Raw genomic sequence first — 57,671 nt, forward strand, 5'->3', positions numbered from 1 at the left:
CGCTATCGTCGGCCTCGAAATCCTCGGAATCGAAGCCATCTACGCCTCCAAATTCCGATTTGGCTCGGGCCACACGCGGGGCGCACACGGGGCAATGCCCGTCCCGGTTCCCGCAGTCGTAGAAATGACAAAAGGCTTTCCATCCGAACGCACAGATATCCCGTATGAACTCGTCACCCCCACTGGTGCGGCCCTCCTCACGGCACTCGCCTCTAATATTGGTGAAACAATTCAGCTCCGCACAGAAAGCACGGGTTATGGCGCTGGCACGCGCGATGTCGAACAGGTCCCCAACCTCCTCCGCGTTGAAATCGGCGAACTCGTCGCAGATCCCCGGACAGATTTACCCGTCCTGCTCGAAACAAATATCGACGACATGACCCCAGAAATTTACGGCTACCTCATCGACCGCCTGCTCGAAGCCGGTGCGCGCGACGCCTTCCTCACCCCCGTCATCATGAAAAAAGGCCGCCCAGGCATTCAACTCACTGTCCTGGCCGACCCCAACAAAGAAACCGAACTCACCGAACTCATCTTTTCAGAAACCACCACCCTCGGCATCCGCCGCCTGCCCGTTCAACGCCACATCCTCGAACGCCGCACAGACACCGTCCAAACCCCTTATGGACCCATCCGCGTCAAAATCGCCGACATCGGCGGCAAACAGCGCATCACCCCCGAATACGACGACTGCGCCCGTATTGCACGCGAAAAACAGGTACCAATACTCGACGTTTACAAATCTGTAAATTCACTATAGCTAACCCTCCCCCGGTCTCTCCCCGTACAGGGAAGGGGAGACATACTCTCCCCTTCCCCGTACTACCCCTCCTGAAGATTCTCTTTCACAGCCAACAGAACTTCATAGTGCCAATCATACATAGCGTCCTCATCAATTGCGAGAAACGCCTGAGGATCAAAAATCAGCTCATCGTCCTCAAATTTAAAAATTGGATAAAACGGATCTCCACCAGGAATGCCAGAACCCGTTCTCATCTGCCATTCGTCTTTCGATATAGATCCCTCTTTCGCCAGTAATTTTAACCTCTCATAACTCGTCTTTTGCATCATATGAACAGGCAGATATGGATAATACTTTTCAATGACATACCTGTCTATTTCCCGCCACAGGCTCGCGATAACAACTTGCCGGGACTTCAAACTCTCGATCGTCAAATCTCCCGTATTCATCGCAGCCTGTAAGCGCTCCTCCCAATTCTCTGGCGTCCACCCAAGACTGCGGCTCAAATGCAACAACCACTTCTCATGTGGAATATACTCCCGATTGGCTACAAACAGTGCCTGAACCAACGCCGTCACAGCCTGATTTAACACATGGTGACCTTGTAGAACATCCCCACGATAAATCCAACTATCGCCCGCAAGCCGGAAATACCACCAGCAACTCATCAGCAAATTTTCCGCCTTACCTGGCTCAGGTCGCTCAGCCATTTTCTCAGAAAAAACTGAATGGAGAAGACCCTCAGGATCAAACAGAATCTCCGCATACGATGCATCCCACAACTCAGTATCATCCCAAGCGCGCGCGCTTTCAGCATTAAAATCTACATACTTGATATCATAGAGTTGCCCCGCTAATTTGGTAATTCCAACAGCAATCGGAGGCTTACTCAATTGCCAGTCCTCAAAAGCTTCTGAAGTCAAATAGATGGTTACATCGATCTCTGAGAGATGATCTGCATAACCCCGTGACAGGCCACCATTCAAATTTAAGCCCACAACACCCGGCAACGCTTTAAACTCCGGCAACATCTTTTCCAAATGGCGTCGGAGCGTGGAGATCTTGTTCTCAGACTCAATTTGTACCTGTGGACGATTCACTTCTTCACTCATATCCGCAACTCTTTACCTCAAGAACGATCTACAAACGGGTCTGGATCGTATTTTGAATGATTTTGTGAAATGCACTGTAACACTTGATAGCCATCTACAGCCTGCCACATATAGATTCTTCTGCATTGTGAACACAAAAAAAGGATATTATCATCGTCAAGCTGATCGTAGAGTTTCTCGATCAACCTCGACTTTCCATACTTTTCATATAGGGCTTTGAGCGTTTCGGGAGGAATCGCGCGCAATGCCTCTTTGGAAATCTCCGGTTTTACACCCCACAGAGGTCTCAAATCAAACCCACAAACGCACTGTCTATCTCGCATATCTCCGTCCCGTCTGTGTACGCGTTCATCGTCAAACCATCTCCAATCGTATAGCCTTTTGCACTTTGGACACAACTCATAATGGGCTGATGTCCCCGGCATCTCTTCATTTTCTATGAGGCGATTAATCTCCTCCTGTTCTGGCAGACCCAGCACCTTCTTTGTCCCAACCAAACAGTATCGGCATCGCCGATTTTTCTGGCGGATATAGAAGATCAGATAGATGGGACCCACCACAATAATCAGCAAAAAAATAAAAGACAATAATCGTTCCATTGTTACTCCACTTCTTTCACATTCCGATATACGCATTCGAATAGCCGCACATCACCTTTTTGTACCCACATATAAACCCTGAAACATTGCTCACAGACGCGCAATGCGTGGCCTTCTGGAAGCCTATCATGCCGATAGAGGATATCCTGATATCCACCGAGGAGCTTGGCGACATCCTCGCGGCTTGTTTCTTTGACCAGAGATTGGACAATTTGAGGTGGTAGCCCTGTCACAATTGTTTTGAGAATCGGCGGATCTATACTCCAGGGTGTTTTGAGAACACCACCACATTCACAATATCGGTCGCTCATATCCCAATCTTTTGATAGCCATCCTTCATCGTAAACCCTGCTGCATTTGGGACAAATTTCTAATTGATCTAAGTTGACACCCTCTTGCTCAAGGATATTCACAATAGCGTCACGCCTGCTCTCTTCAAGCGCATCAAGGGGCAAAACGCTCTCACGGCAGACATAACATCTTTTACTCGTCTTCCTCAAAAATTTAAACAGCAAGATAAAACACAAGATGAGAACACCTGCAAATATCCAATGGAATTCCATGACTCTACTCAATTCTTAAGGTATCAACAAATGTCCATAAATTTAAAGCACACTCCGTTAGAGCGTGCTTTTTCATTTTTGCTTCAGATGTCACAATTAGTATGGACGATTTCAATCAGTTCTGAGAGGTAACAACACGTAAACTGCAAAGGCCCGTCGGTCTCGGGCGGGAACACTGTTAAAACAACGGATAACATCCTCAGCATCAGTGATGTCTTGAATAACATCAGATTTGGAAAAGGTTGCATCAGGGTCGTAATCCGCTTCGTGACGTTTTTGCTGCATATCAACAAATCGTTCCGCGAAGTCCTGAATTTCGTCCGGAAATTTTATGATCATACCCTGACGTTCGCAGCGTTGTCTCGCAGCCCCATGCTGTAATGCCCGATATGCTTGACGCCATGCCGATTGACTGCGGTAGGCACCGGGACCACCAACGAGCATATTGGCGTTGGATGTTGCGAGACAGTGGAACAGCGCGTAGTACGTCGTGCTGACAGCCCTGCGAATGTTCGTCTCCCGTGTCCTACCCTTGATGTTCGCGCCTGCCAAATCCCGAGCCGTCACAATAAAATCAAGCGGTTTCAAGATCCGTCTCCAAATGCAGGCGCCGCCACCTTCGATACACATGCTGCCAATCAGATTTCTCGACCCATGACGGGCTGGGGAACTCTTCTATGCCCGCCTCAATCAACTTAGGGCGAATGCGCCTGATGAAACTGGATGTCCAACTGGAGTCGAGCCGATTCTGGTCACCATCGAAGACAATAATGATGCGAAGATACGTTTCGCCGCTGGCGTCAGAACCAAATTCATCGACCATGGGCACTACTACAATAGGATCGAACACAAACTCGTCTGATGAAAAACGTTCTTCAATAGTCTCGCGGACAATGTTTTGGACTTTCTCATTCTGTTTCTGTGTCATCACAGTGTCTCCCTGACAAGCTAAATTATTCTTTTTACAATTTTCTAATTCTTTACGACACAATTCGTCACTTGATCTCGTGCCGCATCCCAGATATCCGCTCCCAGAGGGGATACAATATCAACTTCCTCCAGGACTGTTCCCTTCAATTTACCCGGCTCTTGAACCGTTACATCTTCTGAAACATCTGTCCCATAGGGTAATGGTATCACCTTCGCAATCGCCTTTCCTCGTTTTGTCACGATCACAGGTTCGCCCGTTTGAACAACCTGTTCCAAAATTCCCAGTACCTGAGCCTTAAATTCAGTCACACTCCACGTCTGCATTGTTTCCTCCATTTAGGCATGTAGCAATGAGACCGGCGACGGGCTGTTAGTCCCGGTTAGTGTAGTTGTTATTGCATTACACGGTTATTGTTTTTAATGCTGACATAATGAAAGAGAAGATACAGTAGTGTCCAGTGGAAAAAGCTTGTTCATTCTAAATGTTCTATTTCCTCAAATACTATTTTTGTATTCGTTGACAGAAAAGCAAGACAATTTCCTTTAGAAATTTGTTTGTACTTTTGTTTATATTTTTTCATTTTTAAATAAAATTTTTCCATACTATCACTATGAGAGTTAGTATAATCTTGAATACTTTGAAGTACCTGTGAAATGTAAATACGCTGGCCTGGTTGAATCCATTGTTTTAACCCTTTCCAAATAAAACCAAGAGACATTTCATTAGGATTCATCCCAGACTGATACAAAACGGCATACGGTTTAACAGGCAATACAGATATAATATCACTCACAGAATTACAATCACATTCTTGTCTCAAAAAATACTCAATAAAATTATGATTACAAAAACTTATATATTTTTTATCCAAATCCGAGACAAAACTACCAAAAGAATTTTCCAGTAGCCAATTAATCTCAAAGGAGATAGTTCCATTCATCTTCCCACTATTCAACTCATGTTTTAACCTCTCACACATATTACTTACCATATCTTTGTAGCTAATAGAAACACATTGTTTCAAAATCGATATAAATTCTTTAAAATTGAAAATAACTTGATCCCCCTTACCATCTTCTACCCTCACATGTTCACCAAAAACTGATATGTTCCTTGGATGTAACACCATACTACAAATTTTTAGCACACGCACCTGATTTGCTTTGACTCCATCTTCGGCCTTATTGTTTGTTGATACTCTTTTTATCCACATAGATGTCTGAAGAATGTTCTGGTTTAATTTCCCGCTTAACCGATCTCCAATACTTCTTACAAGAGATGACAGATATAACATATTTTTTTTAAAAGTTACATCCTCCTCAAAACAACAAGCAATGGGATGAAAATAATCATCCCATCCATTTCGTATCTGCAACACGCCTTGATAAGACGCCTCAACATCTAATATGGCTTGTTTCAAATTATTAACATCTTCTACTAAAATCATAGATTATACCCACAATTTTTGAACATCACAAAGCCTGTCCCACCGCCGCGGACGCCCTCAATACCATCCGCCGTAGATCCTGCGCCACGCCTTCATCTTGCTCGGTCTGACCTACGGCCGCGACAATCCTGCGATGCTACCCAGCGCAACTATCCATTCTAATGTGTCCCAGCTGCTCATCTGGCTACGAATCCTCCCAGTAGTATGCTGGTTACTTCGACCATTACTCCGTTAGTTACCTGACTCATGACCTTCTAAGCCTTCGTTTGTCCACTTTACCCACGGCACTCGTCTTTCGCATCCACTCCGTAATGATCACCCACAATATATCCGAAAGCCAAAAAGGTGTCAACGAACCCCAAAATAAAAAAAGCACGCTTCGTCAGAGCGTGCTTTCTCATTTCTGCTTCTAAACTCGATCAATCATGCGGACGCTGCCTTCGCCCAGCTCTCAGGCATAAGAAGGCGCCATCGGGATATGAGGCGACGGCCTGAAAGCCTCGGATCGAGTTTGGCATTGCCCTGGGTCAAACGCGCACGGCACGCCTCAACAAGAACAGCGGTGTCGGGTCCGCGTTCTGCCAGAAATCCCAGGCGTTTGAACACGGCACCGTTACCGACCCGGTCTGCATAGGCAATCAACTTATCATCATCCCTGTCCTTGCGCTCGAAATAGGCTGCAATGCAATCGGCAACATGCTGGATACCGGCTCCGAGGTCTGGATCGTCGAGCATGTCGATAATGGTACGGTGAACATCCGATACGGCAATCTGGCTTCTTCCGCGCCAGATGGTCTTCGTGCCGAAGATCATACCCTGACGAACATGCTTCAGGGTGAAGTGTGCGCCATGGCGTTCCTGGCTTTTCTCACGCACAGTCCGCGCAGTCATCACGACAATATCGCGAAAGATCTGCTCCGTCAGATCCCAGTGTTCGGCGGCAGTCCGGCCACCGATATAGGCCGGCTTAAAAAGCGCAGGCACCAGCACCCAGGGATCATCAAGAACCAGTTCGCTGGTAAGAGAATCAAGACCAACAGGCGCGTAGGCACCCGGGCCTACGCGCCGCAGCCAGCCCTGTCCACTCCAGCGGGAGAGTAGCCTGGTGGCGTCTGAACGGCTAACGCAAAGGGCATGTTCAGCATCGGCAATATGAATAATATCACCTGCTGCCCGAATAACGGCAGACAACCTGCGGCGTCCCTCAGGTATGGTAGTCTCTAAGTTCATGGCAATATATAGTTAAACTGCAAAAAATCGCATTTTATGTGAATTTTTGTCTTTATAATATATGATAGCCAATTTCTCGCAGTTTTTCAACCATTTTGTAATGTATTATATTGATTGTAGCGATTTCGTAACAACAAAGAGATAAACAGCGGAGGAAATAATGAAACTCTGGTATAACGAACCAGCGGAAGATTGGAATCACGCCTTGCCCGTGGGGGCTGGAAAACTCGGCGCCATGGTATTTGGCGGGGTGAGCAACGAACGCATACAAATGAACGAAGACTCAATCTGGGCGGGACCTCCCGTACCCGAATCACCACCGGGCGCGCAACAGGTCGTCGCACGCGCGCGTCAACTGCTCTTTGAAGGTCAATACACCGAAGCGCAGGACCTCATGCAAGAAGGCGTCATGGGCGAACGCATAGTACCGCGCAGCTATCAGACATTGGGCGACCTGCTCATCGAGCAAAGCGGCGTCGAACAACACACCGATTACCGCCGCGAACTCTCACTAAACTCTGCAATCGCCACAACGCGATGGAATGCAAATGGCGTCGCATATCATCGAGAAGTATTTGCCACCGCAATCGACCGGGCAATAATCTGTCGCATCGCATCGGACAAAGCAGGCGCAATATCGTGTCGGATATCTTTCCATCGGGAAGAAAACGCACAGTGGTCGGGCATATCCGAAAACACACTCCTCATAACCGGACGTGCGGGACAAGGAGAAACCCATCCCGGCGTAAAATTTTCTGCAGGCATCAAAGCAATTGTCGAAAACGGGCGCATCCAGTGTGCCAACGACGCCCTCATCGTCGAAAATGCAGACGCAGTCACCATAGTCGTCTGCGCCGACACCGACTACAACTTTGACGACCCCTACACGCCCCTGACACACGACCTGAAAGCCTCCGCGATACCCACAATCGAAACGTGTATTGCACGTCCATATCTCCGCGTAAAACGCGAACACGTTCGGGACCACAACAATTACTTTGACCGATGCGCCTTCTCCCTCGGAGAAGATAAAAATGACCACATTCCCACAGACCGTCGCCTCGCCGAATTCGAACACACATCAGACCCCGCGCTCGTTGCACTCTACTTCAACTTTGGGCGCTACCTCACAATCTGTTGCTCGCGTCCGGGCAGTTTGTGCGCCAATCTACAGGGCATCTGGAACCAGGAATACGAAGCCCCGTGGAACAGCGACTACCACATCAACATCAATATCCAGATGATCTACTGGCTCTGTGAACTCGTCGGCCTGCCCGAATGCCATGAACCGTATTTGGAATTTTCAGACGCCCTGCGCACAACAGCCCGCCAAACAGCAAAAGAAGTCTATGGCTGTCGCGGAACTGTGGGGCATCACACAACAGATGCGTGGCGATTTACCGATCCAGTGGGAAGAGTACAACACGGAATGTGGCCCATGGGCTGTGGATGGAACAGCAGGCACTTTTTGGAACATTGGGATTTCAACGGCTCAGAAACATTTCTGCGAGACCAGGCCTGGCCAGTTGTGCGGGATGCCGCCCTGTTCTTCCTCGACTGGTTGGCAGAAGATCCAAAAACCGGCAAACTCGTATCCGGTCCATCTTCTTCCCCGGAAAACCGCTTCCTCGCGCCGGGCACGCAGGACGTATGCAACCTCGTCATGGGCCCGAGCATGGACCAGCAGATCATCTGGGAAACATTTACAAATTGTCTGCGCTGTGCCGAGATCCTATCCCTCGACGACCCCATTATCGACGACATAAAAAGCGCATTATCCCGTCTCGCAGAACCACAAATCGGCACTGATGGACGCCTGATGGAATGGACGGAAGAATTTGAAGAACCAGAACCGGGGCACCGGCATATTTCACACATCTACGGCGTGTATCCCGGCTTCCAACTCATCAACCAACCCGACTTCTTGGCTGCCACGCGCAAAAGCATTGAACACCGCCTCGCGCATGGCGGCGGACACACGGGCTGGAGCAGAGCCTGGCTCATCAACGTGTGGGCGCGCCTGAAAGACGCGGATCGCGCCTGGGAAGACGTGAGGCAACTGCTCATACGCTCGACACTGCCCAACCTATTCGACAACCATCCCCCGTTTCAGATGGACGGCAACATGGGTGGTGCCGCGGGCATTGTGGAAATGATATTACAAAGCCATCATCAGGCTATTGAGCTATTTCCCGCACTGCCAGACGCCTGGACAGAAGGCAACACAGAAGGACTGAGAGCAAGGGGGGGATTTATAGTAGATTTACAATGGAAAAACGGAGAAAAATCTGCGCACATAACTTCCCTATTGGGCAATCCCATCCGCATACAATACAACGGCTCTATGCGCGCAGTCAATGACGACCGGACGGTCATCGCAGAGGGCCAGGAGGAAATTGCGTTCCAAACAGAAAAAGGAAAAAGCTACAATATTGCGCTCGGGGCATAAGTTATTTAAGCGCACTGGATCGCGGCTCAACACCATGCCGCGATGACGGCTTTGTTTTGAAATTTTTGGCATCATCTCCCAATAATCAACCCATCGGGATCGACCTCATCGCGTAAAATGCACAACTCCGCTTCCGTGGGCGGGACAGTCTCTTTGACATCAGCCACCTGACCCAATTCAAACCCGGTATTTCTCTGCACCTCATCAAACGTCACGCCGGGATGCAAACTCTCGACCTGCATCCGACATGTATCTTCATCAAAACTCATCACAGCCAGATCCGTAATCACGCGATAAGGACCCCCGCCTTCGGGCAACCCCGCAATCTCGCGCGCCCCCGGCCCGGTCAGAAAACCCGGCGTCGTTAAAAAATCGACCTCTTCCACAAAACGACGGCGATCGTGCTGTGTAATAATCAGCGTGCGCCAGCAAAAACTCGCAAAATCATTGGCACCTCCGCTACCCGGAAAACGCACGCGCGGTTTTTTGTAATCGCCAATAACCGTAGAATTTAAATTCCCATACGCATCGATCTGGGCACCGCCCAAAAACGCGTAATCCATCACACCCCGCTGACACGTCTCCATAATATCACACATACTCGTCGCCATAAGTGCCCGATATGTCGTGCGCGAATCGCCCACAGAAATGGGCATCGCGGGCAACATCGGTGCCAAACCACCCGCCTCAAAAGCCACCAAAAGCCCTGGTGCATGCGTCTTTTGTGCCAACATCGCCGCAGCACACGGCGCTCCTGTACCCACCCCAACAGTCGTCCCATCCTCCAGCAACCGGGACGCCACACAAATCGCCATTTCAACTTCATTGTAATCAGACATACCCTGCACCCTTACCTTCCAACCGCCGTAACTCCGCCAGCCGCTCTTCCCCACCGCAAATCTCCAGATAGTCCTCAAAACAATCAACACCATACAAATACTTATCCAGAAACGCGCGATATGCCTCCACATCTCGCTCAGCGTCCAACCACGCTTTGAGATGCACCTCATCCGAGAAATACTCCCCAGCCATATTGCCGGGATACGATCCATAAGGCACATGACACACCGCATCAACACAAAAAGCCGGAATCGCGGTCGCATTTGGATCGCTGCGAATCTCATCTGTACTCACAATGCGCTCCGCACTCACAATCACATGTTTAGAGGCACGCGACAAATCCCAATCAGCCACCGTAATGCCCCGAATGCGGCAATTCCCAAACAAATCACTCTCGTGCACATGAATAAGCGCCACATCGGGAAACAGAGCCGGCACAACCGTCAGCGGTTTGCCCGTAAAAGGACACGCGATCTCCTTAGCCGCACTCTCTCTAAACGTATCGGTCCCCAGCATACTGCGAACAGGCACAAAAGGCACACCCGTCGCAGCCGCTCGAAACCGACATGCCAGCGCGTAATTTGTCCACTCACACACCTCAACCTCTCCGCTCTCCATCAACCGCCGCGCCTGCGCCGACAAACCGCGCGCTTCCAACCCCAAAATATATGCCGCATCCAAACGCGAAAAAATCTGCTTCCCCGTACGCGTACCCGCTGCCAAAATCTGAAAATCGTGCGTCGTCGTATGACCGGCAAACCCCAGATTTGTTCGCTCCTGCCGCACAACCTCGTGCAAAAGCGCCGTCGCTATCCTGTTCCCACCAAACCCGCCAGAAGCCAAATAGTCACCATCGTGCACAAACTCGGCAACAGCATCAGACACAGACATCAGCTTATCTGTCAATGCGCCCTTCTTCTCTCGAAAAAACGCCCGTGCAACATCTGGATCGGGATCTGTAAACAGCGGTCCCCGGCCTGTATTTTCAGAATTTGTCATTATTCCTACCTCACAGCGCTGTCCAGCCGCCATCCACCAGCAGCGTATGCCCCGTAATAAGATCCGCAGCCGGACTGGCCAAAAACACCACCGCACCCACCACATCTTCGGGCTTTCCCACGCGCCCAAGAGGAATGCGAGAAAGCAAATCCTCGCGCAACGCCTCATTGTCAAACGTCGATTGTGTCAACGGCGTCAAAATAAACGTCGGACCCACGGCATTCACCGTAATCTGATAGGACGCCCACTCCACAGCCAACACCCGCGTCAAATTCACCACACCAGCCTTACTCGAACAATAAGCCGCGCGCTTGTAATAACCCACCACCCCATTTTGCGACGCAATATTGACAATTTTGCCACCACCCGTCTCAATCATCGACCGCGCCACGCGCTGCGACATAAAAAACAACCCCTTCAAATTCACATCCAGCACCCCATCCCAATCCGCCTCTGTCACCTCGAGCGCGTCCCTGGGAATATTCACCCCTGCATTATTCACCAGAATATCAACCCTGCCATACGTATCAATAACCCGGCTCACTGCCGCATCAATACTCTCCTGATCCGGCAATTGCAACGCCAATGGCAACGCCCGTTGCCCCAAATCTCCAACCGCTTCACACACCTCATCCAGTGCATCAATCTTCTGCGGCACCTCACACACCGCCACATCGGCACCCACCTCAGCCGCCGCCACCGCAATCGCCCGTCCAATACCCGAACCCGAACCCGTCACCAGCACCACCTTATCATCCAATCGCATACTGGGCAAAACCATTGCGCCCGCTCCTTTCACGAAGAAAAAGAAATATTATTCTCCGTATGCCGGCAAGAAATATCATCATCCCCGCGAAAATTCCTACACCCCCAGAAAGCCCCATAGCGCCCCTTGCGCTGAACCATATCCGCGCCACACTTCGGACAAACAGGCAACCATGAATCACAATCGGCATCGAGACATATTTTAAACCGACCAACCCGCTGCATCGGATTGCCACACGCTTGACATCCGCTCTCAGTATGATTGCACAACGGATAATTGCTACAACCGTAAAACGACTTACCCTGCACGGCAACAAGCGTACCCGTCTTGCACTTCACACAGCGAATGTGCTCAAAAGACGCCTGTTCCAAACTGGTCTCAAAATCGTCCAGCGCCAGCGGATATTTATTCTTCAACAACTCGACCAAAAACTCAGACGCATTCGTCATATCCCCAATCAAATACACGCGCTGTCTGGCGCGTGTCAGCGCGACATAAAACAAACGGCGCTCCTCCGAATATGGAAAGGGATCTAACGCGGGCAACAGCGCCTCAAGCAAAGAATGAGACGTCTTCTGCGAAGGAAAACCGTACTGACCGCGTTCAAGCCCCAACACCACCACATAATCCGCCTCCAAACCCTTCGCACCGTGAACGGTATTGCACGCAATAGACAAAGTGGGAAACCGCTTTCTCAACATCATCATCTGCGTGTCATTGGGCAAGTTAAAACGAAACCTGCCCAACAAATAAACCGAACTGCCTTCTTCCGCCCGCGCGGCGACATGCGCCAGCACACGATCCAGCCGATCGTCAAGATCCGCCTCTGAACCGCGACGCTTCTTCTCGCGCAACAGCGAAACCGCGGGATGATCTACCATCGCGTGCGTGGTCAACGACTTTTTAACCTGCGCCGGATTCTGAAGCACAAACAGGGATGCAACATCGCAAATACTATTATTGAACCGAAAAGTCTTATCCAGAACCGTAATTTTAGTAGCCCCAAATCTCTCTTCAAAATCCGTAGTAAACCGAATATCGCTACCCGTAAAGCGATAAATCGACTGCCAATCATCCCCCACGCAAAACAGAGAACACACATCAACAGATTCTCTCAAAGTCTTAACCAACCGCGCACGCGGCTCGGATATATCCTGAAACTCATCCACCAGAATATATCGCCAGGGCGAAACAAAACGACCACATTTCACATACGCGATTGCCCTGCCAATCATATCGTCAAAATCGATATGCCGATTTTCTTTCAAAAACGCTTCATACTTCTCATAAATCGGCACCACAATTTTCAAAGCCTGTTGCTGAACCAGACTCAGGTCAACGCCCTGGACAATCTCCTTCCACGGTTGATCTGGACGAGGCAAATTGCTCTTATACCTCCTCAACAAATCCGCGAGCAACAGCGTCAAATCGCGAATCTCACCAAACTCCCTCAGCGTATCCAGCATCTCATCTGGCGAACGCAGATTAAATTGCACCCCAGCCTGTATTAATTTCTCCTGCAAGCCAATTAGCAAGCGACCTTCGGAATATTCGTAGTGAAAGGTCTCAATCAAGCGCGTCTCGTACTTCTCATGAGTTCTGCGCTTCCAATCCATTCCCTCGTGATACTTCTTCTTCCCCACAAAAGGCGCCGTATTGCCATCGCGGTCTATACCCCAGTGCTCCAGATAAATACCGCAATCCGGAAGATAAAAATCGGGCTGGTATTGCCGATAATCTGGACTCCTCGTCTCATGCTCATAATCGGCCTCGTATTGATATGCCACCCCCAGCATAAACAGATGATTGGCGATCCACAACTCACCCAAACCCTTTACCATCTCCCCCTTCAAGGTGCGAATCTCATTAGCAAAAATATATTCAAAGTACTCCCCCTGAGTTTTAAAATCAAAGGGATTGACCTCTTGATACCTGTAATAGCCCAGATAATCCAGAACCCATTGTCTATAGGTCGGAATTGCGAGCAGCTCCTCAAACCACTCATCGACATGCTTCTCCAGCAACGCGCCATCTGTTGCCAGAGGTGAAATCGAAGGCTGCGCCTTTTCAACCGAAGCAATAATATCCTTGCCCAGCTTGTGAAACGTACTCGCAACAACACCTTTCTTATCCACGCGCTCATCCAGCCGCTCCTGCATCTCTCGTGCCGCCTTATTCGCAAAAGCCAGCATGAGAACCTCATCGGGCTGTGCCTGCCCGCTCTCAACCAAAAAACCCGCGCGTCCCACCATCGCACTCGTCTTACCGGTACCCGCACCAGCCAGCACCAGATTATTGTCCTCATCTATCACACAGGCATCGCGCTGGCTCTCGCTCAGCGGATTGCTCTCCACCCCATCAAAAAAGGTCGAAAACTGGTCCTTGAGACGCTTGACATATTGCGCGCGAAAATCTTCCACCTCTTGACCACCCCAGTGTGCCACCTCCTGCACCAGCGTAAAATCGGCATGGCGATTGCGATCCAAATACCCCACCGCCGGCACCTTGCGAAATTGATCGAGCATCTCCCGCGCCATCGCCCTGATCTTCAACCAGCGGGAACTGCGTAAATAACCCGCATCCAGCAATCTATTAATCTCCCCGGCACACCGCCGCACCTCTGACGCAAACTTTTGAGACTCCTCCAACCAATACCAATAATCCTCCAACCAGTCGAAAAACCCATCCACCTCTGCCTTGTGCAAACCCTTCAGTTGCTGCGCTCCGCGATCCGTCGGCAACACCAGCTCAAAAAACAGCCTCCCCCGGTGTAATACATCTTCTCGCGTCAAATTTTCAGTACATACCACAAAGCGCTCACCCCCGGCCCTCTCCAAAATCAGACCATAAGATGAAATTAAAATCGTTGCCGTCCTCGCGCCCAAAAGACGCATCATCCAATGCGGGGTAATACTTTTGTTTTTAAGTGTATTCATTGAAGTCTCATCAAACAAAAGAAAAAGTCTCCTTACTCAGGAGACTCTTTTAAAAAAAATAAATACGGTGTGCATAATTCATGCTGTTGTGTTACAGCGGAGTATATAACTTTTTTATATATATTGCTTTTTTGCCTTCGGCGACTTCATTTTTTTGCGCGCCCAAAAAAATGAAGCAAAAAAAGGGCGCCCCTGCGGGGGGCTTGCACAGCGCAAAGCGTTTTTGTAATAATACACCATGCAGTGGCCTGCATAGTTGGAATACCATAAGAATGTCCGCTGCGAGACGGACTTACGCGCTGTGCATATCAATTCCTAATTTTTAATTGACTTCATTCATCTATCTCATCAAACCCATTCACAACCCGGCTGATCAACCCGTATTCCACAGCCTCATCGGGACTCATCCAATAATCTCGATCCGTATCTTCTTCAATCTTTTCAAGTGGCTGACCGGTCTCATCGGCATACATCTCGTTAATCTTCTTCTTAATCTTCACGACCTCCTCAGCCGTGCGTCGCACATCTTCAGCCACCCCTTGAAACCGCATCGAAGGCTGGTGAATCATAAGGCGAGAATTTGGCAAAGCCAGCCGATCTACCTTATCTGCCGCCATCATAATCACCGTCGCTGCACTGGCTGACAGACCCGCACTGATAATTTTTACTCTGGGGCGGATAAATCGGATCATATCGTAAATCGCAAACCCATCGTACACACTACCGCCGGGCGAATTAATAAAAATTTTAATCGGCTCTTCCGAATCTTGATGATCCAAAAACAGCAACTGCGCCGTCACCTTAGCCGTCAATTTGTGATCCACGGGATCGGAAATCAAAATCGTACGCGCATCTATCAGTCCCTTGTTCAAAATACCATTTCTCGACGCACCGTCTTCCTCTTTCTCTTCATCCTCAAGGATCACATCGTCCTCAAAAATCATCCAGTCCTCCAAAAAATAAAAATCAAAAAACCCATTATGTCCAATGGCTCAATTTATCCCATATCCCCATTTGAGTCAAGAGCCTTGCGGTTAATTTTTTTTCTCCAAACGCGAAGCATCGCCACCATCTGCCCTCGCCAACTTCACCTCCACGCTCTTACCATCCTGACACATAAACGCCACAACCGTCTGATCCGACTGAACCCTTGCGTCCGCCAGATCATATCTGCCATCCAGACGCCATGTTCCCCGCACAGTCACCTCTACCTTCCGAGGCTCACTCGCTTGATTGACAATTAGCGACCCATCCTGCCGGTGCGGCGTCTGGATCTCCCAACGCCACCCAAAATCCGGATCAGCCATCGAAAGCAATAACCCATCATCCACTTCTCGAACCATCACCAAACTCGGCAAAGACACACCCTCAACCGGACCATCTATTGGCCTTGCATCCGTATCGAATAGCGCGTAACCCGTCATCTTCATCCCCCGGTGATGCACAATATGTGCCTGATGATCTCTCTGCCACACATCGTATTCCGGTGAACTCGCAAACGCACGCACCCTATCCGGCGACCTCTGCACCAGCACGGCATAGTGATATGACGCACCCTGAGGCGCGCTCCCGTGATCCAAATACGCCAATTCAAAAGCCCCTGTACCGCCGCTATCCCTGCCATAATTTTTAGAAACTTGCACCTGACGCTGCACGCGCAACTCGCCTCCATCTGGAACCACATACCCATTGCCCAGAGAATCCATCAGCCATGCCTTCTGCCCCGTCGTCCCCGAAAACGCATAAGGAATTGCACGCACACGCTCCCCATTCACCCCCGTAGAACGGTCCTCAGAAATAGCCGCCTGAAACAGTGGCGTCACAGTCGCATGCCCACCATCATCATTCTCAATACCCGACCCCAGGCAAACAAGCACATCGTCAAAACAGAACACCGTCTTAACCGCCCGAAAACTCGTATTGAACCTCGTATCGTGCAGCTTCAGCGCAAACACCCCGTCTTGCCTATCTATATTCACTCCACCCACAAAAGTCTCATTTGAAAAATTGCGATCACGCCCCTCGTGTTTGAGCTGCTCATGACTCAAGCGAATCATCGTCGTACCGGGCCACATACTCCAATCCCACCCATCCCGCACAATCCCACTCGCCTCGCGACCAACCGGATCGCCACTGCCGTAAATCAGCATCGTCCCATAGCTCAAATAGCGACCGAGCGGATTATTCCTTCCCGACGACTCATAATCCCACACGTACTTGCTCCACCCCTTCATACTCACCATCCAGTCCCCACGCCGATGAATGGACAATGCGCCATAAGGCAACGTCCAGTGCCCGGACGGCGGAGCGGCAGGTACGTACCCCGCCTCTGCAAAATTCGCCATCATCTGCATCGCACCCGGCGTGTGCAAATACATCAGCCGCACCGATACCCGCTGGAACAAATCTTCTATCAGCAACTGCGAATCCGGTTTCCAAAGCTGCATAAACGCGCCCGATAATTCCGCATCCACCGGAGAATAGCTCAAAGCCACATACATATACGCCGGCAACAGTTTGGTAGCCACCGCTGTATTCCGCGGAAAACGACCATTAACAGCCATTGAAATATCGTACGTATTCGCCATAATCCTGGACGTCAACAGCGCCTGCTTCAAATTATCGCGCTTCTCCTCCGCAACTGCAAAAGGCGTATCATACAACAAATACACCAGAATTGAAGCCACGTGAAAAGCATTTGGCGCATACCCACTCGCGTAAATACCCCGATGGTGAAAACCCACAAAATCCGGCTTAATCGTATCCAGCCACCCCGGCGCAATAGCAAGCGCATTATTGAGCCATAAAACATAGCGACGCATATTCGCCACCTTCTCGGGCGAATCGTCCATCATCAAAATACACAACAACCGATACATCGCCACCGAGCGTATAAAATCCGCATTCGCGCCCAGCACCTCAGGATCCTCATACAACTCGCCAAACATACTGAACCATTTCAGCGTCGCCAACTCCCGCGCCAGTATCCCCTTGCTCTGCAAAACATCCCGCATCAAATACACCGCGTGGGCATAGCCAGCAACCCGCAAAAACTCGTGATGCATCGCCCCAACACCACTGCCATCTGCCCAACCCTGATCGTGCAAATAATCGAAAACATCTATCACCCGGTCTCTCGCCTCCTCATTGCCATTCAACCGATAATCCAGCACCAGACGCAACAAAACCCCTTGGAAAACACTCTGAAAAAGGGGTTCATAGGGCGACAACTCGGCAAACAGAGGTTTTCCCAAAATGCGGTTATCCTCGCGTCGAATCTCGTAATCCGCCAGACTGCGATACCCACGCCTTATATAGGCTTTGAGTTCGTTGAGCCGAATCCTCACAGGCTCCCGCTGGTCATCCTTCACCCCATCGCCCAGAACCCATACCTCATATCGCCGGGCAATCGCCTCAAAAGCCTCCCGTTCTTCATCGGTAATCTGCAAAGGAAGCGGACCCGGCAACCTGTTCAGACTCCATCGATATTCGCGGCTCCTATCAGCCCTCCTCGCATTGACAAATGGAACCTGTGCATCGGGAGATCGCCTGGAGTGAATCCTCTCCACCAACTCCATCAAATCCAGATAAACAACCCCACTATTCGATGCCCTAATTTCAAACGCCGTCACCCGTCCATTTCGCGCCCCTTCATAAGATCTGTTTCGCGCATCCTCCCGCAAATGGATCCACATCGCTCGCCAGCCCGTAAAATTCAAGCCAAACTCAAACTGGTAACGCGGATTATTTGCCCCCAACTCGGACTCTGTCCCAAACCCAAACGTCAGCACCTCATCGAGCGCCACCTCGTTATACACCCACGCCCGAAACCCGGTCAGCGCCTTATTGCGTCCCGGCGCGGGATCCGTGAACAAAAGCCGCCCGTTATTCTGCCATGACCACTTCAAGGAGTGCTGTCCCCCTTTATAACGCCTCGCTGAAAGCGACACCTCGCTACCCGCATCTGCCCGATAGGACCCGGACCCATCCTCAAAATCATAGCGCCAGGGCATATCCTGTGCCATCGCCGCACTGGCCATATTAAGAAAAAAAATAAAAATCCACTTCATAAACACACCCCTCTAAAACTATACCGGCGCATCCTCTGGCCTGGGAATATCCACAAACCAGGCAAAAATAGCCACCAGCAACACCGCTGGAGCCAGCGCGTAAAACGCCGGTGCATAAGACCCCGCAGAACTAAAAACAGACTCAATAAACCACGGACCCGTTGCAGAAGCCAAAACCGCAAACACCTGTGCCGCGCCCTGAATCTTACCCAGATGAAGACGGCCAAAAATATCTGCCCACGCCGTAAAAAAAATCACCGAAACCACGCCACCTGAAAAACCGAGCAATCCCGCATGTGTCAGCGCTTGCCCCGATGTTTTAAGCTCCGGAAACGCGAGCAAATAAACGCCAACCGCCAGCATCGCAATCGTCATCAGCCTGCCCAAAGACCATCGGCGCGCCGCCCACCCCGCTGTAAAATTCCCCAACAAACCCGTCGCCATAAACATCGCCATCGCATATTGAAACACCGTCTCATCAAACCCCAACTCCCCCAATATAGACTGATTGAACAGCATCACCCCCGCAATAACCAGATTGTAGAGCGCACTCCCAATAGCAAACACATAAAAAGCCGGTGTCATCAACGCCTGTACGAGCGTAAAACCAACCACCGGCTCATCCGACTCATCATCTTTCACAACCTCGGTATCCAGCCCAACCGCCTCCGGATCTCGACGAACAAATAGCAGACACAAACCAGATAGAACCATCAAAATCCACCCCAGCCCCGACCACATAACCCGCCAACCCTGCTTGAGCACAACATCGCCAGCAACGACAATAGCGACCGCAAAGCCCAGACTCATAAGCACGGCAAAAATACCCATCGCAACACTCAACCGCCGCACAAACCACTTGCCAACCATCGTCAAACTCACCACAGATAGCGCGCTTTGCCCCACACCCCGCATCAAAACCAGCAACAAAAGCAAAAAACCAGCACCTGTCATCTGGCTAAAACCCAAAACCACCGCACTCAGAACAAATAGCACCCCCGTCACAACAACTCGAACCCCAAAGCGATCAATCGCCAAACCGCAGACCAAATTGAACAACGCCCCCAAAATCGTCGCCCAAAAATTTTTCTCGGCAAAATCGAGCCGGGAAATCCCCAGATCCGCGATCAAAGGCTCCGTAATCAAACCAATACCAACACTCCTGCCCGGCAGCGTCGCCACCATCGCAACCGCCGCAAAAATCAGAACCACCCAACCGTAATAAAACGGCACGCGCGCGGGCAGTGCATTGCCAAAAACAGTTCTAGAACTCATTCCACACACGCCTTGAGCTTTGCCAGACCCTCTTCTGCAACCGCAACAGACCCCTTTGCCCAATAGCTCGGATTAAACAACTCCAGAGACAACATCCCCTCATACCCCGCATTCTCAAACCCCGCCACAATCTCTGACCAGGGCGCCAAACCATCCCCCGGATAAACCCGATCCGCATCTGTTATGGTATCCCTGCCGGGCGACGCTGGATAATCATTCACATGCACCAGCCCCAACTTGCCCGGACCCAGATGTTCCAGCCCGTGAAAATGTCCACTCCCCTTGTACATATGATAAACATCCGCCAGCAGCACCGTATTGGGCCGCCCGCATTCAGCCGCCACCAGCAAAGCCTCGCCCAACGTACCCAGAGTCTGCGCAATACCCCAAAACTCCAGCAGAGGTTTCGCCTGAAACCCGGCAACCTCATCCATCAACTCACCATAGCGACGCGCCACAGAAAACAAATCCACATCCCGGTCTCGAATCCCAAAAGGCGGTGCCGCGACATACGTGCAATTGAGCGCATCGGCCATCTCAAAACAGCGATGCGCTTCTTCAAGCCCCTTTGCCCGCTCTTCATCCTCTGGCACTGACCACTCAAAAAACGCGATCAAATTGACAATCTGAATCCCCCTATCCGCTGCCTTATCGCGTATCTCAAACAGCGAACCACCCCCTGCAACCCACTCATCAATTTCTGCCACCCACGGCTCAATCCCCTCATAACCCGCATCCGCCGCAATATCGATGGCATCGACCACCGAAACACCCTCATTGCGAATCGTGCTGGTATTCAAACAATACGAAAAACCCATAGCTATTCTCCTCAAATATTCGGCAAAGGTGCCGTATCGCCCGTCTCGTGCTGCCACAAGCGAATCGCCGCCGCCATATTGCGAACGCGATCCCTGTGCTCGGGCGCATCGAACAAATTATTCTCCTCAAAAGGATCCGTATTCAAATCGAACAACTCGCACTGATCGCCCGCACACAAGTTCAACTTCCACCGGTCGCCCGTCACAACACAGCGCCACGGCAGCGTCGCCACCAAATTGATATCGGGATTCCCCAAATTGCGGTCACCAATCCCATTCCACTCCATAAACGCCATGTGCTCCCTCAAATCGCGCTCACCCGTCAACGCACCTGCCACACTCTCACCCTGACACTGATCTGGAATCGGCAGACCCGCCAGATCCAAAAGCGTCGGAACCAGATCCGCGTGACCAAACACCCCATCCACCCGCGTCTGTTCCGCACTCAACCACGGCACATGCATCAAAAACGGAACCCGCGCCGACTCTTCGTAAAACGCCCGCTTCTCCCACATGCGGTGATCGCCCGCCATCTCGCCGTGATCGCTCGTAAACACAAAAATCGTATTCTCCATCTGACCCGTCTCATCCAGCGCCTGCACCATCTTCCCAATGGCGTCATCCACAATTTTCACATTGCCCAAATACTGCGCCCGCAACTTCCGCCAATTCTCATCCCGCGTCATATCTTCTGCCACAACCCGCGCATCCGTGGTATTGCGATAAAAATCCGAACGCACGCGATTAAACAGCGAGTGCCCTTCCGGATGCTTCAAAAACGTCGGTCCCACCGGAATCTCCTCGGGATCATACAACCCGTCATAAGGTCCCCGATAAGGCGGATGCGGCTCAAACGTACTGGCAACGAGCAACCATGGACGCCCCGTATTCTCGCGAATAAACCGCTCGGACTCCGCGCCCACATAAGCCCCAATCTGCGCTGATGCCGGCATGATCGCGCGTTGTTGGGGCGTAAACCTGTTGGGCACATCCGGAACAAAGCCCTGATCCAACAGCCACTGGTGGTAACCACACCCATCCGCAATACTGCACCACTCGTCAAACCCGTGCTGACAGTTGCCATCATCTCCCAAATGCCACTTGCCCACATACCCCTTGCGGTACGTATCGGGCATCATCTCCGCGATGGACAACGTTTCCTCCCTCAGCGGGATCCCATTGACCACACACCCATGCGAATGCGGATAAAGCCCGGTAATCAGCGACCCGCGCGCCGGCGTACAAACCGCCTGCGTCACATAGGCATTCTCAAAAACAAAACTCCGCGCAGCCAGCGCGTCATGATGCGGCGACTGAATCCACTCATTGCCATAACACGCCATCGTATCCGTGCGCTGTTGATCCGTAATAATAACTACAATATTTGGTTGACGAGACACTGTGATTCCTCCTAAATCTCAAAATGCCTACCCTCTTTAGCTGCTTGCCATTGCTCTTCTGTATCGATCTCAGCACCGGGATCGCCCTGTTGTTTCATCCAGCAATCAAGCTCAGCAGACAGGCGTTTCTTCGCCTCTGCGTGCGCGGGATCATCGGCCAGATTATTCAACTCACAGGGATCCTCATCCATGCGATACAACTGCTCGGGAGGGCGGCGCATATATCGATCCACCAAAAACCGCGTATGTTCATTAAACGTCGTATCAAAAACCCACGTCGGCCAGTACTGATGCCATCGAAACTGCCCCATCAGATGCTTCTCGATATAGATCGCCTCGGGCGTCAGATTGCGAATATAGTGATACGTACCATCCGTCACCGCTCGGATCGGATAGGGCGGACCCTCGGGAATATTATTATGCATAAAATACGCGAACTCCCGATGCGCATCTGCCTCGCCCAACAGCACAGACATAAAACTCGACCCATCAAAATCAATCGCACCTGAATCACCGCCCGCAGCCTCAATCAGCGTTGGCGCAACATCCTCATACTGAATAACCGCATCGGTATATCCCGGCTTCACCACGCCGGGCCAGCGCACAATAAAACCCGTATGAACACCCGTATTCCAATTCGTCCACTTGCACCCGGGAAACTGCGACCCCTGTTCAGACGTAAAAATCACCAGCGTATTATCCGCCTGCCCGGTCTCGTCCAGCACCGCCAGAATCTCACCCACCTCCTGATCCAGCACCTCAATCTCCGCCAAATACCTGGCATAATCACTCCGCGTCTCCTCTGTATCCGCCAGATACGGAGGCAACTTCAACGCATCCAGATCAAAATGCTCGGGATTGCCCAGCGTCCACGGCGCATGCGGCTCAAAAAGCCCCGCCACAAGACAAAAAGGCGTATCCCGACACGCTTCCACAAACGCGCGAATACCCGCAACGCCAAACTCGGGATCGGGATGTGTGCATCCCCCCTCAATACCCGGCACATACTCAAATGGAAAACTCTTATTGGGACCCACATGCTTCTTGCCACACAGCCCCACGCGATACCCCAGATCCCCCAGAAAATGCGGAAGACTCCTCGTCCCCGGACGCGCAGCAGAATGGTTCCAGCACGAACCATTGCGCGCCGGGTACAACCCCGTATAAAGCGCTGTACGGCACGGATTGCACATCGCCATAGGCAAATACGCCCGATTAAAAACCAGACCATCCCGCGCCAAACCGTCAATATTCGGCGTATCCACATTCTGCCCCCCGTACAGCGACAAATCGAGATACGTCGCATCATCTGCAATCACGATCAAAATATTCGGTTCCATAACCCCTCCTTCTGAAGCCCCAATCGCACCAACAACTCTGGCGGCGCATCAATAGCGCGCAACTTTTCAACCATCAAACTCTGCATACGGGCCAGAGCATCTGATTCACTATCGGCGAGATCATTCTCCTGATCGGGATCCGAAGGCATGTGATACAACCGCGTCTTGTGCTTCTCGGGATGTCGCGCAGGCGTCTGCTTGCTCCGAAGCACATCGGCACCCCAATCAAACTGATTGCGATTCGCAATAATACTCGAATAAGCATACACCGGCGGATTGGACTCATCCACCCCCTGCAACAGCACATACTCTCCATCGGTAATATTGCACGTCCCCGAAAACTGACCGTACAAAATCGCATCGCGCCCGGGCGCATCCCCATCCCGCAGAAACGGAATCAAACTCTGCCCGTGCAAATTCACCCCATCGGGCACCGCCAACCCCATCGCCTCTACCACAGTCGGAAAATAATCAACCGGCTGCACAAACTGCACGGGACGCGCCCCATGACCAAACTCGGGATGCCAGACAATCATCGGAATCCGCGTAATCTCATTCCAGAGCACCCAGTTCTTTCCCGTGCGCCCGTGATCGCCATTATGCGTCCCGTGATCCGACGCGAGAATAATCATTGTATCATCCATCAACCCCATATTCTCAACCTGATCGAGAAAATGCCCCACCCAGCGATCCACCATCGTCACCTCACCCGCATAAATCGCCTGCACCCGCTTCAACTCTGCCTCCGTCAAATTGCCATCCACCCAATCGTAAGGCGCGACCGGATACTCCATCACATCGTCTTCCGAATCATCGTACAACTTCACATAGTGGCGTGGCGGATCCCAGGGCTCGTGCGGATCAAAAGAATCAATCATCAAAAAGAACGCCTGATCGGCATTGTGCTGAAGCCACCGTGCCGCCCTCGAAAACAGCTGCGGCGAAAACCAATCGCGTTCCTCTTTCCGAATATATTGCGCATTGCGGAAATGCGGTTGCTCGGGCCTGTTATGCGGCGGATAATCCAGCGTCCGATTCTCAAAAACAATATCCGAATCCGTCATATACCGGTCCCGCTCCTGCCCGCGCACAAAATCAAATCCCGAAAACGGACGCCAGTACCCACTGCCCGGATTGCTCGTCCAGTGGTGATACACATCCGTAAAAAAGTAGGACACCTTACCCGCCTCATGCACGACACCACCCAGCGTCACATCATCAGGCTCTATACCGCCCCATCCCCGCCATGGAAACTCGTATCGCCCCGTCGCAATATCCCGGCGACACGGCAGCGTGGGATACGAAGCCAAATACGCATTCTCAAAAACCGCTCCCCGCTCGGCAAAACGATCTATATTCGGCGTGTGAATCCGAGAATTGTCATAACACCCCACGTGATCTCGACGCCAGGTATCCAGCACAATCAGAATAACATTCATAGAAAACTCCTCATGTTAAAACCCCTTCTACCCTCACCCGCAGATCCGCCACAGAACCACCCGTGGCATTGAGCACCACAGGACCATCATAACCATTCGCCTTGAGCGCGAGGACCACATCCACATCATCCTCCCCAATCGTCACCATACCCATGCGCTCCACATACTTATCCACAATCCCCACAGCGTTATCAACATCCATCGCATTGAGCCAGATATGTGCGCGCTCGGGCAAATCGGGCATCAAAACATCAAAATCCGCCGCATTCTCCAAACACGTATCCACCCCATTCCCGATATTCAGCGTCACATCGGGAATATTTTCAAGCAACGCATGCACACCGCTCACCAGAGCCTCGCGCGCCTCGCGGGAACGCGCACCACTGAGAAAACTCGCACACCGCAAGCGCAGCGCCCGCGCCAGATGGATATCCCACTCAACCTGCCGAAAATTAGAACCCGGATCATCGCGCACATGTAATCCCATCAACGCCACACCCGCATCATCGAAATAATCGCGAATCATCCGCACCGACGCATCTGGATGAAAAGGCGAACTCGCCGTAAACGCACAATGCAACACCATAGCATCAAAACCCGCTGCCTTTGCAATCTTCAAGGCAGCGGGCAACACGGCTTTTGGACACATAACAGGATCAAAACACAAACGCAAAACAAACCTCCTTACATTTCTACATCCCCTCCCAATACGCCCACATATCATCGGGATCTTCAAACTTCAGATCATCCCAATTCGTCCATCGAAAACGCGTAATAATCGCCATGCGAATCTCATCGCTACAATTCATACTCGCGCTGTGAATCAAATGACTGTGCCAGAGCATCGCGGACCCCGCCGGTCCAGAAATCTCCTCATAATCCGCTTCATCCCAATCGAGAATCTCCAGCGGCCTCGTCGAACGCGGCTCGCCCTCGTAAATCGGCAAATCGTAAAACTTCTTACCCAGACTCACCCGCGAATGGGTCTTAAAATAATCCGCCATGTGTTTATGCGTCCCCGGCCACACGCAGGTACCCCCGCCCTGGGGCTTCACATCATTGAGATACAGCGTAATACCCACCGTCCAATTATTTACAACGCCGCTGCCAAGCCCGTGCCCATCCATATGATTACCCCTGGGACCTACCCATTCCCCACCCTGTGGAAATCGCAAATTCGCCGACGTAATTGGTGGATGCAAAGGCGCCAAACGCCCTTTCCCAGCCAACTCCTCAACTATACTGTACAGCGGCGAATCGTAAATCAACGCGTGAAACGCCGCGTGACCATCCATCCCCTGAGACCCCTCTTTCCCAACCCACGTAGAAGGATCATTGCGATCCACCGGCAAATGATCCCAGATCACATCTCGCGCGGCTTCCATCTGCTCGGGCGTCACCACATCGCGTTTAATCACATAGCCCTTCTCCCGAAACACCTCTTTATCATCAACCGTTAAATACGCCATCACACACTCCTTCCATCGGCGATATACCGCTCGACCATCTCCCTGAATTCGCACACAATACCCGGTTCTCTGCCAAACTTATTATACGACTCAAACGGATCATCTCCCATATGATAAAGCTGACCCCTTGACCCCGGCACGGGATCCGCGCCCGCACACCCATCCACGCCGCGCCCCATATCTCCGGAATTATCACAATCGACAATCAACTTCCAATCCCCTCGCCGAATCGAAAACACCCCCATGCAGGAATGGTGTATCAAATCATCCCGAACAGACTCGTTCTCCCCCATCAACGCGGGCAAAAAACTCGCACTATCTTCCCCCGCATCCTCTGGAAGCGTCTCCTCCACAATATCCGCCACAGTCGCCATAAAATCCTGCAACCCGACCAGCGCATCGCAAACCGAATTGGGCGCAACAACACCCGGCCAGCGCGCGATAAACGGCTCTCTGTGTCCCCCCTCCCAGATAAACCCCTTAAAACCGCGCCAATCACCACAGGACTTGTGACCATACGTGCGCCCATTACAGCCCGGCAAAGCACCATTATCACTCGTCACAATAACCAGCGTATTATCCGCCAACCCACAGCGATCCAGCGCATCCATCACCTGCCCCACCATCCAGTCAACCAGCGCGACCATATCCCCCCGGGGACCCGCCTCACTCGCACCGCGCAAAAACTCCGGCACACATTCGACCGTACACGGTTCGTGCGGCGCAGAAGCCGCCAGATAGAGAAAAAAGGGCGTATCTTCATCCTTTGCCCGCTCCTCAATATACGCCACAGCCTTCTCTGTAAAAGCCGGATCCGCTTCCTTGTGGTCCCAATCCGGAACCATCAACCCGCGCCGACCACCCGCCATCTCAATCGGCTTTTGCACACTCGGAATACCCACCGTCTGATCCTGATCGATAAAACAATAAGGCGGTTGCGCCGTCGAACAACCCGATGTCCCGTAAAACCTGTCAAACCCCAGTTCAATCGGTCCGCCCGCAATAGGCTTTGAAAAATCGATCTTATCTTCCTCCACCGGATCGGGTGATCCACCCGGCCAGGGCAGGGGCTGATCAAAATCAAACACCTCGCCATCCTTCACACCCCAGCCCAAACCCAAATGCCACTTGCCAAAACACCCCGTGTGATAGCCACACTTTTTCAACAAAGAAGCCACCGTCAGGCGCTCGGGCTCAATCAATGGCAATTCGTAATTGAACAACACATGGGCCTTCAATTCTGTGCGCCAGCAATAACGCCCGGTCAAAATACCATATCGCGTGGGCGTACACACCGCCGAAGGCGAATGTGCATCCGTAAACCGCATCCCCTCGCGCGCCAACCGATCCATATACGGCGTGGGGATCTTCGACTGCGGATTATAACACCCCACATCGCCATAGCCCATATCATCGGCGAGGATATAAACAATATTCGGACGTGTATTAGGCATCTCTAACCTCTCATATTAACCCACGGCTCATCCCCCGACACATCGACCAGCACCTCACCGTCGAACTTAGCGGGAGACAAAATCGCCAGAAAAACCAGATCTTCATCCCCGGCATTATACGTCCCGTGCACCATATCCATCGGAATATGCGCAGCATCTCCCGGACCCAGAATTTGCGAATCCCTATCCACCCACTGTTCCGCCGTCCCCGCAACCACGTAAATAATCTCTTCCATACACGGATGGCGATGAAACGCATGCGCCTTGCCCGGCGGCATCGTCACCCGCACCAGCAACAAATGATCCGCCTCGGTCAATCCCTCCCGACTGATCCACTCGTGCGGTCCCCACGGCAATTCCTCCACCTGCACATCGCCTTGTGAGATAAACCTGAGCACATCGGATTTTGACATCGCTCACTCCTTGCAATACCATCTGATATTTCTTTGTCGCACTCAGTAAGACCAAATAAACCAGGAGCGGGGTACAACTGAGACAGCAGTTCATTAGCCAGAATTAGCCAGAATTAGCCAGAATTAGCCAAACCTTTTATTTACAAATAGTTTTATCAGGTAGTTCGAGAATAAGCCATTAATTAGCCAGATTAAGCCAAACTTGAGCCAACACCTCAAGTTACAAACGATTCCACCGTGCTCTTCGTCCTCGACCTTTGGACACCGCTAGCCCAAGCATCCTCAGAATAGCCAAATCTTCCCGCACCTGCCTTTGGCTGGCCTGCAACTTCATCTGGGCATATATCTCGCGCAGTGCCAGACCCTGGCCTGCCGGATCCAGCATAGCGAGAATCGCCTGTTGCCGCTCGGTCAAATCTCGTCCCACGCGCTGGGGGGGTACATATTGGCTGGGGCGAAAGCGCACCGTCACACAACCGGACACATCCTCAATCTCAGGCTGCGGCAAACCGGCAGATGTCGTCAGTTCCGCCATCTTGATCGTACCGCGTCCCCATTGCTCAATAATGCCCCGTCGGTAGAATACACCAGCGATCAAGGGATTCCAAGGCAGCGACTCGTGCGTCTCAAACAATTTCTCCGCAGTCAACCCAAAATGCAGCGAACCGGACGAAGTCACCTCGAGGCGGTCGTCGTATATCGCCACGGCCACCGAGCCACCGCCGATTGAGTAATCCCGATGGCATAGTGCGTTCGCCAATGCCTCGCGTAGCGCGACTGGCGGATAGAGCGGCTCATCTACCCGCTCGAAGAGATTTGGGATGATGCGCCCCGCTATAGGTAAATTTTCGATCATAAAACGCTCTGCCCTTGTAAGCAAGGTGAAAGCGTTGCCGCGAAACTGTCGGTTGTCGAGAAAATCCGTGCGATCAACGCCACGAAAACGAGCAACCCGGAGCAGGCACTGAGGCATCTCAGCCTCAATCCGTTCGGTAGTTCCAAATAGCACGACCGCATCGTCCTTCGCACAAGTCAAACTAACACAGAATTTTCCAGCCACTTTTACTCCTTTACTCTTTTGGTTTCTGTTCTATCCAGTAAAACGGGTGATCCGCGCGAACCATCCGCCGTCCAGTCATGCGACACCAGGCGGGCAAATCAACAGGCGCGCCCGGATCATACGCCGTAAGCTTCAAAACCTCGCCCTCCTCGAGCTTTTGCATCCGCATTCTGAGTAAAATAATAACCTCGCCGCACCCCATGTGTCCCGCATCCCATTCATCTGCTATCACAATATCTCGTTCATCCAACATCATCACTCCTGAGGCAATTCTTCCGCACTGATATCGATCTCCTCGATCAACCGCGCCAGATCTGCTTCTACTTCTGCCTGCACATCGGCATACGCCGGATCGCCGTACACACTCGTCATCTCCAGAGGATCCTTCTCCAAATCGAACAAATCGCGCTCGCCGGTTCGATGTACTGCGAGCGTATAGTCTTGCGTACGCACGCCATAGTGCTTCGTCGGCCCATCCCAATACGCATAAAAAGCCGACTGCCGCCAATCTTCTGGCGTCTCCCCTTCGCACAGCGCGCGAAAACTTCTGCCCTGCACCTCTGCATCGGGTTGCAACCCTGCAAAATCGAGATACGTCGCACCAAAATCCACATTCACCACAATATCCTCATTCACCGAACCCGGTGCAATCGCCCCTGGATACCGCATCACATAAGGCATGAGCAGTGACTCCTCCAAAATCAACCGCTTATCAAAATACGAATGCTCGCCCAAAAACATACCCTGGTCAGAAGTATATACCACAATCGTATTCTCCGTCAACCCCTCCTCATCCAGATAATCCAGCAACCGCCCCACACCCTCATCAATCGCCACAATACACCGCAAATAATCCTTCACATACTTCTGATAAGCCGCGTGAATCTTCTCCGTCGTATTCATCCCCGTCGTATCCAACCGTCCGGTGGGCCACGCTCTTCCTCGAACGCCCTCATCCATCCGCTCGGCCTGCGAGAGCATCGTGCGGTGGTGATTCTCCAACGCGCTGGACACCTTGTCAAACGGCTTATACAAATTCGACGGCTCGGGCAAATCCCCATCCGTGAACAAATCCGCATGACGGGGCGCGTACTCCCACAAACCATGGGGCGCTTTGTGATGGCACAGCATTAAAAAAGGCTTATCCGGATCGCGCGCCTTCAACCAGTTGAGCGACAAATCCGTAATAATATCCGTCGCATATCCCTCGTACTGCGTTGGCTCGCCATTGCGCGTAAACGACGGATCAAAATAAGCACCCTGCCCAGGCAACACCTCCCAATAATCAAACCCATCCGGATCAGACCCCAAATGCCACTTACCCGCAATACCCGTTTGATATCCGGAAGCCTGCAACTGCCGCACGAAATTGGGGTGATCGTCACTCAGCGGTTGATTCAACCGCAACACCCCATTCTTATGGCTGTATTGCCCCGTAATAATACTCGCCCTGCTCGGCGAACACAGCGCATTGTTGCAAATACAATTGTCAAACCGCATCCCCTCACGAGCTATGCGGTCAATATTCGGTGTATCCACCACCTCATTCAGCCATCCGTTATAACAACTAATGGCATTCACGGTGTGATCATCAGACATAATGTAGAGAATATTGGGACGTGGATCAGACATTAAAACCTCCATTTGTAAAAAATATCATCTCCCCGGAACATAATCATCAATGAACTCCGGCATCAAATCCAGCACCTTCTGCAAGCGCTCACGCGCCGCTTCAGAATCGGCATCGCCCAGCCCCAAAACAATATCGTGTTCTTCCAGCCGATCCGCTGGCACATCGTAAAACCGTCCATCGTGATAAATTTTAAACCGATGTTCCCGCGCAAACTGACCCGCGTGATCCTGACCAAAACCAAAACGCGGGTTGTAATGACAAAAAATCCAATCTCTCGGATCGCCCCGTTCGCCCCGCAACTGAGGCAAAAAACTGCGCCCATCGCACGGCATTCCCTCAGGAATGGGCGCATCGGCCAAATCCATCAGCGTAGGCAAAAAATCGCTAAAATCCACCAGATCATCTAATACCACGCCCTCTGGTGCCACACCCTGCCAAAAAGCAATAAAAGGCACATGCGTGCCCGCATCGGGCATAGTACCCTTACCGCCCACAATATCAACACCGCCCTCAAGCTGGGACGTAATCGTGCGATGTGTACCATTATCACTCGTAAACATCACCAGCGTATTTTCGAGCAAATCGAGCGCATCGAGCCTCTCCACAATCCGCCCCACCAGCTTATCCGCATACGCCACCATATCGGCAAAATAGCGCGTATCCCTCTCATCCCTGCGAGTTCTATCCCGCCACTCCGGGCTATCGGGCGTGGGAACAAAAGGCGCGTGAACCAGAATCATCGGATAATAAGCAAAAAAAGGCACATCCCGATGACGCTCAATAAAATCCAGCAAATAATCACAACAAATATCGGGACCATACCGATCTTCGATATAATCGTCCGGCAACCATTCCCCATTGCGTTCAATTTGCGGATTTGCATATCGCCCCTTGGCAACGCGTGCAGGGTCTTCTGGAAGCGGCGTCATATTCCACAAACAATGCTCGTCAAACCCAAAATGCGCCGGCATCTTATTATCCTTGCTCAACTGCCACTTGCCCGCAACACATGTCGCATACCCCGCATCCTGTAACAAATTGCCAAACGTCTTTTCTTTCGGATTCAAATAGGCGAACCTGTCGTAATTCCGAAAATTGTACTGCCCCGTCATAATCTCTACGCGAGAAGGCGTACACAGCGGCGTAGAATAACAATGCGAAAAGCGAATCCCCCGCGATGCCAGATCATCCAACACCGGCGTCTCATACGTCGTACTCCCATAACAACTCAAACACTCAAACCCCATGTCATCTGCCATAATCAGCACAATATTCGGTCTTGCCATACGCTCCTCACCGGGAATAATTCTGTTCATTTCGGGACAACTAAAATATACCTTCAGTAGATCACAGTCCACTTTTAAAAAATCGGTATATCTATCTTTGAAAGGGCGGAAAGTAACACTATTCTCTGATTGATTTTCTATTTATCTTTGCATAACATAAAAGTAGGGATAACTGACCAACAAGGGGTACGCGTGCTGAGCGAAACGTAGGGAAGTTGAAGAACTGCACAGCAGGTTATCTTCCGTTCGATAGGCTCAAAATGATCGCCAATTCATTATAAAGGAATTTGTGTTGCAAATGTTGAAAAAAATCGGATTCTTGTTTATTGCTACCCTTGCGTTGCTGACCTTTGCAGGACAAGCCTCTGCTGGCCCCAATGCCAATGCGACGGTGTCGCTTGACCTGATTGCCAATGCTGGGACGGGCAATCAGATAGATAACCGCGTTACTTCAGGCACAGTCTCTGGACAGGACACAAAAATTGCCGTTGAAGTCTTCGCAAAAGGTGTGACCACAACGCTGATTGGTGTGAAAATTGAATTTGAGTTTGATACTTCGATTTTGAAACTTGACAAAGTCGAGAACAGCGCGTTTCAGTTTTCTATTCCAGAACCAACGAGCGTAAATTTCGCAACGACTACGCCTGTCACATTGCCATCCTCTGGTTTTATAGGACGCGCTGAGTTTACCACAGTATCAGATGTAACTAATCGGGAGTTTACGCTTGGTATTAAGATGGTTACACTTGCTCAAAGCTTGGCATCAAGCGATGTAATCACAACGACAAATGTTATATTGTTTAATAAAATTGCAAGCGGCGAATTTGCCGGCATGCAACTCCACCTCGACACACAAATTGAAACGCCTGTTGCATATAACAACACACTGACTATCCCCGAACAAAAAGTTGGTGATACAATCCAACTTCAACTTTTTCTTCCAATGGCCGCAGGCAAACAAACTTATGGCTACGAAATAGAACTCGACCTGCCGGGCAAGACATTTTCCAACTACATCGGTAATATATCGGGCACGGATTTTACCGGTGCATCACTGTTCCCAACATCGGGTCGTCCTATCCTATCCGCGCTATTGCTTTCTACCCCTGTTGTGCCTGCCACTGGTTATCTCGGCCAGATTGACTTGCAAGTGACCAATACCCTCGAAGCAGAGACAACGCTCATTGTCAAAACCGCTTCAATGGCCGGTCTCAACAGACAACAGGACCCATTAGATGTGTCCAACGCCGTGATCTCTATCCATATTTCTTATCCGGGCGATTTCGATGGCGACCGCGATGTTGACTTTTCCGATTATCTCGCCTTCATTAGCGTATTCGGATTATCATCATCAGATGCCAATTACGATGCCCGTATGGATATGAATGACGATGGTATTATTAACTTTGCCGATTTTCTCGTCTTTGCTGGCGTTTTTGGCACCACACACTCATAGCCACCATCTACATTATAGGAAACAAATCTGCGACACAGAACAAATGTAAGGACACATTAATGAACATCTCGCTCACATTAACAGAACAAAACGCTGGTGAACTGGCAAAAGACAAATTGACAAATGCGATAGAGGCAATACGAAACGACGGCTATGTCATCATCGAGCAGGTGGTAAATCACGCGATACTCAACGTCCTCAAAACGCGCATGGACGAAGACTCTGCAAAACTGATTGAAGCCCAAAAATGGGGTGGCGCAGGTGGCGTACAGGGTCATTTACAACAAGGACCCCCACCATTTGATCCATACCTATCCTCAGACATCCTCGTCAATCCCTATGCCGTTCAGATCTCACGAGAAATGCTGGGAACAGAATTTTACTGTTGCTTTTACAACGGCAACACCAATACGCCAAACAGCACCTTTCAACCCCTTCATTCTGACGGCGTTCACCTCTGGGGTGAGCAAAACAGCCCCCATCCAGCAACCCAGCTCATCATCAACATCTTTCCCCAGGACACATCTGACAAAAACGGATCGACACAAATCTGGCCAGGCTCGCACCTCGACATGCGCCCCGTAACAGACGAAACAGAAGCCGATCGTCGATCCTTTTCACCACCCATTCAGGCCACCTTGCAAAAAGGCGACATCCTGATCCGCGATTCGCGTCTCTGGCATCGCGGCGTACCAAATCCATCCGACCACAACCGCCACATGATCGCAGTTGTTTACAACATCGGCTGGCTGGTCAGACGGCGAACACTCTTCTTCGATAAAAGCAGTGAAAAAATATTCAAAGCAAGCGGCGTCGATGCCAATGCCGAATTCATCGCCCCCCCGTTCGAATACCTGTTTGAAATGGCGTGCAAAAAAATAGAAAACGACCCCATGCGCGGCGTCTAAACCACTTCATCCTTGCTCGGCATAATCGCCCAATCGGTGCGCAGTTCAGCAGCGAGGTCAGCCGGTGGTTGCATGAAGCGCTTAACCCGGACACTGGCTTTGGCCTGTCGCCCGGGTCCGACCAGCTTCCAGGCATTGTAGTGAAATTTGCCTTCAGGTTGCATCACGCGGATATTCAACGTACGGCGTGGCTTCCGGGTCTGGTTCATGCCAGCGCAGTGCAGACAGGCCGCGTTGACCACCAGCAAATCACCGGGATCGCCGATAACCTGGACTCTGTTGCTATAGTGATTCGGGTTGGAATCCGGCACCTCGGGATCTTCGTCAGCCTTAAAGCGATGAGTACCCGGTATCACCGAAGTAGCACCGTTTTCCGCCGTGTACCCGTCGAGCAGAAAAAAGAACCACAGGCCCCTGTGCTTGCCATTGGCGGTAAGGCCGGGGCGAAAATCGCGATGGATGCCTTCAAACTGCTTTCCGGGGTTGTAGCGTTGGGTATTGGCTACAAGATCAGAGAAGTGATAGGTACCCAGGGCAGGCTTGCTGATCGCGTGAACAGTATCGTGGTCGAGCAATTCTATCGCCGCATCACCCCACAAAAAACAGGCACGGGCATTGGGATTCAGGTCAAATTTTCGGGTCCCGTACCTGTCGCCGATATTCACATCGGACAGCTTCATCCCGCCACGCCAGGCGGCAATATAGTCATCGGCAGCACGCTGGGCGATATCGCGCAAAGGATCGAGGTACTCGGATGCGATCTGGTTCCGTATAATGGTATAGCCGTCGCGGTCGAGATTGCCGACGTGTTCGCCCAGTTCGCTATCGCTGAGGGAATGGACCGGTCGCATGGGCTGGTCTCCTTATCTCATTCTGCCTGCTTTTGTTGATTTCGCAAAATCTCGTCGAGAAGTGGCAGCCCTTTGAGCCGCGTTTTCCAGTTTCGAGGCTGTTTTTCGGCAAGACTCATAATGCCTTTGTTGTATTTGAACCCCTCGCTGGTCACATTCTCAATAATCGGATGCCAACTATCCCCCGTACGGTCTCTCACAACCCCAATCGAGGGACCTCTGACCCGTTTGATCTTCCTGTCATTCTTATCAAACCGTAGCTCTTTCAGGTATTCCTCCGGAACATTCGCAAGCCCCTTGAGTGCAATGGCCGCGTTTGTCCCAAATATCGCATGGATATTCTTTACCGTAGTCCCATCTGCAAACACACCGGGTTTATAACGCTCATCCGCCTGATTCCGTTTCTCCACATAACCAGGTCCCATCGTCACCGCGAAAGCACAACTCTTCACAGTCACACCGTCGATCTTGACAACGCCATTTTGAGCTTTGTGTGGTCCAAGCAACACCGCAGTACTGCCATTCTCACAATATAGATTCTTTGCCGTAATATCATGCACTCCGCCGTTATGCCCGCCAGCACCCGTCTCCAGTCTAAAAGTCACTCCACCGCCAATGGCTTCGAGATTTTCAAAATGGATGGTCTCCCCCGCATGCATCTGAACCAATCCGTATCCCGGGCTGGTATTCGTGCTTCTCAGATTTCTCACCAGACCATCGGTGGGCCTGAAGACATCCCCGCTTTCCACATCCCTATCCCTGGACGGCGTAAAAATGAATGCAGAATAGGTGGTAAAACTATCCCTAACGTCAATATCGGAGAGCAGAAAATTTTTGACCTTCCTGCAGTTGATCGTCCGTATGCCTTCCCCCGCCACACTCCCGCGATCTGAATAATCGACAATAAACTTACCGCCCAACCCGCGAATACTGACATTCTCTATGGATTTGGCATTCCTCCCTGCACCCAATCCAAAAACAATGGTCTTCGTACCTTTGGGCCAATAGGGTTTGATAACCGTATCTTTCTCGATCAACAGGTGCACATTGGACTTCAAGTTGATGCCTCCAAAACGATAAACCCCCTTCGGAACGATCAGGCGTCCGCCACCTTTTGCCGAGACCTCATCAATCGCTTTTTGCAGCCGTTCACTCTGATTGCTCTCAGCTTGATCATCAACCAGTCCGAAATCCGTCTTCAGATTCATCGTCAACCCATTGGGATCCATCGTTTCTACGTATGTCGCCTCCGCAACCGCGGTCATTACAAACATGGTTATCATCAACAATATGGTCTTCATGGTTTTCTCCCCTCACTGACGTTCAACGTAAACGTAGTAGGCGCCGCAGATGGGCCGGTTGCGCTCGTCGTCGAACCAGGTGTGCAAAAGCGTGGGACCCGGCTCCAAATCTACGGTAAACACAACACCCTGGTCGTCAGGCTTAACGGGCCTGGCGTAGAATTGTCCACCGATCAGCACACGCGCTCTGGCAATCGGCAGCGCAATTCCCGCTTTCAGTTCGCCATCGGTTAATTGAGCCGCCTGGCAAGCCTCTCTCAGCTTGAGACCGCTCTCTCTCGGCCAGCGCCGCAATTCAAAAGTGTACTTACCAGCGGCTTCAACCAGCAGGTGCCAGTAACTGTTCTTCCGCACGGCCGTCCTCACCTGCCGCTGCTGATCCACAAAGACATCCCGCCACTCGCAAGCCGACAGCGTCATCGGATTCTCGGCCTCACTGCCGATGGTAATCCTCTGCACTTGATTGGCGACCGGTTCCACTTCACGCCACCAGGCATTTAGGTAATCCCGCATCTGCCGGACAATATCAGGGTGCTGATCGGCAACGTCGAGATTCTGTTCGGGGTCGCTATCCAAATCATACAGTGCCGTTCCTTCAAGCAAGCGCCACCGTTTCCAGAGCACAGCAGCACCCTCGCGTCTTATGAACGACGGGCTGTCGGGCGTCGGGTAGTCCAACTCTCCGGGCATACGGCTGTAATTCACCGTCAACATGCGATCTTCCGGCACCTGCTCCGCACCCCGCAAAACCGGAGATAGGCTAATCCCGTCCAAACGCAATTCGGCCGGCGGTTCCAGCCCACAAAACTCGATCAAAGTCGGCAAAATATCCTGCACCTGAGTCAATCCCTCAATCTCCCGGGGTTCGCCCAGATTACCATTTGGCCAATGCAAGAAAAACGGTACCCGGTGCCCACCTTCCCAAAGCTCACACTTTTTACCGCGCATCCCGGCATTGTAATAAACAGAACCGAAAGTACTGCCATTATCAGTCATAAAAATCAGGATTGTATTCCTATCTACGCCCTGTTCTTGCAGAAAGCATCGAAGCGCACCGACCTGAGTATCCAGATTTCGAATCATAGCGAGAAAGCGAATGATATTCTCTCGCAAATTTTTGGGAAGTGCAGGCAACTGGTGTTCATCCTCTTCAAATGCCGCCTCAATGGCCTCGCGGTCTTCGGCAGGCACAAAAAGTGGGGCGTGCGGGGCATTGGTCGGCAGGAAAGTGAAAAAGGGTTCTGAAGCCGCGATTCGCGCTTGCATCCACGCTTTTGCCGCGTTGAAAAAGACCTCGGTACAGTATCCTTCCTGTCGCACGCGAGAGCCATTGTGACAGTATATATCATCGAAGTAATCGTTCTCCCAGTAGTCGGGCACCGAACTGATGTGAGAGGATGGAAACCAGAGACTTTCCTCAAAACCGCGGTCCTGAGGACGGTACGGATAGTTGTCGCCCAGATGCCATTTGCCAAACACACCAGTTCGATAACCGTTCGACCGAAAAATATCGGCCATGGTCGGCAAATCTGGTCGCAGAAGCGAGCGTCCGCTGCTCACGTTTACAGCGCCATTGCGTGCCGCATCAAGTCCGCTCAGCAATTGGCCGCGAGTAGGCGTACACATGGGAGCGACGTGAAAATCCATCAGCCGAATACTTTCTCCGTGCAAGCTGTCCAGGTTCGGCGTCCGGGCAACAGGATTGCCGTGACAGCCCAGATCGCCATACCCCTGGTCGTCGGTAATGATCAAAATCACATTAGGGCGGGAATGTGATTCGGCGTGCAGGCTCGATGATTCGCGTTCTTTCAAAACAGTTCCACCTTTCAATAAACAATAATCAGGTCTTTTTCAGATCTTCTCTGGCCAATTGCTCCCTTTCTCGGCGCATTGCCTCACCCAATCCACTTTTGTAATAGTATTCCGGTGGCCACCAGTGCTCTGTCTGTCGCATGTTTGGAGCATCGTGGTCCTGACTCAAGTCGCAGTCGAATCGAGCCAGAATACTGTGCTTTCCAACGCCTGTAAAGTGACAAAGCCCCCACGTAATCCCGCGTCCGTTGTCGGTATTGGTAAACGCATCCGGCACATAGGGACCCGGGGCGATGGGCATCAGGCTGACGGTAGATGCAATCTCGAAATTGATTCCGTCTGGAGCAAACTGAATCGTATTGTGCTCATTCCCATGTCGAATCGCAAGCGCGGCAATCCCGCCCTTGAAGGGAAACAGACCCGTTTCATGTCCCGAATTCAACACGGGATTGAGCGGGCATTTCTCAAAAGGCCCCAGCGGCTCGTCGGCAATGGCCAATCCCTGTAACCGGATGTTTTGCTTCTGTGCTGCGTTCATATCCGATTTATAGTACAGATAGATTCGGCCTTTGTACACCAGTGGATAGGGATCGTGAATAGAGAACTGGTCCCAGGACCCTTTTGGACCATTGGGAATCACGACCTCCTGTGTCGGTGTCCAGGGCCCATTCGGCGAATCCGCCCATGAGACCGACACAGGACAATCATCACCGCGCGTACCAGACATCTCCAAAAAGCTCTGATAATAGAGATAATATCTATCCTTCCAAACGAGAATGTCGGGAGTGGAAACAGACCGCCATCCGGGGTGCGGTTTGGCAGGTCGTGGCACCGCAACACCCTGCTCTTCCCACACAAAACCATCTTCACTCGTAGCATACCAGATTTCTGACAAATCCCAGTCGGTCGAAGGTATTGATTCTGCACCTCTTCCCGGACCCTGCGGAGGCATATCCGTACTTCGCCGCGTGTACCACACGTAATACTTGCCATCGGCTTTGATTACCTTGCTCGGATCGCGCCTCGTAAGCCTACCATCTCCCCCCCGGTAATCCAGCCCTTCAAGCTCCGTATATCGAAACTGGGAATACAGCTCATTCCACCATGTAGAAGGCTCACTGTAGTTCGCAAAGAGCCGGTCCATCGCGCGGCTCAAAGGCAGGTCCGGTCTTTCCCTTGGCATAACGTACGGAAAAAACGCCGCGCCTTTGTTCTTCTCATCGTTCACAGGTATCTCCATTTAATAAATCAGCCGGCCTTTGCGTAGCGCAGGCTCATTGTAGCGCTCCATCTGAACGATCAGCTCAGCTTTAAACTTCTCAGCAATCTCTTTGTATTCGGGATCGGAATATACATTGACCAGCTCATCCGGATCCTTATTCAGATCGTACAACCAGGGATCATCGACCTGTGAGAGAATCAGTTTATAACGTCGGTTAACGGCCATAATGGTCTGCGATGCTGAAGTAGTCATATAGACAATGCGATCATCATCTACCACCTTTTCATCACTGAGAAACGCCGCAGCATCATTTAGCCCGTGGGCATCTGGAATCTCCTCCTCAATCCCCATAAGGCCCAGAATCGTAGGACCGAAATCAACCGTCGTATAGGCGGTATTCACAACTTTCCCCGGCGCGATCTTCTCGGGCCAGCGAATCACAAACGGAATCTTTGCACTGCCCTCGTAGGGCATCCCCTTGTTGTGGCGTCTATGTTCGCCCATCAGGTCGCCATGATCGGCGGTAAAAATCACAATCGTATTCTGATCCAGTCCCCCGGCTTCCAGATCTGCCAGAATGCGCCCCACATTATCGTCGATGCATTTGACCATACCAAAATACCTCTGCATCTGCCTCTGATTCAGTTCACGGGCCGTATTCCTGTCTCCAACCCGATGCCATTTCGGCATTTTCTCCACGGGAAAATCCATCGTGCGCGGATTTTGAAAAACCATATCTTTGTACATCGTGTCATAGGGCGCGCGAACCGTGTTTGGTCCGTGCGGATCCGGGATAGAGACCATAATGCAAAAGGGGTGATTCTGATCGCGTTCGATAACTTCCAGAGTGCGGTCAGTCAACCAATCAGTTGTAAACGACTTTTCGTCGGCACCATCTACTCTGCTGGCAGGCCCACCCCTGTTGTTCCTCGCCGCAACATAGGGTGTGCCGTCCTCTTTCAGCCCGAGTTTCTTCCAGTGACCGCGGTTCCACATATACCGATTGTCCTCAAAACCAAATTTGTGCTCTGGCGCAAAGCCTGGCTTGGCTTCTCCACCCAGATGCCACTTGCCGAGATATGAGGTGACATACCCCTGGTTTTTGAGCACTTCGGCAAAAGTGATCAACCCCTCTTTCAGGGGGATATCGTTTTTATACACGTCGGTAGCAATCGGATAAAGGCCGGAAACAAAAGAAGCACGCGAAGGCGAGCAAACAGGCGACGACGAATAATAACTGTCGCAAATAGCGCCGTCCCGAGCGAGCGAATCAATATGCGGTGTATCTACTTTAACACCCGGTCCCCAGACAAAAGCCTGATCTTCCGGCATCAGATCGCGATAACAACCCAACGTGCGAAAATTGTGTTCATCGGTGTGAATAATCAGCAGGTTCGGTTTACTCATTTCGTCCTCCCTGTTTGTCATACCCATCTATTGTTGCGCAACAGCGCGTTCGTACTCCATATCATAATACGGATTGGGTTCGTTGGGGATAATGGCTTTTGTATCGCATTGCCATTTTTTGAGATCCTTCAAAAGTTCAGCGGCTTTTTCGGGATGGTCAGTGGCAAGGTCTTTTTTTTCACCAATATCACGAGCAATATTGTAAAGTTCCACACTACCGGTTTCAAACTGCTCAATCAGTTTCCAATCGCCTTTGCGAATGGCTCCCGAAGGCACAGTGCGCCAACCCGTACCCCGGCCAGCGCGACCACCCCGCAAGGGCGTGATATTTTGGCAATCAGATCCTCCAAGATACAGAGGGAAGTGCCAGTACAGGGTATCGCGTTTAAGGGATGTTGCGCCAGAAAATAGAGGAATTAGGCTTTCACCATCAACAGGTTGGTGCTCAGGAAGTGTACCGGAGGTGGCTTCAGCGAGGGTAGGCATAAAATCAATACCGTAGATTGGTACATCGCATGTTGTGCCCGCAGGAATGACACCGGGCCAACGCATGCAGGTAGATACGCGGATACCGCCTTCGTAAAGCGCGCCTTTGCCACCGCGTAACGGATCCATATTGGTGTATTTGGCTATCCCGCCATGATCGACTGAAAAGATGACAAGAGTGTTGTCTGCAAGACCGAGATCGTCGAGCGTTTGCATCACGCGACCCACGCTTTCATCAACGCTTTCAACCATAGCCCCATAAGGCGGGTTGGGATGCCCGGCTTTTTCGTAGGCGGCAATTTTATCAGCTTTGGCTAAAATGGGGGCATGCAGTGCCCAGTGGGCAAGATAAAGAAAAAAAGGGCCATCCCGATTGTCTTGAATAAATTGAACCGCTTCGTCGGTGAGCCGATCTGTGAGATACTCACCCTCAGGACCATCGCGCATAGCAGGATTTTTATAAGGACTAAAATGGCGTCCCATGCGCTGGTGACCACCAACGTTGTGATCAAAGCCTTTAGATATGGGTCCCGCTTCAGGATCATTGCCAAGTTGCCATTTGCCGATAGCACCACAAGTGTATCCCGCAGATTTGAGCACTTGCGGTATGCAAGTGACATCGGGTTTGAGGGCTATTGGATAATTAGAAGGAAAGCGTTCTAAATCGGCATCGCGAGCAGGCGTTATCAATTTCATCAGCCGAACATCGCCTTTAGATGCACCACCAGGTGTATAGATCTCATGACGCGGTGTGTACATGCCCGACATAATACTGGCACGGGAAGGCGCGCAATTAGGCCCACAAGAATACGTCTGTGGAAAAATCATGCCACCGTGAGCAAGGCGATCAATACTCGGCGTTTCATGCGTCTTACACCCCAGAAAGCCAACATCGCGCCATCCCATGTCTGATATGAGAATAAAGACAATATTGGGTGATGTCATACGGATCTCCTTATTCCTTCACCCAGCCGCCCATCTTACCGCCTTTTCCACCAGATAACCCAGTGAATCTGTCTTTTCGGGATGTGCACTGAAACAAAACACACGGCCTTTTTCAAACTGCGTGCGGACAATAGCTGAAGTGCCTGGCATAACGCCTTCAGGCGCACCTTTTTTTGCGATCTCAGTGCGGTATAGAGCAAGACTTTCGTAATCGGGAACGAGTGGATCGTCCAATTCACGGCGTCCCAGCAGCGGTCCCTGACCATAGAAAATCTGAAGGGTTTTCTCCTCAATCCCAAAAAAATCCTGGGCAGCCGAAGACAGCTCAATCGTCACAATACCAGTGCCCCGCGCCCAGTGTTCTCGGTCTATCACCTGTGCATCTATCAAGTCGAGTGACCACGGATAGTCATTGGTCGCAAGATAGGCTCCGGCACAGATCCCGATAAAACCGCCTCCCTCTTTTATAAATTCCCGCACCGCTTCTCTCCCCTTTGACTCCAGAGCGCGCCCCTGCTTTCCTCCGCTACCACCGGGTTGGATGAGAACATCCACCTCCGAGAGCTTACCCCCACGAATTGCCAGAGCGTCCATCCTGACGATCTCGAAAACCGGATTTCCCTTTGCCTTGCCGAGCACTTCGAGAAGATCCGCGCAACTTGGACCCGCGCCTTCGCCCTCATACACAGCGATCCGAATCCGGGTGTTTTTTATTTTTCTTTTATTTATATATTCACCAACCATGAGGCCTTTCATCTACCTTACAGAGCCATCTGCGTAACCGGTGGTTTTGAAGGCTCAATAGGCCGAATAATCTTTCTGCGTGCTGGCGTTAATCTCGCCACCAACTCATCGGAGTATTCATATCCCAAACGGTCTCGGGTCCAAAAAGACGAATAGCGATAAATCAATGCGCGGCGTTCCCCTTCATTGGTCCTCACGCTGGCACCGTGAATAAGTGCATCTGTAAACACAACGGCATCTCCCGCCTTGAGATGCACCTCCTTGAGAAGGGGAGCCATATCACCTGGCTCGAGAACATAATCCTTCCTGCCCTGCCTCTTCTGATGCACCAGTGGATTTGGGAGATTGGACTTATGGGATCCGGGAACGACCAGTGTCCCACCATCCCCTGGACCAATATCATTCAGCGCCAGGAGAATGTTCAAATTGCCACAGAAAAATTTATTGTCGTGATATTCAAAACTCGTGCGATACATCTTATTGTGACCGCCAGCATGCAACCTCACATGGCTCCCTTGACGGATGATCGGAAGAAAATTCATCCAAATATGCAAACCGTGGTTATCCACGTACCGCTTGACAAACTCGATCCAGTTGGGATTGTCAATCAACGCCTCAAAACAAGAACCGCCTTCTATAACATTTCTGAAACTCACACTGTGACTATTGGTATTTTCATTCTTCACAACATGAACATTGCCCAACCATTCCTCTCCCGCATCGCTCAAAACAAGCCATTCATCAACCTTCTCATTGATCTCGGCAATGAGTTCCGGCTGCACAGCATTCTTTAAAATGAGAAAACCCTCAAGATCAAATCGATAATCATCCCATTCATCCGGTGTCGATATCATATTCCCATCCCTTCTTTAAAATCATGCAGTCACAGATTGAACAGGCGGTCTTATCGGCACAACGGGCCGCACAATTTTTCTGCGCTCAGGCGTGAGTCTGGCGAGCAATTCTTCTGACGGCTCAAAACCAGTAGCATTTTTCATCCAAAATGCAGTATATCGATAAATCAGTATCCTGCGCTCGCCGTCATTGGTCCGCACACTGGCACCGTGTGTACAGGCATCCGTAAAAATAACAGCGTCGCCTGCATTGAGATGCATTTCCTTTAAATAGGGCGTCAGTTTCGTCTGCTCAACCACATTCTTATGTCGCCCATTCTCCTGCTCAAAAACCAGAGGATTAACCACATTGCATTTATGTGATCCAAGCACAATCATAGTACCGCCATCTCCTGGACCAATATCGTTCAGCGCGAGCAAAACATTGAAATTGCCACAATAGAAATTATCGTTATGATATCGAAAACTGGTGCGATAACTCTTGTTATGCCCGCCGGAATGAACAGGTACATAGCTACCTTTCCGACTGACAGACAAATGGTTCGCCCAGATGTACAACCCATCATTATCGACATAGCGCTTCACATACTCGAGCCAGTTGGGATTATCGATCAACGCCTCAAAAGCTGGTCCACCCTCAATAATATTGGCAAACTTAATATCGGGACCCTTTACGGGTTCGGGATCGCTACCGCGAACATGGCCGATCCATTTGTGTCCGGCCTCGTGTAAACTAACCCAGTGATCGACCGTCTCATTAATCTCCGCAATCAGTTCTGGAGAAACAACATCCTTCAGAACGAGATATCCCTGAAGATCAAAAAGATAGTCCTCCCATTCAGTAGGTGAGGGTACCATATTTTTTCTCCTTATTTATCAACGCGAATGCCCCCAGTGTGCCCAGATCCCAATCGAAACCACCGGGGGCAATTGTACTGCTTTCAAGATTCCCACGTCGCTTCAAATCGTGCCATACAATCTCCCTGTTACTCACGGTATAGCTTCGCCACGGCAATCGCATCCTCTTCCCAACAGGTATAAAACAAATACAACTGACCATCTTCTTTGAACGCATAAGAATCGTGTACCACATCGCCCTCCCAATCCTCCTCGGCGCGAATCATATCTTCGGGGGGATAACTCGTCTGCCACGTCTGCCAATTGCCAGCGCTCAAATCCACAGTCGAACGCATAATATATTCCGGCTCCTCCCATTTTCGGCTGTAAAACACCTCCAGCGTCTCGCCATCCTCCATCACCCGCACACATCCGTGGCGCAATCCCAAACCCCCATTGGGAAGATGATCGCCCGCCAACCCATCGGCGACGAGATCATCCTCAATAGGCGACGATTCAGCAGACACCCACAGAGGATCGCTCGTATTCCAACCCACTGGCGCATCCCACGGACATTCGGGAACAGCTGGCTCTAAAAAAAATCCGCGCTGTGCAAAACCGTACCAATCGCCATGGTAGGTAAACACGCGCAAATAATTTCGATCCGCAAATTTCAACCGTTTCAATCCATGGCCTTCTTCCCCACCCACTTCGGGACGGTTAAAATTCAACCCGCATTTCGACGTCGCCACAAATGAACGCTGGCCATCATTGCTGCTCCCGTGAACCACCATGATAAACTGCCGATTATCCTCATCCACAATCACCTCGGGAGACGACACATGCCCCTTCAACACAATACCATCCACCACATCAATCGTCTTAGTCTCATTGCCCAACCGCAAATCAAACACCCCGCGCCCTGGAAAACGCGGATCATCCAACCGACCGGCATTAAAAATCGTCCACTCTGCCGAATCCACCCGATCTGACCACGCCATGTGAATACTCGTCCCGTGATGCGACGCGCAATAGAGATAATAATTCGCATTCGGATGTGCCCGATCTTCCGCAGGCACCCAATCGGGAATCCGCACCACCGTGGGAAACATCGCATCGCCGCGCAATCTCGAACGATTGGGATCTGCCCCAATCCTGAGCCGTCGCACATCACTTCCATCGACAATTGGCCTACCGTGCAATTTCTCAACCCGATAAGTTACTTCACCCATGTAATTCTCCATATTTAGTGGCGTTCATCCAGCGGCGTCCAACCGCGCCCGGGGGCATGAACCTTCTTTCTATCCCACTCTTTTCGCAACGTGGCAAAAACCCCGGGATCTCGCATCTCTCGCTCGGGATTTTGCGTATCCTGAATCACGAAATACGCCTCACCCGGATGGCACGCCATCGTCACTGGCTCGCGTTCTGGCATATAATCTTCGGGCACTTCGCCGATATTGCTCGGCACGCTAAAATCCTGATATCGCAGATCCATACTCCACCGCACAATATCGGTCTTGTTTTCAAACGAAGCATGCGGCGTCAGATTCGTCAAAAACAAAACCGACCCCGCCGACATCTCCACTGGTATCGCACCCTCGGGAACATTTTCAGGTGCAATTTCCAAAAAACCCGCGTGACCACCCGTATAATGTCGAATAATCCCCTTATCCTGCACCTTTGGAATCACCCACAAACACCCGTTATCCAGCGTCGCATCCACCAGCGGTACCCAGCACGTTACCATCAAATAATCGTAACAATGTTCCATCGAATAACCCGCATCCTGATGCCAAGGCACCTCCCCACGCGAATAGCCCGGCACCTTGGGGCGTATGCGATAAATCGACGTACCGACGATATCGGGGCCGATAATATCCTCAATACACGCAATCAATGGACGATGCCGCAACGCCTTCAAAATCCCCGGCCCGTGAAATCTACCCGACCAGATCGACATCAACACCTTGTGGGCGGCCTCCGGGTTGTATCGGTGGAGCCTGGTCAGCCGCGTCTCAAATGGCTCCTCGGCAAAATCGCGATCCAGCTCGCCAGCGGCAATCAACTCATCGCACTTCTCCTGAACCGCGCCCGTCAACCCATCCTTCAGAAGTTGCAAATCATCAGAAGAATAGATGGACTCCTTAACGACATAACCCAGCTCGTTAAATTGTCGAACTTCCTCTGCTGTAAGCCCCATAGATATTTCCTTTCCGATCACATCACGACTTTTTCCCGCCCGCCAATCGATGGCGGCTCCATAATCCGTCGCTGTTGATCTGTCACATTGGGATAATCGTCGGGATTGTAATAATTCTGCGACCACGCCGAATGCCCCGGACTGAACTTATACAGCAATGAGCGGCGCTCGTGCTCGCCTTCCCAGGGCATTGTACCGTGCACCAGTGCCTCTGTAAAAATGATCATATCCCCGGCTTCTGCTTCGGGCTGATGTACATAGTGCGCCGGTCGCTCAAAATTGCGCACATCGCTGGGAATACTGACAAAATTGCTCTTATGCGACCCGGGAACACAGGCAAAGCCCCCATCCCCTTTTCGCGCAGGCGCAAGATTATACGTAAACACCGTCAACCCATTGCGCATCACCCCATCGTGGTATTTGTACCAATGATCCCCCGGCACACCCGCCTGCAGTGATGGCCCACCGTGCAATCGCCCGCGCCTCGCGCCCTTCTTCATAAAAATGGAATAATCGTGATCCACGCGAAATGTCGGCCCCAACAACTCAATCATATACGGCAACGCATTGGGATGATCGAACAACGCCTGCGTCTCTGGACCCCACATCGAAACGCGACTCGTGCGGCGGTGCCCATCTTTTTCGTCGGCAGGATCAGCCCATACCTCATCGGCCAACTTATTCAGCGCATCCACCTCATCCGCACTCAACACATTTTTGACAACCAAAAACCCCTGCAAATCAAATCGAAACTTCTCTTCCGGCGTCATAATAGCCTCCGTTTTCATTACATATTATTAACCGCGTAAACAGCCTTCTCTATCTGTTCCTCCCCGACGGTTTTGACCTTAGCATCAAAACCGAGCAACAGGGCAATATCGCAAATATTATTTATATCTCGTGGAACACCATTGGACACTTGATAGAGCGCGTCGAGCGCGTCCTCATCAAATAAGGATCGATCGGCTCCCGCTTTTTCCAGGCGAGTTTGCACATATGCGCGGGTTTCTTCGTCCTTGAGAGGCGCGAGGTGATATTGCCGCGCAACCTGTTGTCCCAATGCCTCGACGCCCGCGACCCGTTCCACGAGGTCTGCCTGTCCAGCGAGAAGAAGGGTGAGAAAAAAACGCCCATTGCGTTGAAAGCTAAACAGAGATTGCAACTCTTTAAATGTATCGTCGTCTTCTATTGCATGGGCATCATCGACAATAACGACCGTATATTTGCCCGCATTGGCACTTTTGACAGCCTGAACCTCAAGTGCGCGTTGCAATTTTCCGTTCGATTGGTCCTCAACGCCCAATTGCTCGAGCATATCCCGTAGAAAGTCTTCCGGCGAAAGACCGGGTCTATTCATAAGCGCGATTTTATACCTGTCAGATGCCAGTTCATGGGTAAGCATGCGACTCACTGTGGTTTTGCCACAGCCTGCATCGCCCGTGAGTATGGCAGCTCCCATGCGGTTATTGACCGCGTAAAACATTTGCAATAATGCTCTCTGGTGATCTCTCGAAGAATAAAAAAAACGCGGATCCGGCACATTTTCAAACGGCAATTCCGTCAGCTTCCAATATTTATCGTACACGGTCTTAATCCTTTATTTTAAGTCCGATCGCGGATTTTATAAAACCTATCGGAATAAAAGTTTAACGCTGCTCACTGCACCTGTTTTATCGCAATCCAATATAGTTACCTCAAACGGTCTGTGTCAAGTAATCGGCAAAGCGATTTAAGTGTTTTCGGGCATTTTAGACAACACGGAGACATTGACACAAAATACTTTGACGGAACGTAACCAAACCCTATATTTTGCTGCACTGTGCTGGTGACATATCTTGTTTTGACTTTCATTTTGGAGATCTGTATGGCCTGGTGGCAATCCGTTTTGCTGGCCTCTTACAGCCTTGTGTTTGCATTGCTGATGCTCGTAAGCCTGCATCGACACTTGATGGTACACCTCTATTACAAGCACCGTCGCAAACAACCCATTCCCCGCGGCACCTTTGATGAATTACCCTTTGTGACAGTGCAATTGCCCGTATTTAATGAACGCTATGTGGTCGAACGACTGATTCGCGCGGTCGCCAAAATGGATTATCCAGCCGACCGCCTCGAAATTCAGGTTTTAGACGACTCGACCGATGAAACAACCGCAATCGCCAGACAGTGCGTTGATGAACTTCGACATTCGGGACTGAATATCGCGCTGATACACCGCAAAACGCGCACCGGGTATAAAGCCGGTGCGCTCGCAGAGGGATTGCGGGTCGCACGCGGTGAATTGATCGCAATTTTTGACGCCGATTTTCTGCCGCCACCGGACTTTTTGAACAAAACCATCCCGCATTTCGCAGAACCACAAGTCGGCATGGTTCAGACGCGCTGGGGGCATCTGAATCGGGACTACTCCATTTTGACACGCGTACAGGCCATCTATCTCGACGGCCATTTTGTTATGGAACACGGTGCCCGAAGCCGCTCGGGCTTGTTTTTCAATTTTAACGGCACAGCGGGCGTCTGGCGCCGGGCTTGTATCGATGAAGCCGGCGGCTGGCAGCACGATACCCTGACTGAAGACCTCGACTTGAGCTATCGCGCGCAATTGGCGGGATGGCAATTTGTCTATCTCTCAGATACCGTAACGCCAGCCGAAATCCCCGTGGAAGTAAATGCCTGGAAATCACAGCAATTTCGATGGGCAAAAGGCTCTGTTCAAACCGCTAAAAAAACACTGAAGACCCTGTTGCAAAGCCATCTCCCATGGCGCGTAAAGGGCGAAGCCGCTTTTCATCTGGTAACCAATTTTGCATATTGTTTGATGGCAATGATCGCCATTCTCATTTTTCCCGCAATTGTTCTGCGGGAAGACCTGGGATGGCTCAGGGTGGTAATAATCGATTTTCCCCTCTTTGTAGGCGCGACGGGCGTGATCTCGAGATACTACATCCACTCGCAGCGAGAAATATATTCGGATTGGAAATCGCGCATCCTGTATTTGCCATTCGTACTCGCTCTGGGCATGGGGATTTCATTGAACAACGCGCGCGGAGTGATTCAGGCTTTGCGGGGGCACGAGACCGCATTCAACCGCACCCCTAAGTATCGCGTTATCGGCAGGAATGGAAATTGGTATCGCAAAAATTACGCCCTGCGAAAAAACATGACGTCATTTTTGGAAATTGGACTCGGATTTTATTTGCTGGGTGCCATGGCGTATTCGATTGCGAAAGGGCTGTATTTTCCCGTACCATTCCTGATTTTGTTTGCCGCTGGTTTTATTTATGTGGGGGGGATGTCTTTATTCCAGGGCATGTGGGCGAAAATACATTCGCAAGCAATTGAAGTCGCAGAAGCAAACTAAAAACAAAGGCGGAACGGGTATATGGCAACGCGACTCAACAATCCATACCTCTGGGCTTATACCGCAGCCATTCTGCTGCACATTCTGTTTCTGCTCCTGGAGAACCCGCTGTGGCGGTCTGCGCTCATTGTGCCGCAACCAGAAAAAATACCCGTATCACCACCCCTGACATTTGAATTTGTCGATGTGCCCCAAAATCGAGACGACGCACCGCCCGAAGAAACGCCGTTGCTCGCAGAGCGCGATAACATCTCTCGCGATCAACAGACGGCCTTGCCCGAAAGCCACTTACCATTTTCTGATGGCATATCACAGGCAAAGAACATAGCGACGCCAGCGCAGGGAAAGTCGCGCAGTGAGACACAAAGCGCAGACCGCACGCAGGAAACCACCGACAACCCCTTTAGTTTTGTGGAGGTATTGCAGAAAAATCCCGAGGAAGCGCGAAAAGAGCGAGAACGCGCGGTGCTGGGCGGGGAATTGCCCCAATCGCACATAGATATGGACAATCGCAAAACCCGCGCACTCGAACGCGGAGGATTGCAACTGAGTACTTATGCCTGGAATTTCGCACCCTATATGCAATATCTCAAACGACATATTGACCGTCATATATATCCGCCTCGCGCATTCGAGTTGGGTATGATCGATGGTAAGACCAGAGTGAAATTCAGAATCTGGCGCGACGGTCGGCTCGAAGGTCCCGAGTTGATCGACTATGAGGGCAGTGAGTTGTTGCTCAAAACGAGCCTGAAGGCTGTTGAACTATCGGCACCATTCAAGGCATTACCCCCAGATTTCCCGGATGAGTACCTCGACATTACGGGTACTTTTGAATATTTAATTTTTGGAAAAGGGCAAAGGCGACAATAATATGGGCTGGGCACTATTTGAACAGGGTGGCCTCATGATGTATCCTCTGACCTTGTGCTCAGTACTGGCTTTGGGCATTGCGATTGAGCGCGGGTTTGCACTGCGCCGTCGCGCCGTCATCCGGCCCGAAATTGTCAGTGTAATCGACAATATTCAAGGACCAGAAGATATCGGATTGGCTTTGAACGTCTGTCGGCAGCACAAAGGGCCTTTCTCCGCGGTAATGCGCGCGGGATTGGACAATCGCCATTTGTCCTTAGAAGAGGTTAGAGAAAGCATTCTGGATCAGGGCCGTCAGGAAATGGGCGTATTGCAAAAGGGACTGGTAGTACTGGAGACCGTAGCGGGAGTTTCACCGCTTTTGGGACTCCTGGGTACTGTTCTGGGCATGATTAAAGTTTTTCAACAGGTTTCAGAAGTGGGTGTAGGACAGGCCAATCTCCTGGCAGGGGGCATTTCCGAAGCAATTCTAACGACTGCCGCTGGACTTTTTATTGCGATTCCATCACTCGTATTTTACAATTTATACAGCAGTCGCGCAGAAAGCTTGATTTTGGAAATTGAGAAATACGCCAATACCCTCCTGAAAAAGCTCCGGGGGTTTCAAGGCTCCGAAGGTGAACAGTGATGCGAATGCAAATGCCCCTCAAGCGCCGCCCGGCCATCAATGTAACCTCGTTGATCGACGTCCTGTTTTTATTGCTTACATTTTTTCTCGTAACCACGCAATTTATCGATCAATCCGCACTCAAGGTCGAACTGCCCGCCATGGAACACGCGGAAAAAACGCAGCATCCAAGACGTTATATTCTCAACGTATCGGCAGATGGTCAAATGGCATTAGATGGTCAGACCGTCGATCAATCGGCATTGCGGGAATTATTAAAACAACACGCTGCGGATATCGATGAAAGTGGGGGTCTCATTTTGCGAGCAGACCGCCAATTGCCTTATGGCGACGTGATGTCGATTCTGGACCTCGTCAGAGGTGTGGGAATCAGACGGATTACCAATGCCACAGCGGAACGAATAGACGAATAGACGAATAGACGAACCCCGCCCTACCACCAAAAATCACTACGAGTTTCGATTCGTTGATTCGCTGATTCGTTGATTCGCTGATTCGTTGATTCGCCGAGAGGTCGGAACAATGCGCGATTCAAAATCGTCCAATTTTTCACATATTGAAGATATCCAAATCGTCGCCCGGGTCTTAGAGGGCAACACTGAGGCTTTCTCCGTGCTGGTTCAGCGACACCATGAACGCGTGTACAATGCGGTTTACAGCCTTATTGGCGATCTCGACGAAGCCGACGATTTGGCGCAAGAAGCATTTCTCAAGGCATTTCGCGCCCTGAATCGATTTCGGGGACAATCGCTATTTTCAACATGGTTGCACCGCATCGCTATCAACTGCTGCTTAGATCACCTCAAATCCAGACATCGACGCAGCTTTATATCTCTGGATGAACATCGAGAAAATTGGGATGCACCGCGCATCTGGGCGGGTCAGCCCCAAAATGCAGATATGCGCGTTGAACAACGGGAACTTCAAGAAATTCTCGAATGCGCCCTGAACGATCTATCTGAAGAATATCGCATAACCTTTGTTTTGAGAGAAATTGAAGGTCTAACCTATGAAGAAATCGCCGAATTGCTCAAATGCTCAATAGGAACCGTTAAGTCTCGCCTGTTTCGAGGACGAGCAAAACTCCGCGAAATTTTGCAAGTGCAATACGACAACTGGATTGAGGCGTGAATATGGACGCAGACAACACCATTGACATCAACCGAGAATTGTTGTCGGCTTATCTCGACGATGCGCTGACAGAAGCAGACCGGGCCAGAGTTGAAATGCTGTTGCGCACATCCGACAGTCTCAGGCGTGAACTGGCCGAGATGGTGCGCGTGCGACAACTATTTGCCGCCTGGTCTCCGCCTGCACCCGACCGTTTTTTTGTGCGGCGTGTAGATATAAAAATCCAGGAAGAAGTGGCGCGAATGAAAAACCGATGGGGATTTCAAAAATTCGCCACTGCCGCAATGTTGCTGATCTCCATTGGCTCGCTGGCATTTTTGACCCAGCGCCTGGACAGAAATGTTGAACCCCTCACGCTGGATGCTTTTTTACAGGGTTCGCTCGACCGCGAGGTTCGAGAAGTTGTGAGTTTGACCGAAGATGATTTTTCCAAAGATCGCGTGCTCGACCTCGTCTTATCCGACAACACGCGTTAGAAGGTTTTTATTATGTTTATTTCGCGTTTCCGCTTTATATGCCTGATCGTTTTGTGTTTATTACTCGGCGCAGTAATAGGGACTGTTTACGAAAGTCTCGCGTCTGGTGATTCTGGAAAGAGACGGGTGCGCATGTCTGAAATGGTGGCAAAGCTCGACCTATCAGATAATCAGAAAGCGCAACTGGACACAATCCTCGAACAAGGGCGTAAATGCATGGTCGATATCAACACGGCCTATCGCTCTGAGTTTGGTAAAGTGAGAAACGCAACTCGCGCTCAAATTCGGGAAATTTTGACGCCTGAACAGCGAAAAGAATTTGATGAGATGATGGCCGAACAGGATGTACGGCGTCATCAGTATAGAAACAGAACCCACAGCAATCAGACAAAATGAAAAGAAATTTGTGCAAAAATAAGTGAGTAATCATTTACTTTCTTTATAAGTCCTGAGAAGACGGAGGGATGATGCAAAAAATAGCCAACCATCGATGGTTCGTTCTGCTTTTTCTCGCGCTCTTTGCCTGTGGCGAAGAAGAAGCAGAACAGGAACAGGGCGGACGTGCTGGACGCGGTGGACGCGGTGGACGCGGTGGCGGTGCTGCTGCGCCCGTCAAGGTCGAGACTGTAAAACAAGGGGATATTTCGGCATATATTCTCAAAAACACAACTCTCGAAGCCGAAAGATGGGTTGACGTTCGAGCGCGCAGATCCGGGCAGGTCATCGCGATCTCAAAAGAAGAAGGCGACCCCGTACGCGAGGGCACCGTAATGGCGCGGCTCGACGCCGACGCTGCCCAGATCAGTGTTGCGCAGCGAGAAGTTGCCTATCAGGAAGCCAAACAGCGATATGAACGCGAAGATGCCCTATTTCAGCGCAATCTGGGTAGCAAACAGTCTTATGAAAATGCCAAAACCCAATTCGAATCGGCCAAAGCACAACTCGAACAGGCCAAACTCGATTTGAGCTACACGGCGATTAGATCGCCCATTCAAGGCATTATGACACTGAGAAATATCGAAGTGGGCAACATGGTCACCAACAATCAGGTAGTGGCCTCTGTAGCCAAATTTGATCCCCTGCTTGCGCGCATCCAGGTAACGGAAAAGGATTTTGGTAAAATCACCGTAGGACAGACTGCGCGCATCACAGTTGAAGCCGCGCCTGAAAGAGAATTTACGGGCACAGTAAAAATGATCAGCCCCGTGGTAGATCCCGAAAGCGGCACGGTCAAAGTAACCGTCGAGATACCCCGAACAGATAAAAGTCTATTGCGTCCCGGGATGTTTGCCTCGGTTTATATTATCACGGAAACGCGAAGAAACACCCTGGTCATTCCCAAAAAAGCCCTCGTACTCGAAGGAGAAGGCAACCAGGTATTTACCTTTGAAACCGATCCCGAAAGCGGGCGCGGGCAGGCGCAGCGCAGGCGTATTGAAATCGGCTTTACAGATAGCGATCGTTTAGAGATACTCAACGGCCTTTCCCAGGGAGAGCGAGTCATTACCGTAGGGCAGGAAGGATTGAGACCGGGTTCTCCCGTGCGCCTCGTAGGAGAAGCCGCACCTCCCGCATTTGCCGGACGCGGCGGACAGGGTAGGCAGGGACGCGGACAGATGGGTCAAGGGGGACAGGGACGCGCTGGACGTGGGCAAATGGGACAGGGAGGACAACGAGGCGGGAGTACTATGGCAGGTGGTGAGGGACAGGGCAGGCAAGGACGCGGACAGATGGGACAGGGAGGACAACGAGGCGGGAGTACTATGGCAGGTGGTGAGGGACAGGGCAGGCAAGGACGCGGACAGATGGGTCAAGGGGGACAGGGCAGAGGATTTGCCGGTGGGCAAGGACGCGGTGGCGGTGATCCCACAGATCGCATAAAACGCATGATCGAGCGCTTTCCCGAAGTCAAAACCGAATATGAAAAGCGCGTAAAAGACGATCCCGAACTCGCAACAAATATGGAAAAACTCCGCGCTTTTGTAGCTGAAATGCGAGAAAAAGGATTGATACAAGGACGTGGTGGACGAGGTAATTAAAACTTATGAAGCTCATTGAATTTTCAACCCGGCGACGGGTAACAGTAACGATGTTTGTGGCTGCGGCAGTGCTATTCGGCATGGTTGCTTTTCAGCGCCTATCGATCAACCTGCTGCCCGATATCACCTATCCCACCCTGACGGTGCGCACAGAATACGAAGGCACAGCACCCTCGGAGATGGAACGCTTAATCACCGAGCCGATTGAGGGGTCTGTGGGTGTGGTAAATGGAGTTATCCGGGTCACATCGACCTCGCGCCCTGGCATGTCGGATGTGGTGGTGGAATTTGCCTGGGGTACGGACATGGATTTTGCTTCACTCGATATTCGGGAAAAGCTCGATCAGGTACGCCTACCACAGGACGTGAGAAAACCCGTACTGCTGAGATTTGACCCCTCGTTGGACCCGATCATGCGTATCGGACTCTACGGCGAAGAAAGCCTGATCGCGCTGCGCCTCCTGGCCGAAGAAGAAATTAAGCCCGAATTGGAAAGCCTCGAAGGGGTCGCATCTGTGCGCGTCAATGGTGGCCTGGAAGAAGAAATACAAGTTGAAATTGACCAGCCCAAACTGGCTGCACTGCGCATTCCTCTATCTCAGGTCGTCAATCGCTTAGCCCAGGAAAATGTGAACTTGACGGGAGGAGAACTCAAAGATGGCGAAGCGGAATACCTGGTTCGCACCTTCAACGAATTTAAAACAATAGAAGAAATTCAGGATATTGTGGTGGGCCAACGACAGGGCACCATTATCACATTAGCCGATGTGGGCGCGGTGACCCGAGGACACCGCGAACGCACGGTAATTACGCGTATTGATCAGCAAGAAAGTGTCGAACTGGCCATATACAAAGAGGGCGATGCCAATACCGTAACAGTTGCGCAATTCGTTAAAGAGGCCCTTGAGCAATTCCGCCGCACATCCGGCGATTTGCTGGGCAATTCTCGGATGGAGGTCGTCGCGGATCAATCGACATTCATTCGAGACTCGGTTTCCGAGGTCCTCAACACCGCTATTTTGGGCGGTTTTTTGGCCATTATCGTTCTCTATCTGTTTTTGCAAAGCCCCAAAAGCACGGGCATCATCAGCGTATCTATTCCCATTTCAGTTGTTGCGACATTTTTCCTCATGTACGCATCTGACGTAAGCCTCAACATCATGTCTCTGGGAGGTCTTGCCCTGGGAATTGGCATGCTGGTTGACAACTCAATTGTCGTACTCGAAAGCGTACAGCGTTACCAGGATAGCGGTCTGAGTCCGCGTGAAGCGACCAATAAAGGGGGGTCTGAAGTGGGGAAGGCTGTGGTGGCTTCTACAATGACGACAATATGCGTCTTTGTCCCCATTGTTTTTGTAGAAGGCATTGCAGGGCAACTCTTCCGGGACCAGGCACTTACCGTGACCTATTCGCTCGTCGCCTCCCTGCTCGTTGCCCTCACGGTCATACCTATGCTGGCTTCATTGGAATTTTCCTGGATTGGCGAATTTGCCGCCGTAGAGAAACGAAAAAAGGAAAGTGGACACAAGGGGGGTGTAGAAGCCCCAGCCCGTGCTATGGGATTGCTGGGCACGGTTATAGGATGGCTGGGACGCGGCATTCTGACCTGCCTGACACCTTTATTCTGGATTTTTGACAGAGTGATTGGGCGCGCTTATCTCGTCTATCCGCACATTATCAGATGGGCGCTCAGGCATCGCCTGTATGTGATTGGATTGGCAATTGTCCTTTTGGGTGGAACCTGGGAACTCCGCACAAAATTGGGCAGTGAACTGATCCCCGAAATGAGCCAGGGAGCGTTCTCAATCGCAGTCGAAATGCCGTTGGGCACACCCCTTGCTGCCACCACACAAACCATTCAAGCCA

The 57,671-nt window shown here is 51.1% G+C and carries 53 protein-coding genes (1 of these 53 running past the window's edge); 13 read left to right on the top strand and 40 right to left on the bottom strand.

Features of this window, described 5'->3' with window-relative positions:
* The coding region (locus OXG87_16040; protein ID MCY3871060.1) for a LarC family nickel insertion protein at positions 1-760 on the top strand (760 nt) is incomplete at its 5' end.
* Between the two features lie 62 nt (positions 761-822).
* Here the strand turns inward: OXG87_16040 and OXG87_16045 are convergent.
* The 8 genes from OXG87_16045 to OXG87_16080 form a co-directional block, all read right to left on the bottom strand.
* Positions 823-1,854 carry a DUF4037 domain-containing protein gene (locus OXG87_16045; protein MCY3871061.1) on the bottom strand — a complete coding sequence of 344 codons (1,032 nt, stop codon included), beginning with the start codon at positions 1,852-1,854 and terminating at the stop codon, positions 823-825.
* Positions 1,855-1,871: 17 nt separating this feature from the next.
* Complete coding sequence (locus OXG87_16050; GenBank protein MCY3871062.1) at positions 1,872-2,453, bottom strand: hypothetical protein; 582 nt, start codon at positions 2,451-2,453, stop codon at positions 1,872-1,874.
* 2 nt (positions 2,454-2,455) lie between these two features.
* Entirely contained in the window at positions 2,456-2,908 is a 453-nt protein-coding gene (locus OXG87_16055) for a hypothetical protein (protein ID MCY3871063.1), read from the bottom strand.
* Positions 2,909-3,127: 219 nt separating this feature from the next.
* Complete coding sequence (locus OXG87_16060; protein ID MCY3871064.1) at positions 3,128-3,604, bottom strand: hypothetical protein; 477 nt, start codon at positions 3,602-3,604, stop codon at positions 3,128-3,130.
* Positions 3,591-3,944, bottom strand: coding sequence for a hypothetical protein (locus OXG87_16065; protein ID MCY3871065.1), 354 nt, complete (start codon positions 3,942-3,944; stop codon positions 3,591-3,593). The genes OXG87_16060 and OXG87_16065 overlap by 14 nt, the downstream gene beginning before the upstream one ends.
* A 44-nt stretch (positions 3,945-3,988) precedes the next feature.
* Complete coding sequence (locus tag OXG87_16070) at positions 3,989-4,270, bottom strand: type II toxin-antitoxin system Phd/YefM family antitoxin (protein ID MCY3871066.1); 282 nt, start codon at positions 4,268-4,270, stop codon at positions 3,989-3,991.
* A 149-nt stretch (positions 4,271-4,419) separates the two neighbouring features.
* A complete protein-coding gene (locus OXG87_16075) occupies positions 4,420-5,394 on the bottom strand; it encodes a hypothetical protein (GenBank protein MCY3871067.1) in 975 nt (324 codons plus the stop codon).
* 423 nt (positions 5,395-5,817) lie between these two features.
* Positions 5,818-6,585, bottom strand: a complete 768-nt coding sequence (locus OXG87_16080) for a hypothetical protein (GenBank protein MCY3871068.1) — start codon at positions 6,583-6,585, stop codon at positions 5,818-5,820.
* Positions 6,586-6,784: 199 nt separating this feature from the next.
* On the opposite strand from OXG87_16080, the gene OXG87_16085 reads away from it, so the two are divergent.
* The gene (locus OXG87_16085; GenBank protein MCY3871069.1) at positions 6,785-9,073 is read left to right on the top strand and encodes a glycoside hydrolase family 95 protein; all 2,289 of its coding nucleotides are present in this window, start codon (positions 6,785-6,787) and stop codon (positions 9,071-9,073) included.
* Positions 9,074-9,144: 71 nt separating this feature from the next.
* On the opposite strand, the gene OXG87_16090 is transcribed toward OXG87_16085, so the two are convergent.
* The 19 genes from OXG87_16090 to OXG87_16180 form a co-directional block, all read right to left on the bottom strand.
* Complete coding sequence (locus OXG87_16090) at positions 9,145-9,912, bottom strand: 3-oxoacid CoA-transferase (protein MCY3871070.1); 768 nt, start codon at positions 9,910-9,912, stop codon at positions 9,145-9,147.
* Entirely contained in the window at positions 9,905-10,912 is a 1,008-nt protein-coding gene (locus tag OXG87_16095; protein MCY3871071.1) for a CoA transferase subunit A, read from the bottom strand. Before OXG87_16095 ends, OXG87_16090 begins: the two co-directional genes overlap by 8 nt.
* Before the next feature lie 10 nt (positions 10,913-10,922).
* On the bottom strand, positions 10,923-11,693 hold the full coding sequence (locus OXG87_16100) for a 3-oxoacyl-ACP reductase FabG (GenBank protein ID MCY3871072.1): 771 nt from the start codon (positions 11,691-11,693) through the stop codon (positions 10,923-10,925).
* A 14-nt stretch (positions 11,694-11,707) separates the two neighbouring features.
* Entirely contained in the window at positions 11,708-14,614 is a 2,907-nt protein-coding gene (locus OXG87_16105; protein ID MCY3871073.1) for a UvrD-helicase domain-containing protein, read from the bottom strand.
* A gap of 332 nt (positions 14,615-14,946) precedes the next feature.
* The gene (locus OXG87_16110) at positions 14,947-15,558 is read right to left on the bottom strand and encodes an ATP-dependent Clp protease proteolytic subunit (GenBank protein MCY3871074.1); all 612 of its coding nucleotides are present in this window, start codon (positions 15,556-15,558) and stop codon (positions 14,947-14,949) included.
* Positions 15,559-15,648: 90 nt separating this feature from the next.
* On the bottom strand, positions 15,649-18,684 hold the full coding sequence (locus OXG87_16115; protein ID MCY3871075.1) for a chondroitinase family polysaccharide lyase: 3,036 nt from the start codon (positions 18,682-18,684) through the stop codon (positions 15,649-15,651).
* A gap of 18 nt (positions 18,685-18,702) precedes the next feature.
* Positions 18,703-19,959, bottom strand: a complete 1,257-nt coding sequence (locus OXG87_16120) for an MFS transporter (GenBank protein ID MCY3871076.1) — start codon at positions 19,957-19,959, stop codon at positions 18,703-18,705.
* Positions 19,956-20,834, bottom strand: a complete 879-nt coding sequence (locus tag OXG87_16125; protein MCY3871077.1) for a sugar phosphate isomerase/epimerase — start codon at positions 20,832-20,834, stop codon at positions 19,956-19,958. The genes OXG87_16120 and OXG87_16125 overlap by 4 nt, the downstream gene beginning before the upstream one ends.
* Positions 20,789-22,177, bottom strand: a complete 1,389-nt coding sequence (locus OXG87_16130) for a sulfatase-like hydrolase/transferase (GenBank protein ID MCY3871078.1) — start codon at positions 22,175-22,177, stop codon at positions 20,789-20,791. Before OXG87_16130 ends, OXG87_16125 begins: the two co-directional genes overlap by 46 nt.
* A gap of 11 nt (positions 22,178-22,188) precedes the next feature.
* Positions 22,189-23,517, bottom strand: coding sequence for a sulfatase (locus tag OXG87_16135; protein ID MCY3871079.1), 1,329 nt, complete (start codon positions 23,515-23,517; stop codon positions 22,189-22,191).
* On the bottom strand, positions 23,499-24,956 hold the full coding sequence (locus tag OXG87_16140; protein MCY3871080.1) for a sulfatase: 1,458 nt from the start codon (positions 24,954-24,956) through the stop codon (positions 23,499-23,501). Before OXG87_16140 ends, OXG87_16135 begins: the two co-directional genes overlap by 19 nt.
* A 10-nt stretch (positions 24,957-24,966) precedes the next feature.
* Entirely contained in the window at positions 24,967-25,629 is a 663-nt protein-coding gene (locus OXG87_16145) for a hypothetical protein (protein MCY3871081.1), read from the bottom strand.
* A 19-nt stretch (positions 25,630-25,648) separates the two neighbouring features.
* Positions 25,649-26,425 (bottom strand): phytanoyl-CoA dioxygenase family protein, encoded by a 777-nt coding sequence (locus tag OXG87_16150; protein MCY3871082.1) that lies wholly within the window; start codon positions 26,423-26,425, stop codon positions 25,649-25,651.
* On the bottom strand, positions 26,425-27,879 hold the full coding sequence (locus OXG87_16155; protein MCY3871083.1) for an arylsulfatase: 1,455 nt from the start codon (positions 27,877-27,879) through the stop codon (positions 26,425-26,427). The genes OXG87_16150 and OXG87_16155 overlap by 1 nt, the downstream gene beginning before the upstream one ends.
* A 2-nt stretch (positions 27,880-27,881) precedes the next feature.
* The gene (locus OXG87_16160) at positions 27,882-28,292 is read right to left on the bottom strand and encodes a cupin domain-containing protein (protein ID MCY3871084.1); all 411 of its coding nucleotides are present in this window, start codon (positions 28,290-28,292) and stop codon (positions 27,882-27,884) included.
* Between the two features lie 220 nt (positions 28,293-28,512).
* On the bottom strand, positions 28,513-29,352 hold the full coding sequence (locus OXG87_16165; GenBank protein ID MCY3871085.1) for a hypothetical protein: 840 nt from the start codon (positions 29,350-29,352) through the stop codon (positions 28,513-28,515).
* Between the two features lie 10 nt (positions 29,353-29,362).
* A complete protein-coding gene (locus OXG87_16170; GenBank protein MCY3871086.1) occupies positions 29,363-29,605 on the bottom strand; it encodes a sulfurtransferase TusA family protein in 243 nt (80 codons plus the stop codon).
* 2 nt (positions 29,606-29,607) lie between these two features.
* A complete protein-coding gene (locus OXG87_16175) occupies positions 29,608-30,984 on the bottom strand; it encodes a sulfatase (GenBank protein MCY3871087.1) in 1,377 nt (458 codons plus the stop codon).
* A gap of 24 nt (positions 30,985-31,008) precedes the next feature.
* Positions 31,009-32,271: a sulfatase-like hydrolase/transferase gene (locus OXG87_16180; protein ID MCY3871088.1), complete on the bottom strand. Its 1,263-nt coding sequence runs from the start codon at positions 32,269-32,271 to the stop codon at positions 31,009-31,011.
* A gap of 298 nt (positions 32,272-32,569) precedes the next feature.
* Between OXG87_16180 and OXG87_16185 the strand changes: the two genes are divergently transcribed.
* The gene (locus OXG87_16185) at positions 32,570-33,727 is read left to right on the top strand and encodes a hypothetical protein (GenBank protein MCY3871089.1); all 1,158 of its coding nucleotides are present in this window, start codon (positions 32,570-32,572) and stop codon (positions 33,725-33,727) included.
* Positions 33,728-33,786: 59 nt separating this feature from the next.
* Positions 33,787-34,635 carry a phytanoyl-CoA dioxygenase family protein gene (locus OXG87_16190; GenBank protein MCY3871090.1) on the top strand — a complete coding sequence of 283 codons (849 nt, stop codon included), beginning with the start codon at positions 33,787-33,789 and terminating at the stop codon, positions 34,633-34,635.
* On the opposite strand, the gene OXG87_16195 is transcribed toward OXG87_16190, so the two are convergent.
* The 13 genes from OXG87_16195 to OXG87_16255 form a co-directional block, all read right to left on the bottom strand.
* A complete protein-coding gene (locus OXG87_16195) occupies positions 34,632-35,486 on the bottom strand; it encodes a phytanoyl-CoA dioxygenase family protein (protein MCY3871091.1) in 855 nt (284 codons plus the stop codon). The two genes, OXG87_16190 and OXG87_16195, sit on opposite strands and share 4 nt — an antisense overlap.
* Before the next feature lie 17 nt (positions 35,487-35,503).
* Positions 35,504-36,787: a hypothetical protein gene (locus OXG87_16200; protein MCY3871092.1), complete on the bottom strand. Its 1,284-nt coding sequence runs from the start codon at positions 36,785-36,787 to the stop codon at positions 35,504-35,506.
* Between the two features lie 12 nt (positions 36,788-36,799).
* Complete coding sequence (locus OXG87_16205; protein ID MCY3871093.1) at positions 36,800-38,599, bottom strand: arylsulfatase; 1,800 nt, start codon at positions 38,597-38,599, stop codon at positions 36,800-36,802.
* 28 nt (positions 38,600-38,627) lie between these two features.
* Positions 38,628-39,782: a family 43 glycosylhydrolase gene (locus tag OXG87_16210; GenBank protein ID MCY3871094.1), complete on the bottom strand. Its 1,155-nt coding sequence runs from the start codon at positions 39,780-39,782 to the stop codon at positions 38,628-38,630.
* Between the two features lie 57 nt (positions 39,783-39,839).
* On the bottom strand, positions 39,840-41,228 hold the full coding sequence (locus tag OXG87_16215; GenBank protein MCY3871095.1) for a sulfatase-like hydrolase/transferase: 1,389 nt from the start codon (positions 41,226-41,228) through the stop codon (positions 39,840-39,842).
* Between the two features lie 27 nt (positions 41,229-41,255).
* Entirely contained in the window at positions 41,256-42,659 is a 1,404-nt protein-coding gene (locus tag OXG87_16220; protein MCY3871096.1) for a sulfatase, read from the bottom strand.
* An 18-nt stretch (positions 42,660-42,677) separates the two neighbouring features.
* The gene (locus OXG87_16225) at positions 42,678-43,403 is read right to left on the bottom strand and encodes a BPL-N domain-containing protein (GenBank protein MCY3871097.1); all 726 of its coding nucleotides are present in this window, start codon (positions 43,401-43,403) and stop codon (positions 42,678-42,680) included.
* 17 nt (positions 43,404-43,420) lie between these two features.
* On the bottom strand, positions 43,421-44,257 hold the full coding sequence (locus OXG87_16230) for a phytanoyl-CoA dioxygenase family protein (protein ID MCY3871098.1): 837 nt from the start codon (positions 44,255-44,257) through the stop codon (positions 43,421-43,423).
* Positions 44,258-44,278: 21 nt separating this feature from the next.
* Positions 44,279-45,115 carry a phytanoyl-CoA dioxygenase family protein gene (locus tag OXG87_16235; protein ID MCY3871099.1) on the bottom strand — a complete coding sequence of 279 codons (837 nt, stop codon included), beginning with the start codon at positions 45,113-45,115 and terminating at the stop codon, positions 44,279-44,281.
* A gap of 128 nt (positions 45,116-45,243) precedes the next feature.
* Positions 45,244-46,326, bottom strand: a complete 1,083-nt coding sequence (locus OXG87_16240) for a hypothetical protein (GenBank protein MCY3871100.1) — start codon at positions 46,324-46,326, stop codon at positions 45,244-45,246.
* 14 nt (positions 46,327-46,340) lie between these two features.
* Positions 46,341-47,297, bottom strand: a complete 957-nt coding sequence (locus OXG87_16245) for a phytanoyl-CoA dioxygenase family protein (protein ID MCY3871101.1) — start codon at positions 47,295-47,297, stop codon at positions 46,341-46,343.
* A gap of 17 nt (positions 47,298-47,314) precedes the next feature.
* Positions 47,315-48,067, bottom strand: a complete 753-nt coding sequence (locus tag OXG87_16250; GenBank protein MCY3871102.1) for a phytanoyl-CoA dioxygenase family protein — start codon at positions 48,065-48,067, stop codon at positions 47,315-47,317.
* Between the two features lie 17 nt (positions 48,068-48,084).
* A complete protein-coding gene (locus OXG87_16255; GenBank protein ID MCY3871103.1) occupies positions 48,085-48,882 on the bottom strand; it encodes an AAA family ATPase in 798 nt (265 codons plus the stop codon).
* Between the two features lie 279 nt (positions 48,883-49,161).
* Between OXG87_16255 and OXG87_16260 the strand changes: the two genes are divergently transcribed.
* From OXG87_16260 to OXG87_16300, 9 genes are all read left to right on the top strand, one after another.
* A complete protein-coding gene (locus tag OXG87_16260) occupies positions 49,162-50,658 on the top strand; it encodes a glycosyltransferase family 2 protein (GenBank protein ID MCY3871104.1) in 1,497 nt (498 codons plus the stop codon).
* Positions 50,659-50,679: 21 nt separating this feature from the next.
* Complete coding sequence (locus OXG87_16265) at positions 50,680-51,531, top strand: hypothetical protein (protein ID MCY3871105.1); 852 nt, start codon at positions 50,680-50,682, stop codon at positions 51,529-51,531.
* Between the two features lies 1 nt (position 51,532).
* On the top strand, positions 51,533-52,159 hold the full coding sequence (locus OXG87_16270) for a MotA/TolQ/ExbB proton channel family protein (GenBank protein ID MCY3871106.1): 627 nt from the start codon (positions 51,533-51,535) through the stop codon (positions 52,157-52,159).
* The gene (locus OXG87_16275) at positions 52,159-52,572 is read left to right on the top strand and encodes a biopolymer transporter ExbD (protein ID MCY3871107.1); all 414 of its coding nucleotides are present in this window, start codon (positions 52,159-52,161) and stop codon (positions 52,570-52,572) included. Before OXG87_16270 ends, OXG87_16275 begins: the two co-directional genes overlap by 1 nt.
* Before the next feature lie 109 nt (positions 52,573-52,681).
* Positions 52,682-53,290 carry a sigma-70 family RNA polymerase sigma factor gene (locus tag OXG87_16280; protein MCY3871108.1) on the top strand — a complete coding sequence of 203 codons (609 nt, stop codon included), beginning with the start codon at positions 52,682-52,684 and terminating at the stop codon, positions 53,288-53,290.
* 2 nt (positions 53,291-53,292) lie between these two features.
* Positions 53,293-53,766, top strand: coding sequence for a zf-HC2 domain-containing protein (locus OXG87_16285; protein MCY3871109.1), 474 nt, complete (start codon positions 53,293-53,295; stop codon positions 53,764-53,766).
* A 12-nt stretch (positions 53,767-53,778) separates the two neighbouring features.
* Positions 53,779-54,162, top strand: coding sequence for a hypothetical protein (locus OXG87_16290; GenBank protein MCY3871110.1), 384 nt, complete (start codon positions 53,779-53,781; stop codon positions 54,160-54,162).
* A gap of 68 nt (positions 54,163-54,230) precedes the next feature.
* A complete protein-coding gene (locus OXG87_16295; protein MCY3871111.1) occupies positions 54,231-55,805 on the top strand; it encodes an efflux RND transporter periplasmic adaptor subunit in 1,575 nt (524 codons plus the stop codon).
* Positions 55,806-55,810: 5 nt separating this feature from the next.
* On the top strand, positions 55,811-57,671 hold the 5' portion of the coding sequence (locus tag OXG87_16300) for an efflux RND transporter permease subunit (protein ID MCY3871112.1). The gene runs 1,415 nt beyond the window's last position; only the first 1,861 of its 3,276 coding nucleotides appear in the window; its start codon is at positions 55,811-55,813; its stop codon lies beyond the right edge, outside the window.

The sequence above is a fragment of the Gemmatimonadota bacterium genome (assembly GCA_026706845.1).
Classification (GTDB): Bacteria; Latescibacterota; UBA2968; order UBA2968; family UBA2968; genus VXRD01.

Excerpts from the sequence above, each read along its gene's own strand:
- OXG87_16045 (MCY3871061.1), bottom strand. The coding sequence starts at position 1,854 with ATGAGTGAAGAAGTGAATCGTCCACAGGTACAAATTGAGTCTGAGAAC.
- OXG87_16050 (MCY3871062.1), bottom strand. The coding sequence starts at position 2,453 with ATGGAACGATTATTGTCTTTTATTTTTTTGCTGATTATTGTGGTGGGT.
- OXG87_16065 (MCY3871065.1), bottom strand. The coding sequence starts at position 3,944 with ATGACACAGAAACAGAATGAGAAAGTCCAAAACATTGTCCGCGAGACT.
- OXG87_16070 (MCY3871066.1), bottom strand. The coding sequence starts at position 4,270 with ATGCAGACGTGGAGTGTGACTGAATTTAAGGCTCAGGTACTGGGAATT.
- OXG87_16075 (MCY3871067.1), bottom strand. The coding sequence starts at position 5,394 with ATGATTTTAGTAGAAGATGTTAATAATTTGAAACAAGCCATATTAGAT.
- OXG87_16085 (MCY3871069.1), top strand. The coding sequence starts at position 6,785 with ATGAAACTCTGGTATAACGAACCAGCGGAAGATTGGAATCACGCCTTG.
- OXG87_16090 (MCY3871070.1), bottom strand. The coding sequence starts at position 9,912 with ATGTCTGATTACAATGAAGTTGAAATGGCGATTTGTGTGGCGTCCCGG.
- OXG87_16095 (MCY3871071.1), bottom strand. The coding sequence starts at position 10,912 with ATGACAAATTCTGAAAATACAGGCCGGGGACCGCTGTTTACAGATCCC.
- OXG87_16100 (MCY3871072.1), bottom strand. The coding sequence starts at position 11,693 with ATGGTTTTGCCCAGTATGCGATTGGATGATAAGGTGGTGCTGGTGACG.
- OXG87_16105 (MCY3871073.1), bottom strand. The coding sequence starts at position 14,614 with ATGAATACACTTAAAAACAAAAGTATTACCCCGCATTGGATGATGCGT.
- OXG87_16110 (MCY3871074.1), bottom strand. The coding sequence starts at position 15,558 with ATGATTTTTGAGGACGATGTGATCCTTGAGGATGAAGAGAAAGAGGAA.
- OXG87_16115 (MCY3871075.1), bottom strand. The coding sequence starts at position 18,684 with ATGAAGTGGATTTTTATTTTTTTTCTTAATATGGCCAGTGCGGCGATG.
- OXG87_16120 (MCY3871076.1), bottom strand. The coding sequence starts at position 19,959 with ATGAGTTCTAGAACTGTTTTTGGCAATGCACTGCCCGCGCGCGTGCCG.
- OXG87_16135 (MCY3871079.1), bottom strand. The coding sequence starts at position 23,517 with ATGGAACCGAATATTTTGATCGTGATTGCAGATGATGCGACGTATCTC.
- OXG87_16140 (MCY3871080.1), bottom strand. The coding sequence starts at position 24,956 with ATGAATGTTATTCTGATTGTGCTGGATACCTGGCGTCGAGATCACGTG.
- OXG87_16150 (MCY3871082.1), bottom strand. The coding sequence starts at position 26,425 with ATGGCGTATTTAACGGTTGATGATAAAGAGGTGTTTCGGGAGAAGGGC.
- OXG87_16155 (MCY3871083.1), bottom strand. The coding sequence starts at position 27,879 with ATGCCTAATACACGTCCGAATATTGTTTATATCCTCGCCGATGATATG.
- OXG87_16160 (MCY3871084.1), bottom strand. The coding sequence starts at position 28,292 with ATGTCAAAATCCGATGTGCTCAGGTTTATCTCACAAGGCGATGTGCAG.
- OXG87_16170 (MCY3871086.1), bottom strand. The coding sequence starts at position 29,605 with ATGTTGGATGAACGAGATATTGTGATAGCAGATGAATGGGATGCGGGA.
- OXG87_16175 (MCY3871087.1), bottom strand. The coding sequence starts at position 30,984 with ATGTCTGATCCACGTCCCAATATTCTCTACATTATGTCTGATGATCAC.
- OXG87_16180 (MCY3871088.1), bottom strand. The coding sequence starts at position 32,271 with ATGGCAAGACCGAATATTGTGCTGATTATGGCAGATGACATGGGGTTT.
- OXG87_16185 (MCY3871089.1), top strand. The coding sequence starts at position 32,570 with ATGTTGAAAAAAATCGGATTCTTGTTTATTGCTACCCTTGCGTTGCTG.
- OXG87_16190 (MCY3871090.1), top strand. The coding sequence starts at position 33,787 with ATGAACATCTCGCTCACATTAACAGAACAAAACGCTGGTGAACTGGCA.
- OXG87_16195 (MCY3871091.1), bottom strand. The coding sequence starts at position 35,486 with ATGCGACCGGTCCATTCCCTCAGCGATAGCGAACTGGGCGAACACGTC.
- OXG87_16200 (MCY3871092.1), bottom strand. The coding sequence starts at position 36,787 with ATGAAGACCATATTGTTGATGATAACCATGTTTGTAATGACCGCGGTT.
- OXG87_16210 (MCY3871094.1), bottom strand. The coding sequence starts at position 39,782 with ATGCCAAGGGAAAGACCGGACCTGCCTTTGAGCCGCGCGATGGACCGG.
- OXG87_16215 (MCY3871095.1), bottom strand. The coding sequence starts at position 41,228 with ATGAGTAAACCGAACCTGCTGATTATTCACACCGATGAACACAATTTT.
- OXG87_16220 (MCY3871096.1), bottom strand. The coding sequence starts at position 42,659 with ATGACATCACCCAATATTGTCTTTATTCTCATATCAGACATGGGATGG.
- OXG87_16225 (MCY3871097.1), bottom strand. The coding sequence starts at position 43,403 with ATGGTTGGTGAATATATAAATAAAAGAAAAATAAAAAACACCCGGATT.
- OXG87_16230 (MCY3871098.1), bottom strand. The coding sequence starts at position 44,257 with ATGATATCGACACCGGATGAATGGGATGATTATCGATTTGATCTTGAG.
- OXG87_16235 (MCY3871099.1), bottom strand. The coding sequence starts at position 45,115 with ATGGTACCCTCACCTACTGAATGGGAGGACTATCTTTTTGATCTTCAG.
- OXG87_16240 (MCY3871100.1), bottom strand. The coding sequence starts at position 46,326 with ATGGGTGAAGTAACTTATCGGGTTGAGAAATTGCACGGTAGGCCAATT.
- OXG87_16245 (MCY3871101.1), bottom strand. The coding sequence starts at position 47,297 with ATGGGGCTTACAGCAGAGGAAGTTCGACAATTTAACGAGCTGGGTTAT.
- OXG87_16250 (MCY3871102.1), bottom strand. The coding sequence starts at position 48,067 with ATGACGCCGGAAGAGAAGTTTCGATTTGATTTGCAGGGGTTTTTGGTT.
- OXG87_16260 (MCY3871104.1), top strand. The coding sequence starts at position 49,162 with ATGGCCTGGTGGCAATCCGTTTTGCTGGCCTCTTACAGCCTTGTGTTT.
- OXG87_16265 (MCY3871105.1), top strand. The coding sequence starts at position 50,680 with ATGGCAACGCGACTCAACAATCCATACCTCTGGGCTTATACCGCAGCC.
- OXG87_16270 (MCY3871106.1), top strand. The coding sequence starts at position 51,533 with ATGGGCTGGGCACTATTTGAACAGGGTGGCCTCATGATGTATCCTCTG.
- OXG87_16275 (MCY3871107.1), top strand. The coding sequence starts at position 52,159 with ATGCGAATGCAAATGCCCCTCAAGCGCCGCCCGGCCATCAATGTAACC.
- OXG87_16280 (MCY3871108.1), top strand. The coding sequence starts at position 52,682 with ATGCGCGATTCAAAATCGTCCAATTTTTCACATATTGAAGATATCCAA.
- OXG87_16285 (MCY3871109.1), top strand. The coding sequence starts at position 53,293 with ATGGACGCAGACAACACCATTGACATCAACCGAGAATTGTTGTCGGCT.
- OXG87_16290 (MCY3871110.1), top strand. The coding sequence starts at position 53,779 with ATGTTTATTTCGCGTTTCCGCTTTATATGCCTGATCGTTTTGTGTTTA.
- OXG87_16295 (MCY3871111.1), top strand. The coding sequence starts at position 54,231 with ATGATGCAAAAAATAGCCAACCATCGATGGTTCGTTCTGCTTTTTCTC.